Origin of the sequence: Nocardiopsis sp. NPDC007018 (assembly GCF_040635075.1) — a bacterium.
Lineage (GTDB): Bacteria > Actinomycetota > Actinomycetes > Streptosporangiales > Streptosporangiaceae > Nocardiopsis.
In genome coordinates this window covers 1-57,671 of record NZ_JBEYHA010000029.1, presented here as the reverse complement: position 1 = coordinate 57,671, position 57,671 = coordinate 1, and the positions used below count along the sequence as shown (strand labels likewise).

42 protein-coding genes, 2 tRNA genes and 2 pseudogenes (1 of these 46 running past the window's edge) are annotated in these 57,671 nt (G+C 71.7%); 33 read left to right on the top strand and 13 right to left on the bottom strand.

From position 1 onward, the window contains the following. On the bottom strand, nucleotides 1-1,214 hold the 5' portion of the coding sequence (locus tag ABZ635_RS17260; protein WP_357765755.1) for a protein kinase. The gene continues 1,126 nt to the left of window position 1, outside the view; 1,214 of the gene's 2,340 nt are visible here — the first part of the coding sequence; the start codon lies at nucleotides 1,212-1,214; its stop codon lies off the left edge, out of view. A gap of 320 nt (nucleotides 1,215-1,534) precedes the next feature. Here ABZ635_RS17260 and ABZ635_RS17255 point away from each other — a divergent pair, with 320 nt between their 5' ends. Then, nucleotides 1,535-1,822, top strand: a complete 288-nt coding sequence (locus ABZ635_RS17255; protein ID WP_357765753.1) for a DUF6504 family protein — start codon at nucleotides 1,535-1,537, stop codon at nucleotides 1,820-1,822. 61 nt (nucleotides 1,823-1,883) lie between these two features. On the opposite strand, the gene ABZ635_RS17250 is transcribed toward ABZ635_RS17255, so the two are convergent. After that, the gene (locus tag ABZ635_RS17250; protein ID WP_357765750.1) at nucleotides 1,884-2,459 is read right to left on the bottom strand and encodes a GNAT family N-acetyltransferase; all 576 of its coding nucleotides are present in this window, start codon (nucleotides 2,457-2,459) and stop codon (nucleotides 1,884-1,886) included. A 153-nt stretch (nucleotides 2,460-2,612) separates the two neighbouring features. Then, nucleotides 2,613-3,742, bottom strand: a pseudogene (locus ABZ635_RS17245) (peptidoglycan recognition family protein). 615 nt (nucleotides 3,743-4,357) lie between these two features. On the opposite strand from ABZ635_RS17245, the gene cobT reads away from it, so the two are divergent. The 8 genes and pseudogenes from cobT to ABZ635_RS17205 all read left to right on the top strand — a co-directional run bounded on the left by cobT (nucleotide 4,358) and on the right by ABZ635_RS17205 (nucleotide 18,996). Continuing rightward, a complete protein-coding gene (gene cobT / locus ABZ635_RS17240) occupies nucleotides 4,358-6,946 on the top strand; it encodes a nicotinate-nucleotide--dimethylbenzimidazole phosphoribosyltransferase (RefSeq protein ID WP_357765747.1) in 2,589 nt (862 codons plus the stop codon). Between the two features lie 283 nt (nucleotides 6,947-7,229). Further along, nucleotides 7,230-8,510, top strand: a complete 1,281-nt coding sequence (cobA, locus tag ABZ635_RS17235; RefSeq protein ID WP_357765744.1) for a uroporphyrinogen-III C-methyltransferase — start codon at nucleotides 7,230-7,232, stop codon at nucleotides 8,508-8,510. 75 nt (nucleotides 8,511-8,585) lie between these two features. Beyond that, entirely contained in the window at nucleotides 8,586-10,478 is a 1,893-nt protein-coding gene (locus ABZ635_RS17230) for a dynamin family protein (RefSeq protein ID WP_357765741.1), read from the top strand. After that, nucleotides 10,475-13,354, top strand: a complete 2,880-nt coding sequence (locus tag ABZ635_RS17225) for a GTPase (protein WP_357765739.1) — start codon at nucleotides 10,475-10,477, stop codon at nucleotides 13,352-13,354. Before ABZ635_RS17230 ends, ABZ635_RS17225 begins: the two co-directional genes overlap by 4 nt. 585 nt (nucleotides 13,355-13,939) lie before the next feature. Beyond that, a complete protein-coding gene (locus ABZ635_RS17220) occupies nucleotides 13,940-15,295 on the top strand; it encodes a diguanylate cyclase (RefSeq protein WP_357765736.1) in 1,356 nt (451 codons plus the stop codon). A gap of 108 nt (nucleotides 15,296-15,403) precedes the next feature. Continuing rightward, nucleotides 15,404-16,324: pseudogene (locus ABZ635_RS17215) on the top strand (DUF4192 domain-containing protein); the annotation flags it as partial. A gap of 264 nt (nucleotides 16,325-16,588) precedes the next feature. Continuing rightward, nucleotides 16,589-18,253 carry an energy-dependent translational throttle protein EttA gene (gene ettA / locus ABZ635_RS17210; protein WP_357765773.1) on the top strand — a complete coding sequence of 555 codons (1,665 nt, stop codon included), beginning with the start codon at nucleotides 16,589-16,591 and terminating at the stop codon, nucleotides 18,251-18,253. Nucleotides 18,254-18,447: 194 nt separating this feature from the next. After that, nucleotides 18,448-18,996 (top strand): globin, encoded by a 549-nt coding sequence (locus ABZ635_RS17205; protein WP_357765732.1) that lies wholly within the window; start codon nucleotides 18,448-18,450, stop codon nucleotides 18,994-18,996. 9 nt (nucleotides 18,997-19,005) lie between these two features. Here the strand turns inward: ABZ635_RS17205 and ABZ635_RS17200 are convergent, their stop codons facing one another. Together ABZ635_RS17200 and ABZ635_RS17195 are read right to left on the bottom strand one after the other, a co-directional pair. Beyond that, nucleotides 19,006-19,443: a thioesterase family protein gene (locus ABZ635_RS17200; protein ID WP_357765729.1), complete on the bottom strand. Its 438-nt coding sequence runs from the start codon at nucleotides 19,441-19,443 to the stop codon at nucleotides 19,006-19,008. 148 nt (nucleotides 19,444-19,591) lie between these two features. Further along, nucleotides 19,592-21,685, bottom strand: a complete 2,094-nt coding sequence (locus ABZ635_RS17195; protein WP_357765727.1) for a prolyl oligopeptidase family serine peptidase — start codon at nucleotides 21,683-21,685, stop codon at nucleotides 19,592-19,594. 378 nt (nucleotides 21,686-22,063) lie between these two features. On the opposite strand from ABZ635_RS17195, the gene ABZ635_RS17190 reads away from it, so the two are divergent. Beyond that, entirely contained in the window at nucleotides 22,064-22,564 is a 501-nt protein-coding gene (locus tag ABZ635_RS17190; RefSeq protein ID WP_017545170.1) for an HNH endonuclease, read from the top strand. A 151-nt stretch (nucleotides 22,565-22,715) separates the two neighbouring features. Then, a complete protein-coding gene (locus ABZ635_RS17185; RefSeq protein WP_357765724.1) occupies nucleotides 22,716-22,922 on the top strand; it encodes a zinc ribbon domain-containing protein in 207 nt (68 codons plus the stop codon). Between the two features lie 10 nt (nucleotides 22,923-22,932). Here ABZ635_RS17185 and ilvD read toward each other — a convergent pair whose 3' ends face one another. Both ilvD and ABZ635_RS17175 read right to left on the bottom strand, forming a co-directional pair. After that, nucleotides 22,933-24,795, bottom strand: coding sequence for a dihydroxy-acid dehydratase (ilvD, locus tag ABZ635_RS17180; RefSeq protein ID WP_357765721.1), 1,863 nt, complete (start codon nucleotides 24,793-24,795; stop codon nucleotides 22,933-22,935). A 232-nt stretch (nucleotides 24,796-25,027) separates the two neighbouring features. Further along, the gene (locus ABZ635_RS17175; protein WP_357765769.1) at nucleotides 25,028-25,813 is read right to left on the bottom strand and encodes a nuclease-related domain-containing protein; all 786 of its coding nucleotides are present in this window, start codon (nucleotides 25,811-25,813) and stop codon (nucleotides 25,028-25,030) included. 209 nt (nucleotides 25,814-26,022) lie between these two features. Here ABZ635_RS17175 and ABZ635_RS17170 point away from each other — a divergent pair, with 209 nt between their 5' ends. Then, nucleotides 26,023-27,462, top strand: a complete 1,440-nt coding sequence (locus ABZ635_RS17170; RefSeq protein WP_357765719.1) for an amidase — start codon at nucleotides 26,023-26,025, stop codon at nucleotides 27,460-27,462. On the opposite strand, the gene ABZ635_RS17165 is transcribed toward ABZ635_RS17170, so the two are convergent. Beyond that, the gene (locus tag ABZ635_RS17165) at nucleotides 27,359-28,729 is read right to left on the bottom strand and encodes an MFS transporter (RefSeq protein WP_357765716.1); all 1,371 of its coding nucleotides are present in this window, start codon (nucleotides 28,727-28,729) and stop codon (nucleotides 27,359-27,361) included. The genes ABZ635_RS17170 and ABZ635_RS17165 overlap by 104 nt on opposite strands. Before the next feature lie 195 nt (nucleotides 28,730-28,924). On the opposite strand from ABZ635_RS17165, the gene malQ reads away from it, so the two are divergent. Beyond that, a complete protein-coding gene (gene malQ, locus ABZ635_RS17160; RefSeq protein ID WP_357765713.1) occupies nucleotides 28,925-30,958 on the top strand; it encodes a 4-alpha-glucanotransferase in 2,034 nt (677 codons plus the stop codon). Nucleotides 30,959-31,043: 85 nt separating this feature from the next. On the opposite strand, the gene pepN is transcribed toward malQ, so the two are convergent. After that, a complete protein-coding gene (pepN, locus tag ABZ635_RS17155; RefSeq protein ID WP_357765711.1) occupies nucleotides 31,044-33,587 on the bottom strand; it encodes an aminopeptidase N in 2,544 nt (847 codons plus the stop codon). A 257-nt stretch (nucleotides 33,588-33,844) separates the two neighbouring features. Between pepN and ABZ635_RS17150 the strand changes: the two genes are divergently transcribed. The 10 genes from ABZ635_RS17150 to ABZ635_RS17105 all read left to right on the top strand — a co-directional run bounded on the left by ABZ635_RS17150 (nucleotide 33,845) and on the right by ABZ635_RS17105 (nucleotide 42,142). Further along, complete coding sequence (locus tag ABZ635_RS17150) at nucleotides 33,845-34,480, top strand: DsbA family protein (protein ID WP_357765708.1); 636 nt, start codon at nucleotides 33,845-33,847, stop codon at nucleotides 34,478-34,480. Between the two features lie 15 nt (nucleotides 34,481-34,495). Next, nucleotides 34,496-34,651: a hypothetical protein gene (locus tag ABZ635_RS17145; protein WP_357765705.1), complete on the top strand. Its 156-nt coding sequence runs from the start codon at nucleotides 34,496-34,498 to the stop codon at nucleotides 34,649-34,651. Between the two features lie 139 nt (nucleotides 34,652-34,790). Then, nucleotides 34,791-36,212 carry an aldehyde dehydrogenase family protein gene (locus tag ABZ635_RS17140; protein WP_357765702.1) on the top strand — a complete coding sequence of 474 codons (1,422 nt, stop codon included), beginning with the start codon at nucleotides 34,791-34,793 and terminating at the stop codon, nucleotides 36,210-36,212. Nucleotides 36,213-36,337: 125 nt separating this feature from the next. Then, nucleotides 36,338-36,484 carry a hypothetical protein gene (locus tag ABZ635_RS17135; protein WP_357765699.1) on the top strand — a complete coding sequence of 49 codons (147 nt, stop codon included), beginning with the start codon at nucleotides 36,338-36,340 and terminating at the stop codon, nucleotides 36,482-36,484. 98 nt (nucleotides 36,485-36,582) lie between these two features. Next, nucleotides 36,583-37,050: a ribose-5-phosphate isomerase gene (locus ABZ635_RS17130; protein ID WP_357765696.1), complete on the top strand. Its 468-nt coding sequence runs from the start codon at nucleotides 36,583-36,585 to the stop codon at nucleotides 37,048-37,050. A gap of 503 nt (nucleotides 37,051-37,553) precedes the next feature. Next, complete coding sequence (locus ABZ635_RS17125) at nucleotides 37,554-38,657, top strand: PP2C family protein-serine/threonine phosphatase (RefSeq protein ID WP_357765693.1); 1,104 nt, start codon at nucleotides 37,554-37,556, stop codon at nucleotides 38,655-38,657. 268 nt (nucleotides 38,658-38,925) lie between these two features. Then, the gene (gene mgtE, locus ABZ635_RS17120; RefSeq protein WP_357765690.1) at nucleotides 38,926-40,266 is read left to right on the top strand and encodes a magnesium transporter; all 1,341 of its coding nucleotides are present in this window, start codon (nucleotides 38,926-38,928) and stop codon (nucleotides 40,264-40,266) included. A 77-nt stretch (nucleotides 40,267-40,343) separates the two neighbouring features. Beyond that, nucleotides 40,344-40,550 carry an antitoxin gene (locus ABZ635_RS17115; RefSeq protein ID WP_357765687.1) on the top strand — a complete coding sequence of 69 codons (207 nt, stop codon included), beginning with the start codon at nucleotides 40,344-40,346 and terminating at the stop codon, nucleotides 40,548-40,550. A 59-nt stretch (nucleotides 40,551-40,609) separates the two neighbouring features. Continuing rightward, complete coding sequence (locus ABZ635_RS17110) at nucleotides 40,610-41,479, top strand: M23 family metallopeptidase (protein ID WP_357765684.1); 870 nt, start codon at nucleotides 40,610-40,612, stop codon at nucleotides 41,477-41,479. A 36-nt stretch (nucleotides 41,480-41,515) separates the two neighbouring features. After that, the gene (locus tag ABZ635_RS17105) at nucleotides 41,516-42,142 is read left to right on the top strand and encodes a (2Fe-2S) ferredoxin domain-containing protein (protein WP_357765682.1); all 627 of its coding nucleotides are present in this window, start codon (nucleotides 41,516-41,518) and stop codon (nucleotides 42,140-42,142) included. 37 nt (nucleotides 42,143-42,179) lie between these two features. Here ABZ635_RS17105 and ABZ635_RS17100 read toward each other — a convergent pair whose 3' ends face one another. Beyond that, nucleotides 42,180-44,042, bottom strand: a complete 1,863-nt coding sequence (locus ABZ635_RS17100) for an ABC transporter ATP-binding protein (protein WP_357765680.1) — start codon at nucleotides 44,040-44,042, stop codon at nucleotides 42,180-42,182. 108 nt (nucleotides 44,043-44,150) lie between these two features. Continuing rightward, on the bottom strand, nucleotides 44,151-44,654 hold the full coding sequence (locus ABZ635_RS17095) for an adenylyltransferase/cytidyltransferase family protein (protein ID WP_357765678.1): 504 nt from the start codon (nucleotides 44,652-44,654) through the stop codon (nucleotides 44,151-44,153). Nucleotides 44,655-44,869: 215 nt separating this feature from the next. Here ABZ635_RS17095 and ABZ635_RS17090 point away from each other — a divergent pair, with 215 nt between their 5' ends. Next, nucleotides 44,870-45,226: a hypothetical protein gene (locus ABZ635_RS17090; protein ID WP_357765675.1), complete on the top strand. Its 357-nt coding sequence runs from the start codon at nucleotides 44,870-44,872 to the stop codon at nucleotides 45,224-45,226. 229 nt (nucleotides 45,227-45,455) lie between these two features. Here ABZ635_RS17090 and ABZ635_RS17085 read toward each other — a convergent pair. Further along, nucleotides 45,456-45,529: transfer RNA gene (locus ABZ635_RS17085), tRNA-Gly, on the bottom strand. 118 nt (nucleotides 45,530-45,647) lie between these two features. On the opposite strand from ABZ635_RS17085, the gene ABZ635_RS17080 reads away from it, so the two are divergent. From ABZ635_RS17080 to clpX, 5 genes are all read left to right on the top strand, one after another. Continuing rightward, a tRNA-Pro gene (locus ABZ635_RS17080) sits at nucleotides 45,648-45,722 on the top strand. Between the two features lie 228 nt (nucleotides 45,723-45,950). After that, on the top strand, nucleotides 45,951-47,402 hold the full coding sequence (gene tig / locus ABZ635_RS17075; RefSeq protein ID WP_357765672.1) for a trigger factor: 1,452 nt from the start codon (nucleotides 45,951-45,953) through the stop codon (nucleotides 47,400-47,402). A 247-nt stretch (nucleotides 47,403-47,649) separates the two neighbouring features. Beyond that, a complete protein-coding gene (locus ABZ635_RS17070; protein WP_357765670.1) occupies nucleotides 47,650-48,267 on the top strand; it encodes an ATP-dependent Clp protease proteolytic subunit in 618 nt (205 codons plus the stop codon). 56 nt (nucleotides 48,268-48,323) lie between these two features. Next, nucleotides 48,324-48,980, top strand: a complete 657-nt coding sequence (locus tag ABZ635_RS17065) for an ATP-dependent Clp protease proteolytic subunit (protein WP_017545193.1) — start codon at nucleotides 48,324-48,326, stop codon at nucleotides 48,978-48,980. A 288-nt stretch (nucleotides 48,981-49,268) separates the two neighbouring features. Then, the gene (clpX, locus tag ABZ635_RS17060; protein ID WP_357765665.1) at nucleotides 49,269-50,549 is read left to right on the top strand and encodes an ATP-dependent Clp protease ATP-binding subunit ClpX; all 1,281 of its coding nucleotides are present in this window, start codon (nucleotides 49,269-49,271) and stop codon (nucleotides 50,547-50,549) included. A gap of 126 nt (nucleotides 50,550-50,675) precedes the next feature. Here the strand turns inward: clpX and ABZ635_RS17055 are convergent, their stop codons facing one another. Further along, nucleotides 50,676-51,386: a DUF305 domain-containing protein gene (locus tag ABZ635_RS17055; protein WP_357765662.1), complete on the bottom strand. Its 711-nt coding sequence runs from the start codon at nucleotides 51,384-51,386 to the stop codon at nucleotides 50,676-50,678. Nucleotides 51,387-51,641: 255 nt separating this feature from the next. Between ABZ635_RS17055 and ABZ635_RS17050 the strand changes: the two genes are divergently transcribed. The 4 genes from ABZ635_RS17050 (at nucleotide 51,642) to ABZ635_RS17035 (ending at nucleotide 57,607) form a co-directional block, all read left to right on the top strand. After that, nucleotides 51,642-52,997, top strand: a complete 1,356-nt coding sequence (locus tag ABZ635_RS17050; RefSeq protein WP_357765659.1) for a hypothetical protein — start codon at nucleotides 51,642-51,644, stop codon at nucleotides 52,995-52,997. 187 nt (nucleotides 52,998-53,184) lie between these two features. Further along, entirely contained in the window at nucleotides 53,185-54,594 is a 1,410-nt protein-coding gene (locus ABZ635_RS17045; protein WP_357765656.1) for a hypothetical protein, read from the top strand. 139 nt (nucleotides 54,595-54,733) lie between these two features. Continuing rightward, the gene (locus ABZ635_RS17040; protein WP_357765653.1) at nucleotides 54,734-56,152 is read left to right on the top strand and encodes a hypothetical protein; all 1,419 of its coding nucleotides are present in this window, start codon (nucleotides 54,734-54,736) and stop codon (nucleotides 56,150-56,152) included. A 90-nt stretch (nucleotides 56,153-56,242) separates the two neighbouring features. Continuing rightward, the gene (locus ABZ635_RS17035) at nucleotides 56,243-57,607 is read left to right on the top strand and encodes a hypothetical protein (RefSeq protein WP_357765650.1); all 1,365 of its coding nucleotides are present in this window, start codon (nucleotides 56,243-56,245) and stop codon (nucleotides 57,605-57,607) included. Nucleotides 57,608-57,671: the final 64 nt, after the last annotated feature.

The following is a 57,671-nucleotide window of genomic DNA, read 5'->3' as shown; positions in this document are numbered from 1 at the left end:
CCGGACTGCTGCTGAAGGGGGCGCGGGTGGTGGGCGGTGTGCTCTCCCGGGACGGCCGCCTGCTGGAACGGCGTCTGCTGGGGGTGCGCTCGCAGGGTCGGCGGGACCTGCTGGGTCGGCGCCGCCGGTTCCCGGTCGACCGGCCCCGGCGAGACCGGCGAGACCGGCGCGGACGGGTCGGCCTGCGGGGGAGGGGAGTCCGGTGAGGCGTCCGTCGAGGAGGGCGGAGCCTGACCGTCCGGCGGGGCGGCGGCGCCCGCGTCCGGGACGGCGTCCCGGACGTCGGGCGCCGTGGGCTCGGGGGGCAGGCCCGGTACGGGGGTGCTGCTCGGCGGCGCCCACGAGGTGGTGATCGTGCGCCGCACCTCGGCCTCCTCCGGGTCCTCCTGGCCGGTCAGCCTGGCCAGGAGCTGCTGCGAGGTGGGGCGGTTCTCGGGTTGTTTGTCCAACGCGGCCGTGACCAGGTCGAGCAGGCTCGGATCGAGGCCGTCGAGCCGGGGCGGCGCCGTGGAGATGTTGTGCAGGACCGCCGGGACCGTACCCGCGTCGAAGGGGGCGCGGCCGATGCCCGCGAAGGCCACCAGGCAGCCCCAGGCGAACACGTCGGCGGCGGCCGTGGCCTGCTCGCCCAGGATCAGCTCCGGGGCCATGTAGGAGGGTGTGCCCATCAGCTGGCTGGAGCGGGTGACCGCGCCGCTGGCGTCGTCCAGGGCGCGGGCGATCCCGAAGTCGATGACCTTCGGTCCGACCGGGGAGAGCAGCACGTTGGCGGGCTTGAGGTCGCGGTGCACGATCCCCGAACCGTGGATCGCGGTGAGCGCCGCCGCCACGCCCATCGCGAGCCCGTCTAGGGTCCCGCCGCGCATCGGGGCGCCGTGGCGGACCGCCTCGTCCAGGTTGGGGCCGGGTACGTACTCCGAGACGATGAAGAGCGGCTCGCCCTCCAGACGGGCGTCGATGACCCCCGCGGTGGAGAAGCGGGCGACCCGGCGGGCCGAGGCGACCTCGCGGGCGAAACGCAGCCGGAAGGACTCGTCGTCGGCGAGGTCGGGGTGGATCAGTTTGACGGCCACGGTGCGGTCGGCGGCGTCCCTGGCGAGGTACACGGTGCCCATGCCGCCGCGCCCCAGACGCCCGATGATGCGGTATCCGTCGAGCTCGCGCGGGTCACCGACGCGCAGGGGTCTGCCGCTCTCGTGTCCGTTGGACGTCACAGTTGGGGGTCCCTTGTATGGATCGTGTGATTCGCGCCTAACAGCGTACCGACACCGACACGCTGGCGCCTTCCGGTTCCTCCGGTCGTTCCGGTCGCGGAACCCCGTCGCCGGTCACGGAACGGAGCCGGGTCTGGCGGGCGGGTCGCGCGTCCGGGGGCGCTACGGGAAGTGACGCCCGGAACGCGGAAACAGTTCCAAGGAACCCCCGATTTCGCTAGTATTCGAATGCTTGTTCGAAAGCCTGGCCGTACTTCCCCGCGGGCGGGCTCTGCCGGCGGCGTGCCCGCGCGCGGTCGGAGGAGAGGCAGGGTCGGTCGATGCTGGGGAGGACGGTCGTGGGGCGGTACTTCGGGGCGAGGGTCACGGTGGTCGAGGACGGGGACCGGCCCACCCGGTTCACCTGGGACGGCCGCGTGTACGGGATACGCAGGATCATCGACCACTGGGTGACCCTGCGACGGGACTGGACCCCCGGCGCCGGTTCGCAGGTGCCCGAACGCCGACACTGGCGGGTCGAGGCGGGGTCGGCCTACGCGCAGGGCGTGTACGAACTCCGGCACGACTCCGCCACCGGCGAGTGGACGCTGAGCCGGGTCTGGGGGTGAGCCCGGCGGCCGGGCCAGTCGCTCCGGCGCGGACCCGGGCGGACCCAGACGGCCCGTGAGGTCAGCGCAGGTCGTCGGGGACCAGTCCGAACGACGCGAGGTCGGTCCGCCCCTCGTGCAGCGGCATCGCGTTGCGGTCGGTGCCCTCGCGGACGAACCCGGCCGCCTCGGCCACCCGGCACGAGCCGGTGTTGTCGACGGCGGCCTTGAGCTCCACCCGCTGGAACCCCTGGCCCAGCGCCCAGCGGGAGACGGCCACGACCGCCTCCGTCGCCAGTCCGCGCCCCCGCCCCCAGGGGGAGATCCAGTAGCCGATCTCGGTCACCCCGGACGTCCACTGCGTGCGCAGCAGCGCCACCGACCCGCTGAACCGGCCGCTCGCCCGGTCCACCACGGCCCAGTGCTGGCCGTCGCCGCCGGTACGGATGGCCGGGGCCTCGCGCAGGCAGAAGTGCTCGGCCGTCGCGCGGGTGTAGGGGAGCCCGGGCCCGGGCTGCGGAATCCACCGCTGGAGCTCGGGGTCCACGCACGAGGCGTACAGGTCGTCGACGTCCCGTTCGAGCAGGGCCCGCAGGCGCAGGCGCTTGGTCTCCAGGATGACGGCGGGCATCATCGGAGCGCTCCGGAGCGTGGTCATGCGCGGGTGTCCCCTCGTCTTTGCGCAAACGCCCGGCGGCCCCGGGCTCCGCTCAAGATACGCGTCTCCACGGGCGTGCGGGACGGGGTTCCGCCGGTCCGCCGCACCCGGGGGCGCCGTGGCGGGGGCCGCGACCCCCGCCACCGCGGGGGTTCACCGCAGGCCGTCGACGACCCGCTGACGGATCACCGTGTCGAACGCCTCGGAGAAGGCGTTGCCGGGGCACCCGGTCTGGAGCCAGTCCCGGTGTCGCGCCAGGGCCTCCTGCCCGGTCTCGGCGCCGGTGTCCGGGTGGACGTAGACGATGCGCTCGGCCGGGTCGACGCCGGTCACCGCCGCCAGGACGCGCAGAACGTCCACGAGCGCGTCCTGGGCGGCCCGGGTCGGCAGCTCATCGGTGAAGTCACCGAGCAGGCACACGCCGATGTTGCCGTGGTTGAACCCGAAGGCGTGCCCGGCGGTCACCGACTCCGCCTCGCCCGGGACGGGTTCGGCGCGGAAGACGGGAACGCCGCCGCCGGAGTGGCGCCCCTCGTAGACCACGCCCTCGGGGTCGATCAGCAGGTGGTAGCCGACGTCGCCCCACGCCTGCTGGGCTGCGTGCAGGTGGTAGACGGCGCGCATGTCCGCCGCGTGGTCGTCGGTGGTCGCCATGGCGGTGTGGTGCACGGTCAGCGCCTGCACCGGGTGGAACTGGGCGGGCCAGAGGTCGTTGCCGTCCTCGTCGAAGCGCAACGACTCGTCGGCGCCCCACCCGGCGCGGGTGAGGAGCCGTACCTCGGAGGTGCCGCTGAGGGTGGTGACCCCCTCCTCTGTGGCGGAGAGGGCCACCCGCTCCCGGCCGCCGAGCCTCAGCTCCTCGCCGTCGTGGAGGTTCAGCGCGGTCAGGTCGGCGCCGTCGGCACCGCGCACCTCGTACCCGGTGGCGCCCTGCGGGGCCCGGGCCATGGCGGACGCCGAGGGTTCCAGGTGCTCGGGGCCGGCGGTGTGGAAGTGCAGGTCCTGCCAGTCGCCCAGGGCTCCGTCGGCGGTCTCGAAGCGTAGGGCGGCGCCCTCGGCGGAGGACCCGGGGTCGAGGGAGACGGAGACGACGTCGAAGCGGCGCTCGGGGCGGACGAGGACTCCCGCGGCGGTGGCGCGTTCGCTGAGGACGCGGGGCGCGGTCAGGGCGGCGGGCTCCGCCGTGGTCCGGGCGGTGGCCGTGGCGGAGGCCAGGAGCGCGGGGGTGAACGCGGCCAGGCCGTCACGGTGGTGGCTCCGGTGAGGAAGGTACGCCGTCGCATGGAAGGTCCGTTCCGTTCGGGTGGGACACCGGGGGCAGGGGTGCGCGAGTACCGGGAAAGCCTGCCACAGGCGGTGGGGGCGCGGCCCGTGTCCGTCCGGTGGGGGCTCGGCAGGGAGGGCCGGGCGGTGCCGGAGTCCCGTCCTGGCCGCAACGGAGGTGTGGTGGGGGCCGAAAGCCCGTCGTCGGTCCGATACCTGGGTCGGAGAACCAGAAATTTCACGGAGGGTGTTCGCTTGGCTGCCCGTTGCTCTGGCGCTGGGGAGGGTATGGGTCTGCGAAGGCCATTCGCGCTGGTCAGTACCGATGCGCTGGGGCGGCTCCGATGATCGCTGGCCGACCGTTCGCGGCGCCCGGAAGGCCGTGAACCGGCGGGGGCCGGGTGCCCGGAGCCCCCGTCCTACCCAGCCGTCACTCCCGTACACAGCCCGCGCCGACGCGGACTCTGGCACAGTTGATGGTGACTTGAGGCCCCCGGCGGACGGCCGGGGACACGCCGCGCCGGGTCGGGGGGACCCGTGCGAGCGGCTTGACCGCCGCGGACTACGCTGGTCCGAATCCATGACGGACCAGGTGGAACCGGGCAGCTCACTGACCTCTTCTACGGGGAGCGACCATGACCAACGACGACCGCGAGGACTCCCGTCGCGGTGACCAGGAGGGTGCGTGGCAGCGGGGTACCGGGCCGGTCGCCGGCCTGGGCGGCCTCCTGGACGGACTGCCCGAGAGCGGCCGCGGCGCCCAGGTGCGTGACCCCGGGCCCGCGGCGCCGTACAACCCCTTCCGGAGCACCCTCCCGGGCCCGGACGCGCCGCGGACCCCGACCGGTGCCCGCCCCGCCACAGAGCCCGCGCCCCCGGCTCCGGCCCCCACGGCCTTCACCACGCGCCCCCAGCAGTCCTGGAGACCCGCTCCCCCGGAGCCCCGGACCCGACATGAGGCGCGAAGCGAACCCTCGCCGCCCCGGCCCTCGGGGCCCGCGGAGACGCGGGAACCGGCGGCCGACGCCGATCGGGACCCCCGGTTCAACGTCATCCCCTTCCGGTCGGGCAGTCGCCACTCGGGCCCCGCCCACCAGGGCCCGGTCACCCCGGCCGCATCCGCGCGCACCGCAGGCGGGTCCGCCGCACCGGCCCCGCCCGACCCCGAGGCGCCCGCGACGCCGGAGCCCGCTCCCGGCGAGACCGAACCCACCACGAACCCCGGCCGCGCGGACGAGAACCACGCGGCCACCGAACCGAAGCAGAGCGACACCGTGCACGCACACGAAGCAGCGGCGCCCCTGGAGGTACCGCCGCACACGGGTCCGCACCAGCGGACCGAACCGGAGGAACCCCGAGGGATGTCGGCCCCGGCCCTGGTCCCCGCCATCCAGGCCGCCCGAGCGGCCCTGGACGCCCAGGCCCAGGGCGCATCCCTCCTGGACCCCGCCTCCGGGGACACGGCGTCCCCGGTGCCCCCGGGCGACGACGCCCGTGACGACGCACGCCACGCCTTCGACGACGGCGAACGCGACGCCGTCTACCGCGCCATCCGCGAACGCAGGGACGTTGGTGCGGGCTTCCTCTCCGCACCGGTCCCCGCCGACGTCCTCACCCGCGTCCTGGAGGCGGCCCACCAGGCGCCGAGCGTGGGGCACACGCAGCCCTGGGACTTCCTGGTCATCGACGACCCGGACATCCGCGCGCGGGTGCGCGACCTGGCACTGGCCCAGCGCGACGCCCAGGGCGTCACCCGCCCCGGGACCCGCGACCGGGCCTTCTCCGGGCTCAAGGTCGAGGCGGTGCTGGAGAGCCCGATCAACGTCGCGGTCACCGTCGACCCCAGCCGCGGCCCGCACAGCCCCGGCCGGCACTCCAAGCCCGCCTCCTACTCGGCGGCGCTCGCGGTGGAGAACCTGTGGCTGGCCGCCGGCGCGGAGGGGCTCGGCGTCGGCTGGGTCGCCTTCACCGACGAGCGCGACGTGGCCCGCGTCCTCGAACTCCCCTCCCATCTCGAACTCGTCGCCTACCTCTGCGTCGGCTACGTCGAGGACCACCCCGGCGAGCCCGAGCCCGCTCCCGTGGGCTGGGCCGGCGGGCGCCCCCTGACCTGGGCCGTGCACCGCGACCGCTACGGCCGCCGGGGCCTGCCCGGCCAGGAGCCGACCACTCTGCTGGAGGAGACCATCACCGCCGTCGGAGCGCTCAACGCCCGTGCCGTGGAGGAGGCCCGGGACCGGCAGGACCGGATGACCAAGCCGAGGGGTTCCCTCGGCATCCTGGAGGACGTGTCGGTCCAGCTCGCCGGTCTGGCGGGGGAGTGCCCCCCACCGGTGCCCGAACCCGCCGCCGTGGCGGTGTTCGCCGGAGACCACGGCGTCTACGCGCAGGGGGTGACCTCCTGGCCGCAGGAGGTCACGGCGCAGATGGTGCGCAACTTCCTCGACGGCGGGGCCGTGGTCAACGCCTTCGCCCAGCAGGTGGGCGCTGAGGTGACCGTGGTCGACGTGGGAGTGGCCGGAGACCTCCCGAGCGGGACCGGCGTGCTGCCGCGCAAGGTGGCGCGCGGGACCGCTGACTTCACCCGGGGGCCGGCGATGACCCGCGACCAGGCGCTCCAGGCCCTGGAGGGCGGGATCGAGATCGCCCGGGACCTCGTGTCCGCGGGCAACCGCTGCCTGGTCACCGGGGACATGGGGATCGGGAACACGACCCCGGCCGCCGCCCTGGTCTGCGCCTACACCGGAGCCGACCCGGCCGCCGCGACCGGTCGGGGCACCGGTGTGGACGACGCCACCTACGAACGCAAGGTGGAGGCGGTCCGCCGGGCCCTCAAGGCCAACCCGGTGGACGAGAACGACCCGATCGGGACCCTGGCCGCCCTCGGCGGCCTGGAGCACGCCGCGCTCGCCGGGTTCGTCCTCGGCGGCGCGGCGCTGCGGGTGCCGGTGCTGTTGGACGGAGTGATCGCGGGTTCGGCCGCGCTCGCCGCCGCCGCCATCTCCCCCGACTCCCTGAGCGCCTGCTTCGCCGGGCACCGGTCCGCCGAGCCGGGGCACACCATCGCACTGGAGCACCTGGGCCTGACCCCGCTGGTCGACCTGGACATGCGCCTGGGTGAGGGCTCCGGCGCCCTTTTGGCGCTGCCGTTGCTCCAGGGCGCGGTACGGGCTCTGCGCGACGTCGCCACCTTCGACAGCGCGGGGGTCACCGCCGACCGGTGAACCGCCGACCGGGGGAGGGCCTCCGGTCGACCCGCGGACGGAAGAGGTCCCGCCCCCGGTCCGGGTGGCGGGGCCCTCCCGTGTCGGGGCCGTCCCTCCGCGAGGGCGATGCGGCACGCGTCACCCCGAGCGGAACCCACCCCTTTACCTCCGTGTGATGCGGCGTTGACAAGCTACGACGAAGCCAACACCGAACATCGCTGGCGGCGCGCCGGGCCCGCCCGCGCGCGCACCCCGCCGAGGGAGTCGGGGGCCGGTGCGGACGACCGAAGGGGTGCGATCCGTGACCTATCTCCTGGGCCTGCGCATGAGGGGCCGCGACGTCCTCGTCGTCGGGGGCGGGAGGGTGGCCCAGCGACGGGTGCCCGTCCTGCTGGAAGCGGGGGCCCGCGTCACCCTCGTCTCGCCCGAGGCGTCCGCCGCGCTGGAGGACCTCGCCGACGCGGGGCGCCTCACCTGGCTCCGACGCCCGTGGGAGCCGGGCGACGTCACCGGACCGGACGCCCCCGCCTACTGGCTGGTGCACGCCGCCACCAACGCACCGCGGACCAACGCGGCGGTCGCCGAGGAGGCCGAGGCGGCTCGAATCTGGTGCGTGCGCGCCGACGACCGCCACACGTCCTCGGCCTGGACCCCGGCCAGCGGCTCCGCGAACGGCGTCACCGTGGGCGTCGTCGCCTCGGGGGACCCCCGTCGCTCCGCCGGGCTGCGCGACGCCGTCGTCGACGGGCTCGCGGACGGCACCCTGGACGCCCGGCGCGGACGCGAACGCCTGCGCGGCGTCGCCCTCGTCGGTGGTGGCCCCGGCGACCCCGGCCTCATCACGGTGCGCGGACAGCAGCTCCTCTCCCAGGCCGACGTCGTGGTGGTGGACCGGCTGGCTCCCACCCCGCTGCTGGACCGCCTCCCCGCCGACGTCGAGATCGTGGACGCGTCGAAGATCCCCTACGGCCGCTCCATGACACAGGACGACATCAATTCCGTCCTCGTCGAGCGCGCCCGGGCGGGCAGGTTCGTGGTCCGGCTCAAGGGCGGCGACCCCTTCCTCTTCGGGCGGGGCGGCGAGGAGGCCGCGGCCTGCGCCGCCGCCGGGGTTCCCGTGATCGCCGTCCCCGGGGTGACCAGCGCCCTGGCCGCTCCCGCCAGCGCCGGCATCCCCGCCACCCACCGGGGGGTGGCACAGGACGTGCACGTGGTGTCGGCGCACGTGGCACCGGACGACGAACGCTCCACGGTGGACTGGGCCGGGCTGGCCCGGGCGGGCGGGACCGTGGTCGTCCTCATGGGCGTCCAGCGCATCGAGGCCGTCGCCGCCGCGCTCGTCGGGCACGGGCGCTCGCCGGACACGCCGGTGGCGGTGGTCCAGGAGGCCACTCTGCCGGGTCAGCGAACGGTGACGGGTACGCTGGCGGACATCGCCGCCTCGGTCCGATCGGCTCAAGTGCGGCCCCCCGCCGTGGTGATCATCGGAGAAGTGGTCAAAACTGCGCGGGATCTTGACATACTGCACACCGGTGCCCAGTTCGAGACCGATCGACTGGCAACCGGGCGCGATCTCCAGTGAGACCCCCGGTGGCGACGCGCGAGAGCCGCGCCGACGGGGAGAATCCCAGCTACCGATGAGGAGGGCATACCGATCATGACCCGGCCGTCGGCCGCACCGAACGCCCCGGGCGACGGTGCCTCGGACCGGTTCGGAACCGGACCGGACCCAACCTCCGCCCCGCCCGCCGCACCGGGCCCCGCCTCCGTGCCGCGAGCGGAGGGCCCCGACGGCGAACGCCGGGGACCGACCGTGCCCGTGCCCGTGCGGCCCGCCAAGCACCGCGCCCCCACCCACGAGGACGACCGCTTCGAACAGGTCCTGGAGACCCTGCGCACGCAGATCCGTGACCTGGAGTTCGCCGACGGCCTCGCCGGAGCCGAGGAGGGGCGCGTGCTCCAGGCCGACGTCCTGGCCCAGCTCTCCGACTACGTCCTGCCCCGAGTGCGCCGCCCCGACATCCCCCTGCTCATCGCCGTCGCCGGTTCGACCGGTGCGGGCAAGTCGACCCTGGTCAACAGTCTCGTCGGCGAGCAGGTCACCACCACCGGAGTGCGCAGGCCCACCACCAACAGCCCGGTGCTGGCCTGCAACCCCGCCGACGTGGACTGGTTCAGCGAGGCGTCGTTCATCCCGACCCTGCCCCGGGTGCGCCAGCAGGGCCTGGCCATGCCCGGCAAGGACGGCATGCTGGTGCTCGCCGCCACCGAGGCCATGCCCCCGGGCGTGGCCCTGCTCGACACCCCCGACGTCGACTCCGCCGTCGCCGCCCACCACGAGTTCGCCGCCAAGTTCCTGGACGCCGCCGACCTGTGGGTGTTCGTCACCACGTCCGGCCGGTACGCGGACGCGCGCGTGTGGGAGTTCCTCCAGGTGGCCCGGGACCGCGACACCTCGCTGGCGGTCGTGCTCTCCCGTGTGCCCCGCAAGGGGCGCCGCCAGCTCCTGGACCACTTCGGCGCGATGCTGGAGGCCAACGGACTGGGCGCCGCCGCGCGCTTCGCGATCCCCGAGACCGACCAGATCGAGGGGGAGCGCTTCACCTCCAACGTCGCCGACCACATCCGTGAGTACCTGGCGGACGTGGCCGGTGAGGCCGAGCAGCGCGACCGGGTGTCGCGGCGCACCTTCATCGGGGTCATCGACAGCTTCCGTACCCGCGTGCCCGAACTGGCCCGCCAGGTGGAGGCGCAGATCGAGACCGGCCGGTCGTTGGGCTCCGCCGTCGACGACGCCTACGCGGGCGCGGCCGACCGGATCGACACGGCTCTGGGCGACGGGTCCCTGCTGCGCGGTTCGCTCCTGGCCCGGTGGCAGGAGGTCGCGGCCAGCGGAGAGCTCGCCAAGAGCCTGCGCCTGCGCGGAAAGAAGGCGCGCAAGGGCCGACTCGAGCAGTCCGAGCGCGGTCAGCGGGTCGGCGCCCTGGAACGTGCCGTCCGCGACTCCCTGGAAGCCCTCGTGGTCTCCGTCAACGACCGGGCCTGGGAGCGCATCGAGGAGCAGTGGCGCGAGGTCCCCGGCGGCGGAGCCCTGGCGGACCGCGCCCTGGACCAGCCGGGTCGGGGCCTGCTCGCCAAGCAGGTCCGACACGAGATCACGGAGTGGCAGCGCGGTATCGCGGAGATGACCGCCGCCAACGGCGCCACCAAGCGGTCGGTGGCCCGTTTCGTCACCTTCGACCACGACATCGTCGCCCTGGTCCTGATCGTCGACCTGCTCGGCTACGAACGATCCCACTCCGGCGGCGGCGCCCACGTGGCCGACGCCTCCGGGCCGTCCCCGCAGCGCCTGCTCAAGGGGCTGTTCGGCGCCCAGTCGTTGCGCAGCATCGGCGGGTCGGCCCGGGAGGACCTGCGCCAGCGGGTCCTCGGGCTGCTCTCCCACGAGCGCGCGCCCTTCGACCACGCCCTGTCCAAGGCGGGCGTTCCGTCCGAGGACAGCGCCGTCCAGCTCTATCAGGCCACGTACAACCTTGAGATCGCACGATGACAACTCAGTGGGACCCCGCACACTCGGGGGACACCGGCACGGACCAGAACCGAGCCGAGGGTGAGGAGCGTGTGAGCGCGCCCGCCACACAGGGCACGGACGAGCACGGGTCCGCACCCCGGGGTTCCGCCGTCGGCGGGCCCTGGAACGACGGCTCCGCTCCGGCGCGAGAGCGGTCGGCGCGCGACGAGGAGCCCGCCCGCCAGCAGGGCGGACCCTGGCGCGGATACACGATGCCGGTACCCGAGCACCCCGAGCACGCGCAGGAGCGCGCGCGGGCGGCCGAGGAGACTTCCGCCTACGACCCGCCCGCCTACGACGGAATCACCGGATACCCGGACCCGTCCGGAGCGGGCGCGGCGCCCGGTGCCGCCCAGACGGCGGCCCCGGGCGGGTCGTCCGGCGGCGGGGAGGAGTCCACGGCGACCCGCCAGCGCAGGTTCGGCCGCCATTCGCGCACGGGCGCCCCGGCGGCCCCGGCCGAGGGGGAGGCGGGGACGGAGGTCTCCGAGCCCCGACGCCGCCAGGACGGTGCCGACCACGACGACCCCGACGGCCTGGCCGGCTGGGTGGGGAGCCTGACCGAGGCCGCGGACGACACCCGTATCGCCGGACGGCACACCGGTGCCTTCCCGGTGGTCACCGCGGAGACCGAGCGCTCCGAGGACCGGGGTGCGCGCACCCGTGGCGGTCGCGGGCGTGCGCGCGGTGACCGTGAGCACGGCGCGCACGGACGCGACGACGCCCGGTCGGACGACGTGCCCGAACGTGAGGACTCCGCGCCGCCCGGTGAGGACGAGACGGCGTCACGCCGCACGTCGCTCCCGGTTCCGGGCGCGGCGGGAACCGCGACCGCCACATGGGTCCCCGGACCGCAGGACGCGGAACCGGGCGAGGACGCCGAATGGTCCGCGTCGGAGAGCGGGCCCCGGACCGTGCCCGCCGATGACGTGGACCCCGGGTTCGACCTGCTCGGTGACGAGGGCGCCGCCCGCGCCGCCGGTGCCGTCGTCGGTTCGGAGGCGGCCCCGGAGCCCCTCGCGGAGGTCTCCACGGACCCGGACGAGCAGGAGGGGACGGGCGGGCAGGCGGTGGCCGACGACGACCCCGAGCCCCTGCCGCGCCGGGTTCCCGGCCCCTCGGCGGTCTCGGGCGCCTTCCGGGCGATCGGCGCCGACACCCTCGCGCCCGCGACGTCGGGCGCCTCCCCCGAGGAGGACGAGGAGTACCGGCCGACCAGCAGCGACCACTGGCAGCCCGCCAGTACCACCAGCCGCGCCGAACTCATCGAACGGCTGGACGCCCTGAGCACCCTCACCGAGCTCGGCCGGGACGACCTTCCCGAGACGGTTCTCGGCCAGGCCGGGCAGCTGCTCGACCACGCCGGGGCGCGCCTGCGCCTGTCCGGTGAACACACCGTCGTGGCGCTGGCCGGAGGCACCGGAAGCGGCAAGTCCTCGCTGTTCAACGCCCTGTGCGGGCTCGAACTCTCCCAGACCGGCGTCACCCGCCCCACCACCTCCAAGGCACACGCCTGTGTGTGGGGCCACGAGGGGGCCGACGCGCTCCTGAGCTGGCTGGGCGTGCCCACCCGCTACCGCCACTCGCGGACCGGGGTCCTGGACACCAGCAACTCCGAACTCACCGGGCTGGTCCTGCTCGACCTGCCCGACCACGACTCGGTCCGCAGCATGCACACGGCCGAGGCCGACCGCCTCATCGGCTCGGTCGATCTGCTGGTGTGGGTGCTCGACCCGCAGAAGTACGCGGACGCGGCCGTCCACCACCGCTACCTCGCCAAGATGGCCGGGCACGGCGCGGTCACCGTCGCGGTCCTCAACCAGGTCGACCGGGTCGCCCCGGACGAGCTGGAGGAGCTGCTCACCGACCTGCGCAACCTCCTGGAGACGGAGTCCGGGGTCCACCCGAGGGTGATCACGACCTCCACCGTCACCGGGCAGGGCATCCGCGACGTGCGCGAGTACCTGGGCGAGGCGGTCGCCGAGCGCCGGGCACTGGTCGACCGTCTGGTCGCGGACCTGGACCAGGTCATCGTGCCCTTCGAGGAGTTCTACGGTGAGGGCGAGGTGTCCGCGACGGTCTCCGCCGAGGTGCGGGCCCAGGTCCAGGAGGGCCTGAGCGGGGCCGCGGGGGTCGCGGCTGTCGCCGACGTCGTGGAGACCAACGACGTCCGGCGCGGCAAGCGCCGGGTCGGCTGGCCGGTGGCCCGGCGCGCGGCCCGGCTGCGCAAGGACCCGCTCGCCGTGGTGCAGCTGGACTTCCTGCGCCGGGACGAACCGGGTGTGGGCGGCCCGGTCGACGCGCAGGAGGCCGAACTGGAGACCGCCCTGGGCGAGGCGGCCGACCGGGTGTCCGAGGGGATGCCCGGCCCGTGGCGGCGCCGAATGCGCGCCGCGGCCCGGAGCGGTGTGTCCGAACTGCCCGCCGAGCTCGGTGAGGCGGTCGCCGGGGCCGTGGGCGACCCCGACCGCAGTCCGTCGTGGTGGCGCATGGCCAGGGCGGCGCAGTACGCGCTGCTCGCGCTGTCCGGAGCGGGAGCCGCCTGGGCGGTGGTGGCCCTGTCGAGCTGGCTCGGTGGTGGGATCACGGGGTTGCGGGTGTTCGACGACCCCGTCTTCATCCTCTACGCGGGCAGTGTGGTGGTCGCGGGGCTCCTGGTGGGTTGGCTCACCGGTGTGGGCTGCGGCAACCTCGTGGAGGTCGCAGCCGTCCAACGCCGCGAGGAGGTGGAGCGCGCGGCCCAGACACGGGTGCGGGAGATCGCCGGGACGCGGGTCGTGGCCCCGATGGAGGAGGAGCTGGCCCGCTACCGGGCCTTCCGGGCCGCCTACGAGGTGGCGCGGGTACAGGAGTGAGTTCGGCCCGCCCGGGTGGCCGGGCGGACGACGTGTGCGGGATCAGGGGCTGAGGCCCGGCACCCGCGCGTAACGGGGGCGGACGGTATGGACCGGCCGCCCCCTTCGTGTGTCCCGGAGGGACCTAGATCCAGTGAACGACCTTCTTGGACATGCGGTGCTCCTTCGGTTGGTATCGGGTGCCGGGTGCGGCCGAATCCTCGGGCGGCCGGCGTGGCGGGCGGCGACAGACGGGCCGATCGGCTTCTGGTCGCAACCGGAGGCCTCCGCTGGCGGCACGCCCCAGGTGGTGACGCTAGCCAACCACCCGAGAACGCAGCGTGACAACTAAGGTAGCCTCACTCTGCGAGTCGCATACAATCGGCGATTAAGTTATTACCCAAAGTAATGTAAAGTGAGGGAGGCGCATCTTCTCGTCGTCGACCAGGGAGAACGTGTGGCTTTCCCGGTGACCGAGTGGCATCGTCAGGGAACTCGGGGCGAGTCCGGTTCGTCGAAGGGAGAACCGTGAGGGGCGGTGAGCGCATCAGAGCCGGGTGTCGGGGTCCGGAGGGCGAAGGTGGCACAGGGAGGGAGGAGGGAGCGGTGAGCATCTCGGAGAAACCGGCGGCGACCGGGGGCACCCCCCTCGGGGAGCGTCGGACCTGGCCGGTCTTCCAACAGCCCCTGGGGCTGGTCGTGTACCTGTTCTTCCTGGTCTTCCTCGCGTTGTTCCTGTTCGGGGTGGCCGCCGCGCAGACGGTCCCCACCGTCGCCGACCTCTCGCTCCTGCTCGCCCTGGTGGTCTCCGCGGTGGTGTGCGTCGAGGCGATCCGCCGTATCGACCTTCCCGCCGGGATCACCCGCGACCTCCTGGGGGCCTGGTGGTTCCCCGCGATGCTCCTCCTGCCCCCGGTGTACTCGCTCCTCGTCCCCGTCCCCGTCTACCTCCTGCTCCAGCGCCGGATCAGACGCTCCCTGCCGCACCGGCGCGTGTTCAACGCCGCCGCCATCGGCGTGTCCGGCTTCCTCGCCTCGGTGGCCTGGCACGGGGCCCAGGAGGGTCTGGTCGCGGGGATCAGTGGGTCCCCCGACGCGCACAAGGCGCTGCTCTCCCTCGGCGGCGTGATGCTGGCGCTGGCCTGCTGCGCCGGGTTCACCGTCATGAACACGGTCCTGGTGTTCCTGGGAACCAGGCTCAGCGGCGGCTCGGACCACGTGCGCGGCATGTGGGACCGGGAGGCCTTCCTGGTGGACTCCGCCGAATTATGTGTCGGCGTCACGGTCGCCATCCTCGCCCAGTTGTCGATGTTCCTCCTGGTCATAGCGGTGCCGCCGGTCCTGCTGCTGCAACGGAGCCTGGTCTACCAGCAGTTGCAGACCGCCGCGCGGACCGACCCCAAGACCGGTTTGCTCAACGCGCCCACCTGGGAGCAGGAGGCCGCAGCCGAGATCAACCGGGCCCGTGCCACACGCGGACGGGCCGCGGTCCTCATCGTGGACATCGACCACTTCAAGCGGGTGAACGACAGCCACGGGCACCTCTTCGGCGACCAGGTCCTGCTCGGCGTCGCGACCACCATCGCCCAGCAGCTGCGCCAGTCCGACCTGCTCGGGCGCTTCGGCGGCGAGGAGTTCGTGGTCCTGCTCCCCGGCGCCGACACGGCCGAGGCCTGGCAGGCGGCGGAGCGGCTGCGCTCCCAGGTGGGGCGGATGGAGATCGCCGTGGACGACGTCCAGGTCTCCATCACCATCTCCATCGGGGTGGCCGTCGCCGGGGACCACGGCAACGACCTCGTCGAACTGCTGACAGCGGCCGACCTCGCGCTCTACCGGGCCAAGGAGACCGGCCGCGACCGCGTGTGCCTGCCCGCCGGACGAGCCGAGGTGAGCGGCCAGATCCCCGGCCCCCGGGAGGGGCAGGTCACCGACCCGGCCACCAGCCCGGGCGACCCGTCCTGACCCGCCGACACGGGGAGGGCCGCGAGGCCGGACCACGGCGCGGCGCGGTTGTCCACAGGCGCCGCCGGGCCGGTTGCGTCCGGGCCCGCGGTGACCGAACGTGGAAGCATGCCCGGTGAACAGCACACCCCCTCCCCAGGCCCCGACGACGACCCCGCCCGAGCCCCCCTGAGCCTGCGTACCCCCACCGACCTGCTCGCGGCCCTGCCCTACCTGGTGAACCAGCCACTGGACGACGCGGTGGTGGCACTGGTGCTGCGACAGGGGCGCGTCCGCGGGGTCCTGTACGGCGGGATCGACCACCTGGACCGCGTCCTGTCCCCCGAGCGCGGCGGCCGTGCGGCGGTGGACGCCGCGCTCGCCGAGGACGGCGGGGCGCTCCTGGTCGCGGCCTTCGGCCACTCGGCGCGGGTCACCCCGCACGTGCGCGCGCTCCTGCGGGAGTCCCGTGCCCGGGGTCTGCCCGTCCTGGAGGCGCTCCGTGCGTCCGGCGACCGCTACTGGTCCTACCTGTGTCGCGACACCGACTGCTGCCCCGCCGAGGGAACACGCTTCGACCCGCACACGTCCCCCGTTCCGGCCGAGGCGGTGGTGCGCGGACTGGTACCCGCCCGATCGGGGCCCTCCGAACGGGTGCGGTTCCTGGTGGGGCGCGCGGGGGAGGCCGCTCGGGCCGAGGTCGAACGGGAGGCGGCGGCCGAGGAGGGGGCTTCGCGCTCCCGCTCCCTGACGGACGACGGGCGCCGAGCCGAGGTGCTGGAGTACCTGGCGCGAGAGGTGCGGCGACGGGTCACCGACCCGGCGGCGCTCGCCCGGTTGGGCGTCCACCTCAGCCGGGTCCGGGTACGGGACGCGGTGTGGACCCGCATCACACCGGAGACCGCCCGGCACCACGTCCGGCTGTGGTCCCGCGTGGTCCGCCACGTTCCCGGGCGCCACCTCCCCGCGCCGGCCTCTCTGCTGGCCGTGGCCGCCTGGCAGCACGACGACCTCGGCCTGGCCCGGGCGGCCCTGGACGTGGCCCTGGCGGCCGATCCCGGTTACGTCATGGCGGTGCTCATGGACCGCGCCCTGCGCGCGGGCCTGCCCGCCGACCGCTGGCGGGGGTTCCTCGCCTCCCGGACGGAGGGGGAGGAACCGGCCGACCCCGACAGAACCGCCCCGGCCCGTGCCGGGGCCGCCTCGCGCGGGCCGCCGCCGTCCCGCGGACAGGCCCCTCCCGTGCGGGACGCCCCCGGCCCCGAACGCCCGCGATGGCGGGGGCACCGGCCGGGACGCCCTAGGCTTGGAGGCATGGCGGAGCACATCTACACCATGCAAAACGTGCGCAAGGCGCACGGCGACAAGGTCGTCCTTGACAACGTTTCGGGGTCGTTCCTGCCCGGAGCCAAGATCGGTGTCGTTGGCCCGAACGGTGCCGGTAAGTCGACGCTGCTGAAGATCATGGCCGGCATCGAGCAGCCGTCCAACGGTGAGGCGCGGCTCATGCCCGGGTTCACCGTGGGTCTGCTCGCCCAGGAACCGAAGCTCGACGAGAGCAAGACGGTCCTGGAGAACGTCGAGGACGGCGTCGCCGAGACCAAGTCGATGCTCAACCGCTTCAACGAGATCGCCGAGAAGATGGCGACGGACTACTCCGACGACCTTCTCGAAGAGATGGGCAAGCTCCAGGAACAGCTCGACCACCGCAACGCCTGGGACCTGGACAGCCAGTTGGCCCAGGCCATGGACGCCCTGCGCTGCCCGCCCGGTGACGCCTCCGTCACCCAGCTGTCCGGTGGCGAGAAGCGCCGTGTCGCGCTCTGCAAGCTCCTGCTGGAGGCCCCCGACCTCCTGCTGTTGGACGAGCCCACCAACCACCTGGACGCCGAGAGCGTGAACTGGTTGGAGCAGCACCTGTCGAAGTACGCGGGCACCATCATCGCGATCACTCACGACAGGTACTTCCTCGACCACGTGGCCACGTGGATTCTGGAGCTGGACCGCGGCCAGTTCTACCCCTACGAGGGCAACTACAGCACCTACCTGGAGACCAAGCAGACCCGTCTCAAGGTCGAGGGGCAAAAGGACGCCAAGAAGGCCAAGCGCCTCAAGGACGAGTTGGAGTGGGTCCGCTCCAACGCCAAGGCCCGCCAGACCAAGAGCAAGTCGCGCCTGGCCCGCTACGAGGAGATGGCGGCCGAGGCGGACAAGACCCGCAAGCTGGACTTCGAGGAGATCCAGATCCCGCCGGGTCCGCGTCTGGGTAACACGGTGGTCGAGGTCAAGAACCTCACCAAGGGCTTCGACGACCGGGTCCTCATCGAGGACCTCAGCTTCTCGCTGCCGCCCAACGGCATCGTCGGCATCATCGGCCCCAACGGTGTCGGTAAGACGACCCTGTTCAAGATGATCGTCGGCGAGGAGACCCCCGACGAGGGCAAGATCACCGTGGGCGACACGGTCGACATCTCCTACGTCGACCAGTATCGGGGCCGGATCGACGACTCCAAGAACGTCTGGGAGACCATCTCGGACGGTGAGACCTTCATCGAGGTCGGCAAGGTCGAGATCCCCAGCCGCGCCTACGTCGCCGCCTTCGGTTTCAAGGGCTCCGACCAGCAGAAGTCCGCCGGTGTGCTCTCCGGTGGCGAGCGCAACCGGGTCAACCTGGCGCTCACCCTCAAGCAGGGCGGCAACCTGCTGCTCCTGGACGAGCCCACCAACGACCTGGACGTGGAGACCCTCGGTTCGCTGGAGAACGCCATCCTGGACTTCCCGGGCTGCGCCGTGATCACCTCCCACGACCGCTGGTTCCTGGACCGCGTCGCGACCCACATCCTGGCCTGGGAGGGCGGCTCTTCCTGGTTCTGGTTCGAGGGCAACTTCGAGTCCTACGAGAGGAACAAGATCGAGCGCCTCGGCCCGGAGGCCGCGCGCCCGCACGCGGTCACCCACCGCAAGCTCACCCGCGACTAGTCGCGGGACGAACGTCGGGCCCCGTCGACCGGAGACCTCCGGGCGGCGGGGCCCTCGCGCGTACCGGTGTCCCGGCCCCGGAGGCGCCGACTCCGGTCGTGCGCGAGCCCCTCCGTCCGCCGGTGCGGGGCGCGGACCCTCGCCTCCCGGATCGGCCAGGGGAGGGGGCCCGGGCGTGGCATACCCTGGGGGCGATGACTTCCGCGCGTGATGACCACCAGAGCGCGGGCGAACAGCCCGCCCAAATGACGTTCTACGAGGCCGTGGGCGGTGAGGAGACCTTCACCCGCCTGGTCCGCCGTTTCTACGAGGGCGTCGCCGACGACCCCGTGCTGCGGCCCATGTACCCGGAGGAGGACCTGGGACCCGCCGAGGAGCGGCTGCGCCTGTTCCTCGTCCAGTACTGGGGAGGCCCCCGCACCTACAACGAGCAGCGCGGCCATCCGCGCCTGCGTATGCGCCACGTGCCGTTCCGGATCGGTGCGGCCGAGCGGGACCTGTGGCTCCGGCACATGCGTGACGCCGTGGACTCCCTGGACCTGCCCGAGGTCCTGGAGCGCCAGCTCTGGGAGTACATGGTGATGGCCGCGCACAGCATGGTGAACGTGGCCGAGGAGGCCACGCCTCCGGCGGTGGCCGAGCCGACCTCGCTGCGCGTGGGCGGCGACGGCCGGGTGCGGCGGGACGAGGGGGCGGGCGACGATGACGACGGCGAGGCCGTCACCATCTCCCTGAAGCGGTGACCTCCCCGCTCAGGCGAACCTGTGCAGGAGCGCGCGCTCGGCGTCGTTGAGGCGCCGGGCGCTCTGCGTCGCCACGTCGAAGCCGACCAGGACGGTCTTCGCGCGCAGGTACACGCGGTCGTCGTCGCGGATCTCGTAGTCCATGGTGAAGCTGGCGTTGCGCACCCCGGACACCCACAGCTCCACCCGCACCGGTTCGACCCGGGGCAGCAGGGGAGCGACGTAGTCGGCCTCCTGCCGGGCCACCACCGTGGCGCCGAACGCGTCGGGGTCGTCCCCGCCCGCCCCGAAGTGCAAGAACCCGACCCGGGCGTCTTCCAGGTAGGTCAGCATGCGGACGTTGTTCACGTGCTGCTGCGGGTCGAGGTCGGCGTAGCGCACCTGTGCCAGGTGAACGTACCGCCGGGGCCCGGTGGCCGCCGTGCTCTCGGCCTCGGTCTGTGTCACGTCCTGCGTCCTCTCCGCGGGGTGGGCGCGCCCCGCACCGTGTGGTGCGCGGCACGCCCGGGTTTCGACGATTGTCCCAAACACCACCTGGGAGAACACCGGCGCGGGAGGCCGTCCTCCTGTGTCGTTGATCTCCCCCGGGCGGTGGTCAGGGGGTCGACAGCCCCAGGTGGTGGGCGAGGAAGGCGAGCTGGTCGGCGGTGAGGGCCGCGCTGCGGCTCACCGACCGGGAGCTGTGCCCCACCTCGGCCTCGCGGCGCACCAGGACCGGCTTCTCCCCGATCGGAGCCGAGGTGGCCCACTGCATCTGGGCGCACAGCTTGCGGGCGTGCAGCGGGTCGACCCGGGTGTCGTTGTCGAACACCGTGAACAGGGTGGCCGGGTACCGGGTGCCCTCACGCACGTTGTGGTAGGGCGAGTAGCCCAGCAGCCAGCCCAGCTGTTCGGGGTCCTCGGCGCTGCCGTACTCCACGTTCCACAGCTGACCGAGGCCGAAGCGCTCGTAGCGCACCATGTCGAGGAGCGGGGCCGAACAGACGGCGGCCGAGAACAGGTCCGGGCGCTGGGTGACCATCGTGCCCACCAACAGCCCGCCGTTGCTGCCGCCCATGACGGCGAGCCGCTCCGGAGTGGTGGTCCCGGTGCTGATCAGGTGTTCGGCGGCCGCGGCGCAGTCGTCGAACACGTTCTGCTTGTTGGCGAGCATGCCGCCCCGGTGCCACGCCTCGCCCTCCTCCAGGCCGCCGCGCAGGTTGGCGACGGCGTAGACGCCCCCGGCGCGCACCCACGCCAGGATCGCGGCGGAGTACCCCGGGGTGAGGGAGATCTGGAAGCCGCCGTACCCGTAGAGGATGGTCGGCCTGGGACCGTCGGCGGCCCCGGCGGGGGAGACCACCAGCATGCGGACCGTGGTGCCGTCCTTGGACGTGAAGGCGACCTGCTCGGTGCGGACCTCGGGCAGGTCGATCTCGCCCGGAGGGCTGGCCGCGAGCGTCACCTCCTTGCTGCGGGCGTCGTAGTGGTACACGGACGAGGGACGCGTGTTGTCGGTGTAGCCGAACCACGCCTCGTGCCCGCCCTCGGGGCGGGTGCTCAGCCCGGCGAGGCTGCCCAGTCCCGGCATGGGCAGGGCGCCGAGCCGCTCCCCGGTGGCGGGGTCGTGCCGGGTGACCTCGCTGACGGCGTGGCGGCTCCACACGGCCAGGAGCTCGGGGGTCCCGTGCCCGTCCCAGCCCACCAGGGAGTGGCCCTCCAGGACGGCCTCGGGGTCCTCGGGGATCAGCGTGGTCCAGTTCTCGTACCCGGGCGCCGCCGGGTCGGCGACGCACAGGCGCCCGCGCGGGGCCTCGCGGTCGGTGAACAGGTACAGGCGGCCGTCCCGGCCCACCTGCGGGTGCAGGTCGGAGTCCACGCCCTCCTGGACGGTGACCAGGCGGGGGCTCTCCAGCGGTCCCTCCGTCAGGTCGGCCACCCAGGCGTTGGTGGCCGACGAGGTGCCCCTGACGGAGGTCAGTACGAGCCAGCGACCGTCCCGGCTGACGTCGACCCCGAAGTACTCGGTCTTGTCCCGGTCCTCGCCGAAGACGAGCGCGTCCCGCTCCTCGGAGGTGCCCAGCCGGTGCAGGTAGACGCGACGGTGGTAGGAGGTCTCGTCCTCGGGTACCTCTTCGGGGGGCAGACGCCGCACGTAGTAGAAGGCGGAGGCGTCCGGGAGCCAGGCGACCGGACTGTACCGGGTGCGGTCGATGGGGCCGTCGACGAGCGCGCCGGAGTCGATGTCGATCACGCGCAGCGACGACTCCTCCTTGCCGCCCTCGGAGAGCTGGTAGGCGAGGAGGCGGCCGTCGGGGGAGGGGCGCCAGGCGTCGAGCGTCGTCAGCCCCGAGGGGTCGAGGGCGCCGGGGTCGATCAGGGCGCGTTCGGGGCCGTCACCGTCCCTGACGTGCAGAACGGCGTGTTCCTGGCCGGGCTCGCGCCGGGTGACGAAGCGCCGGTCGCCGCGCCATACCGGGGTTCCGACGTGGCCGGCCCCCATGAGGGAGCGCACCTGGTCGGCGAACCAGTCGTGGGTCACGTAGTCGGCCGACAGCTTCTCGTACAGCTCGTCCTGGGCGTCGGACCACGCCTTGGTGTCCGTGGAGTCGGCGTCCTCCAGCCAGCGGTAGGGGTCGCGGACGGAGTGTCCGTGGAGGGTCTCGTTGATGTCCAGCCGTGTGGCCGGGGGATAGCGGAGTTCGCGCATACTTCGCACCCTATCCACCGGTATCTCACTGTGTGTGTTCGGCGCGGCGGGGGGATCGAACGGGGGCGACCGGACGCACAATGGGTTCCGGAAAGCGACAACGCGCGTTTTCTGGGCGGGCCGCCGTAAATTGGGGTGGCGCCGGAGCGGTCCGAACCAGCAAACTGAATGCGGGACGCAACTCGGCGGGAACCACCGGGAGGTCCGTGTGGCAAGGCGTACGGAGACACCGATCCTCGGGTCGGTGCACAGGGAGGTCACCTGGCTGGCTGATCGGCTGGCCGGGGAAGAGACACGGCGGTCGCTCGCGGCCGTCGGGGTGACGCGATGAGCGCCCGACGCAGCCGGGAGGGTGGTCCAGGCGCCGCCCGCCGCCACGTGCTGCTACTCAACGCCAGCTTCGAACCACTGACGACACTGCCCCTGCGCAGAGCGATACTGCTCGTTCTGCGGGAGAAGGCGGAGGTCGTGCACGACGACGGGGCGGGGGCGGTGCTGCACTCCGCGACGCGCTCCTACGACGTGCCGTCGGTGATCAGGCTTCGGCGCTACATCAGCGTCCCCTACAGCCGCAGGGTGCCCCTCACCCGGGTCGCGTTGATGCGGCGGGACCGGCACATCTGCGGCTACTGCGGGAAGAAGGCGGAGACGATCGACCACGTCATCCCCCGAAGCCGTGGCGGCGCGCACGTGTGGGAGAACGTGGTGGCGGCCTGCAAGCCGTGCAACCACCGGAAGGCGGACAAGTTCCTGGACGAGATCGGCTGGGAGCTGCACATCACCCCGAAGGTGCCGAAGGGCCCCCACTGGCGGTTGATCAACGGTGACCTGCACGGTGATCCCCAGTGGGAACCGTACATGGCACACCTGGCCGCCTAGGAGGCAGCAGGGTCGGAAGTTCCGGGCGTCCCACCCGGCCCAGACAGCGCCCCCGGACGGAGCCGTGACCCGCGGCCCGCCCGGGGGCGTCCCCGCGCGCGGGCCCGCCCGGGGCTGGAGCCGGAGCCCCGTCGCGGCCTATCCTGGACCCATGCCCCGATACGACTTCCGCTGCCGCGAGTGCGGCGACACCTTCGAACTCTCCCGTCCCATGGCGGAGTCCGACACCCCCGCCGACTGCCCCGAGGGGCACGGCGACACCGTGCGCCTGCTGTCCACCGTGGCCGTGGGCGGACGCGCCGCCGCCCCCGCCTCCTCCGGTGGCGGAGGCTGTTGCGGGGGCGGCTGCTGCGGCTGAGTTGCCGGTCTTACCCCTCGATCTGGCTGACGTCGCGCGCGGCGCCCGTGGAGGCCGAGGTGGCCATCGCGGCGTAGGCGCGCAGCGCGGCGGTCACGGGGCGTTCGCGGTCGCGCGGCCGGAACCGCCCCAGCTCCTTGAGCAGGCGTTCCCGGCGGGCGTTCAGCTCCTCTTCGGCGACCTCCAGCACCAGGCCCCGGTGGGGGATGTCGATGCTGATGGTGTCGCCGTCCTCGACCAGGGCGATGTCGCCGCCTGCCGCGGCCTCGGGCGAGGCGTGGCCGATGGACAGCCCCGAGGTGCCGCCGGAGAAGCGGCCGTCGGTGATGAGCGCGCAGGCCTTGCCCAGGCCCCGGCCCTTGAGGAAGCTGGTCGGGTAGAGCATCTCCTGCATCCCGGGACCGCCCCGGGGGCCCTCGTAGCGGATGACGACCACGTCACCGGGTTCGACCCGCTTGTTGAGGATGCCGTCCACGGCGTCGTCCTGCGACTCGAAGACCCGGGCGGGCCCGGAGAAGGTCCACAGCTCCTCCTCCACACCGGCGGTCTTGACGATCGCGCCGTCGGGGGCGAGGTTGCCGAACAGCACGGCCAGGCCGCCGTCCTTGGTGTAGGCGTGCTCGACGGAGCGGACACAGCCGTTCTCGCGGTCGGTGTCCAGGGTGTCCCAGCGGACGCTCTGCGAGTAGGCCTTCGTCGTGCGCACGCCTCCCGGGGCCGCGTGGAAGAGCTCGACGGCCTCGGGCAGCGCCGTGCCGGAGGCGATGTCCCAGTCGGCGAGCAGCTCGCCCACGGTCCTGCCGTGCACGGTGGGCAGCGAGGTGTCGAGCAGGCCGCCCCGGGCCAGTTCGCCCAGGATGGCGGGGATGCCGCCCGCCCGGTGGACGTCCTCGATGTGGTACTTCTCCGTGTTCGGAGCCACCTTGCACAGGCACGGGACGCGGCGGGAGACGGCGTCGATCTCGGGCAGCCCGAAGTCGACGCCCGCCTCGGTGGCGGTGGCGAGCAGGTGCAGGATCGTGTTGGTCGACCCGCCCATGGCCACGTCCAGGGCCATGGCGTTGCCGAAGGCGGCGGGGGTGGCGATGGACAGCGGCAGCACCGAGGCGTCGTCGTCGCGGTAGTAGCGCTGTGCGGCCTCCACGACCAGGCGCCCGGCGTCCTCGTAGAGGGCCTTGCGGGCGGTGTGGGTGGCCAGGACGGTGCCGTTGCCGGGCAGGGCCAGCCCCAGGGCCTCGGTGAGGCAGTTCATGGAGTTGGCGGTGAACATGCCGGAGCAGGAGCCGCAGGTGGGGCAGGCGTTCTCCTCCATCTCGTCCAGCTCGGCCTGCGAGACGCTCTCGTCCGCCGCCGCGATCATGGGGTTGATCAGGTCGAGCTTGCGGACGGTGGTGGCGGTGCCGTCGACCACCGTGACCTTCCCGGCCTCCATGGGGCCGCCGGAGACGAACACGGTGGGGATGTTCAGGCGCATCGCCGCGAGCAGCATGCCCGGGGTGATCTTGTCGCAGTTGGACACGCACACCAGGGCGTCGGCGCAGTGGGCGTTGACCATGTACTCGACGGAGTCGGCGATCAGTTCGCGGCTGGGCAGCGAGTAGAGCATGCCGCCGTGTCCCATCGCGATGCCGTCGTCGACGGCGATGGAGTTGAACTCGCGCGGCACGCCGCCCGCCTGGCGGATGGCGTTCGCGACGACCTCGGCGACCTCGCGCAGGTGCACGTGTCCGGGCACGAACTCCGTGAAACTGTTGGCCACGGCCACGATGGGCTTGCCGAAGTCCTCGCGCTCCACGCCGGTGGCGCGCATGAGGGCGCGGGCACCTGCCATGTTCCTGCCGTGGGTGACCGTGCGTGAGCGTAGGGCTGGCATGGGGTGGACTCCCATCGTCGCGGGTGTTTCCCCACGATGGTAGTCCCCTCCGGGGGTAGCTTCGGTCTCGCCGGGGGAGACGAGCGTTCCGAATGGTGAGATGAGCCGAGGTGGGCGGCGGGGCGCCGGGCGTGCGCGCGGTGCGTCGGAGTCCCGGCCGGACGTGCGAGAGGCCCGGAGGGCGCGGCGGAGCGGCCGGTTCCGGGCCTCGGAGCGGGCGAGGGGGAGGAGGTCAGTAACGTGGCGGCAGGGCCTTCTTCGCGGCCTGGTAGATCTCCTCGATCTCGGTCTCGCTCAGGCGGTCCCGGCCACTGCGCAGCCACTTGCGGACCTTGGTGCCGGTGATGATGTCCACGCCCCGCAGCCGGTGGCTGTCCCAGGGCATGCCCGGACCGTAGATGGCCAGGGAGGCGCGCACCGAGATGTCGCGGCCGAGCTCCTTGCTGATCAGCTCCTCCGCGCGCTTGGCCTCCTCCAGGGCCTCGTCGATGCGTTCGTTCTTGCTGAACCGTCCGTGGTAGAGCTTCTCCAGCTTGTTGCGCAGCGGGAGGCGCTTGTCCCAGGACTCCGAGTCGATGGCGAAGGCTCCGCGCCGACCCACGATGAAGTGGTCGATCTGACCGTTGCCGCCGGGTACGGCGCGTGCGTGGAGGACGCGGTAGCCGAGCTGCTTCATGAGTTTGAGCTGGACCTCCGTGCGGCGCTGGGCGGCGGAGGGCTTGCGCCACCGGGGGATCTCCGACTCACGGCGTGCGCTCCACACCATGACGGAGACCAGGACGCCGAGGCCGATGGTGACGCCGACCCTCCAGTCCCCGGTGAGCATGCCGAAGCCGCCCGCGACCGCTCCGGCCGGGACGCTCCGTATGATCCAGCGACGGACGGCGTCGTTCGACTTCAGGGCCCCGTAGAGGGCCTTGGTGCTGGCCGCGCCGCCTTCCTTGCGCTGGTTGGGGAAGAAGAGGGTTTCGGGCCGTTCGGGCTCCGACCCGCCGGAGGTTGAGCTACGACCGTTCACTCTGGTTGCCGATTCCACGACGGACAGGTTAGTTCCATCCATATCCGAGTCCTAGTGCATGACTTCTCACAGTTTTCTTCCCTGGTGTTCGGGTGCCCAAGCGTGTCCGGGGCGGCTGAACGGGGAAGGATTGCCCTTTCGCCATCTCTCTAGAGAAGTGCCGTCCCCGGCGTGGTGCCCGTTGCCCTACCCGGTTAACCTCGGGTGGCATGACCAGAATCCATGAACTTCCCGCGTACCGGATCGCGGCGTTGGTCCGCAGTCGTGAACTGTCACCTGTTGAGATCGCTGAGCACTTTCTGGATCGTATTCGGAGGTTGGACGACCGATACGGTGCCTACGTTACGGTTACCGAAGAATTGGCTTTGGATCAGGCCCGAAACGCGGAGAAACGGGTCGTGAACGACACGCCGGACGACCTTCCACCGCTCCTCGGGGTCCCCGTGCCGATCAAGGACCTCGACACCGTCGCCGGGGTACGTGTCACGTTCGGCTCACGCGTGTACTCCGACCACGTGGCCCCCCGGGACTCGGCGATGGTCTCCCGGCTGCGCGACGCCGGCGCCGTGTTCCTCGGGAAGACCAACACTCCTGAGTTCGGGTCCACCTGCCACACCGAGAACGGCGTCGCCCCGCCCAGCCGCAACCCCTGGGACACTGATCTCTCCCCGGGCGGTTCCAGCGGGGGCGCGGCCGCCGCCGTGGCCGCAGGGCTCGCGCCGGTCGCCCAGGCCAGCGACGGCGGCGGCTCCGTCCGCATCCCCGCCAGCGTCTGCGGCCTGTTCGGGCTCAAGCCCACCCGGGGCCGGATCTCCCTCGGCCCGGACCGGGCCGACTTCCACGGGCTGTCGACGGCGGGGCCGATCACCCGTTCCGTCCTGGACGCCGCGCTGATGCTGGACGCCATGGAGTGCCACCTGCCCGGGGACCTCCACACCGCCCCTCCGCCCCCCGGCGGCGGGACCTTCGTGGACCACGCCCGGCGCGAACCGGGCAGGTTGCGCGTCGCCCGTTACCGCGACACCGGGGCCACCGGTATCGGAGTCCACCCCGACGTGGTCGCCGCGCACGAGGACACCACCCGGCTGCTCCTGGAACTCGGGCACGAGGTCGAGGAGATCGACAACCCCGGTGAGACCGTCTTCGGGGGCTCCTACTTGGAGGACTTCCAGTACCTGTGGGCCGCGATCGCCTCGGCCTCGCCCGTCGACCCGGCACGCGAGAACGAGCTCACTCCGATCAACCGCTGGCTGCGCGAACGTGCCCGCCGGACCACCGTGCCCGAGCTGATGGCGGCCACCGCCCGCCTCCAGCACGGCACACGGGCCCTGCTCGCGGCCACGTCCGGCTTCGACGCCGTCCTGAGCCCCACGCTGGCCCGGCCGGCGGTGCCGATCGGGCACTTCACCTCGGGCGGGCCCGAGGAGGAGTTCCGGCTCATGACCGAGTTCACGCCGTTCACGTCGCTCTACAACGTGACCGGTCAGCCCTCGGTGAGCGTCCCGCTGCACTGGTCGTCGGAGGGACTGCCGATCGGTTCCATGCTCACGGGGCGGATGGGGGGAGAGGGGACCCTGCTGTCCCTGTCGGCCCAGCTGGAGCGGGCACGCCCGTGGGCGCACCGGGTCCCCCCGGGATGGACGGACTGACCTGCTCCCGGGCGGCGCTGCCCGGGGCCGGGGCCGAGGCTCCCGCGGCCCCGGAGAACCGTCCCAGGAAGAGGCTCAGCACGGCGGACAGCAGGACCATGACGGTGGCGCCCAGCGCCCCGCCCGCGATGCCGACGGAGTCCACCAGCGCACCGGTCAGCGGTCCCGCCAACGCGGCGCCGACGCTCATGGCGGTGGCCATCCAGCCGAAGGCCTCCGCTCTGCGGTGGGCGGGGGCGGTGTCGCCCAGGCGGCCCATCACGGCGGCCAGGGTGGGGGCCAGCGCCAGTCCCGACACGAAGAGCAGCGGGGTGAGCAGCAGAGGGGTCGGAAGGTGGCTGACCGGGGGCATGAAGGGGATCAGCACCGCGATGCCCAGGGCGGCGGCGAAGGCGCGCAGTGACAGCCGCGGCCTGCCCCGCAGCGACCCGGCCACCGCGCCGCCCACCAGGGAGCCCAGCGCCCACACCGAGGCCAGCACCATGACGTAGTGGGGAGCGCCCAGCTCGTTGGCCCAGGCCACGATCACCAGGTCCATGCCGACCACGCCGGAGACGATCATCCCGCACATGGCGAACAGCAGGAAGAGGGCCGGGAGCAGGAGCAGGCTGCGGTCGGCCCGGCCGGAGCGGCGGCCGCCCGTACCGTCCCCGTCGGCCTCCGCCGGGCGCTCGGCCGGTCCGGTGACCCCCGCGCGGCGCAGTGAGAGTGCGAACCCCACCGCTCCAAGCAACCCCAGAACCCCCAGGAGCAGCAGGGCCCAGCGGGGGCCGGCCATCGCCACGACACCGGCGGTGAGGATGGGCGAGAAGACGAACACCAACTCCTGGGTGGTGGCCTCGGCCGCGTAGATCGCCTGCCGTTCGGGACCCGTCGTCAGGCGCGGCCACAGGGCGCGCACGATCTGGTTGGCCGGGGTACCGAACAACCCGGTGCCCAGGGCCAGCGGCAGGGAGACCCACCACAGCGAGGCGGGCAGCAGCGCCAGGGTCGTCAATCCGACCGTGAACACCACCCCGCACACGAGCACCAGACGGTCGCTGTGGCCGCGGTCGGCCATGCGCCCGCGCAACGGTCCCACCAGTGCCATGCCCAGGGTGAACGCGCCCGCCACCAGCCCCGCCAGGGTGTACGAGCCCGTCCATCCCTGAACCAGGAACGTCACCCCGATCATCAGCCCCGGCGTGTAGAACCTGGCCGCGAGGGACCAGGACAGCAGGGACAGGACGTGGGGCACGGCGAACAGCCGTCGGTAGTTGGCGAGCACGTGTTCGATTATGCAGCTCCCACCGGGTCTTCCGCCACGGGATTGCGGCCCGGTCCACGCACGCGCGGGGGCGGCTGAGAGGGGCGCCGCGCGGACCCGGAAGGGCGCCGCGCGGGCGACCCGCGTACGCGTTCTGACCCCACACCGTGGCGTCCTCCCGTGTACGCGCGCTCCCGTGGGGCATGATCGGTGTCTGTGAGGGACGTTGAGCTGACCCGGCTGGCCGGGCGCCACGGGATCGCGACCGCGTACGAGGACTGGCGGGGCCGACGGGTGTCCGTCGGTCCGGACACGATCCGCCATGTCCTGACGGCCCTGGGGGTGGACCCGGCCGACCCCGGCCCGGACCCCGGGCGCGGTCTCCTGCCGCCCGCCGTGGTGGTGCGCGAGGGCAAGGCACCCGACCTGGCGCTGCCCGAGGGCGCACGCTGTTCGGTGGAGACGGCGGACGGCGCACTGCTGCCGTTCGATCCCGGGCTGCCCCTGGGCGCGCACACCCTGAGGGTGACCGACCAGGGGGTCGAGCACGACTCCCCGATCCTGGTCGTCCCCGACCGGATCGACCCCACCGCCCTGCGTGAGCACCGCCGCCTGTGGGGGCTCATGGCCCAGGTCTACAGCGTGCGCTCGCGAGCCTCCTGGGGAACCGGCGACCTGCGCGACCTCTCCGAGCTCGCCGAGTGGAGCGCCCGGGACCTGGGCGCCGACTTCACCCTGATCAACCCGGTGCACGCGAGCGGGCCCGCGACACCGCTCGAACCCTCCCCGTACCTGCCGGTCAGCCGCCGCTACTCCAGCCCCCTGTACATCCGGGTGGAGGACGTCCCCGAGTACGCGCGGCTCGACCCCTCCCAGCGTGAGGGCATCCAGCGCCTGGCCCGGCCGTTGCGCGAGCGCGGCCGCACCGCCGACCTCCTGGACCGCGACGCCGTCTGGGAGGCCAAGCGCGCCGCCCTGGAGATCCTCTTCCAGGTGTCGCGCGCACCGGGCCGGGAGGAGGCCCTGCGCCACTACCTCGAACGCGAGGGCCAGCCCCTGGTGGAGTTCGCGACGTGGTCGGCCCTGGCGGAGGAGCACGGCCCCGACCACCGTGCCTGGCCCCCGGAACTGCGCGACGTGGGCTCGCTCGCGGTCGGACGGCGCGCCCTGGACCTGTGGCCGCGCGTGGAGTTCCACCGCTGGCTCCAGTGGGTCCTGGACGAACAGCTCGCCCGTGCCCAGGACGGCGCCCTCGACAGCGGCATGGCCCTGGGGATCGTGCACGACCTCGCCATCGGCGTGCGCGCGGGCGGCGCCGACGCCTGGATGTACGGCGACGCCCTCGTGCCCGGGCTGCACGCGGGTGCCCCGCCGGACGAGTTCAACCGGCGGGGCCAGGACTGGGGACAGCCGCCCTGGAACCCGAACCGCCTGGCCGAACTGGGCTACGGGCCGTTCCGGCAGATCGTCTCGCAGGCGCTGCGGCACGCGGGCGGCCTGCGGATGGATCACGTCATGGGCCTGTTCCGCCTCTGGTGCGTGCCCGAGGGGGCCTCTCCCGACCAGGGCACCTACCTGCGCTACGACCACGAGGGCATGGTCGGTGCGCTGCTCCTGGAGGCGCGCCGCGCCGACGCGGTGGTCGTCGGCGAGGATCTGGGCACCGTCGAACCGTGGGTGCGCGACCACCTCGCCGACCGCGGTGTGCTCGGCACCTCCGTCCTGTGGTTCGAGAACGACGGGGACGGGGAGCCGCTCACCCCCGACGGGTGGCGGCGGGACTGCCTGGCCACCGTGGCCACGCACGACCTGCCGCCGGTCTCCTCCTACCTGTCCGCCGAGCACGTGGAGCTGCGCGCCCGCCTCGGACTGCTGGACCGGCCGGTGGCCGAGGAGCGGGCGGCCTCCGAGGCGCGGGTGGCCCAGTGGTGCGCGCTCCTGGTGTACCTGGGGTTGTTGGAGGAGGACGCCGACCCGGTCGGCGACCCCGCGTCCGTGGTCGCGGCGATGCACGCCTACCTGGCGGCCACCCCGTCGCGGATGCTGGGCGTCGCGCTCACCGACCTGGTGGGGGAGCGCCGCATGCAGAACCAGCCGGGCACCAGCACCGAGTACCCGAACTGGCGGATACCGCTCACCAGCGGCGAGGGCGAACCGGTCCTGGTGGACGAACTGCTCGCCGACCCCCGGATGGTCGCCCGCGTACGCAGGGCGCTGGGGCCCCTGGGCCACCGGGGACACGGTCTGTAGCCGCAGACGGACCGGGTCCGCACACGGGACGGCCCCCGGGCGCACACGCGCACGGGGGCCGTCCCGCTCGTCACGGTGGTGCCGGTCAGCCTTCCTCACCGGCGGCGGCGTCCCTGGCGCGGGCGCGCAGGGCGCGCTCCACACCGGCCCGCCCCTCGATCAGCAGGCGGTACAGCGCCGGAGCGGGGGAGTGCTCCGCGATGTAGGCGTCGGTGCGCTCCAGGGTCGCCTCCTCCACGAGCTGGCTCGGGTAGACCACCTCGGCGAAGGTCTGCGCGAACTCACCCGTCCACTTCTCCCAGGCCGGGGCCAGCTGGGCGAAGTACCGCTCCAGGTAGGGGCGGTACAGCTCCGCCTGACGCGGCTCAGTGAAGCCCAGAAGGGTGGCGCGGAACTCGGCGTTGGCCAGCTCCCCGCCGACGATCCGCTCCCACGCGGTCTCCTTGGCCTCGGCCGTGGGGATCGCCGCCCGGGCGCCCGCGGCGTTGCGCTGCCCGGCGGCCGTCGGGTCGGCCTCCAGCTCGGCGGCGATCTCGGCCTCTCCCGCCTCACCGGCGGCGACCAGGCGGCGCAGCAGGGTCCAGCGCAGGTCCGTGTCGACCTCCAGGCCCTCCACGGTGATCGCGCCGTCCAGCAACCCGCGCAGCAGGGACAGGTGGGCGTCGGTCACGGCGGCGTCGGCCAGGGCGTTGACGTAGGCCAGCTGGAGGTCGCCGCCGGGCTCGGCGGACGACAGAAGCTCGCTCAGCCGGTCGGCCAGCCGGGCGAAACCGGTCGGGCGCCACTCCGGGTCGGCGTAGTTGAACAGCGCCCCCGACGCCTGGCGGAGCAGGGTCTGGGCCACGGTGACGTCGTCGACGCCGCTGATCCCGGAGATCACCAGGTCGACGTAGTCCCGGGCCGCCATCTCGCCGTCGCGGGTCATGTCCCAGGCGGCGCCGAAGGCGAGCGCGCGCGGCAGCGACTCGCGAATGCGGCCCGCGCCCTCCACCACCGTGCGCAGGGAGCGCTCGTCCAGACGGATCTTGGTGAAGGTCAGGTCGTCGTCGTTGATGAGCACCAGGTCCGGCCGCGCCCTGCCCACCAGCTCGGCGACCTCGGTACGCGCGCCGCTGACGTCCAGCTCCACGCGCTCGCGTCGCACGACGCCGTCGGCGGTGCGGTCGTACAGGCCCACGGCCAGCCGGTGCGAGCGCAGCGTGGGGTGCTCGGGGTCGGCCTCCTGGAGGACCGCGAACGACGTGAAGTTCCCGTCCGCGTCCACCTCGAACTCCGGGCGCATGGTGTTGACGCCCGTGGTCTCCAACCATTCCTTCGACCAGCCGGACAGGTCGCGGCCGGAGGCGGCCTCCAGGTGCTTGAGGAGGTCGCGCAGCTCGGTGTTGCCGAACGCGTTCTCCTTGAAGTAGGCGCGCACGCCCGCGAAGAACGCGTCCACGCCCACGTACGCGGCCAGCTGCTTGAGGACCGAGGCGCCCTTGGCGTAGGTGATGCCGTCGAAGTTGACCTCCACCGCCTGGATGTCGACCATGTCGGCGGCGATGGGGTGGGTCGAGGGCAGCTGGTCCTGGCGCAGCGCCCACGCCTTCTCCACGTTGGCGAAGGTCGTCCAGGCGTCTGACCACTGGGTGGCGTTGACCTGGCAGTACACGCTCGCGTAGGTCGCGAACGACTCGTTCAGCCACAGGTCGTCCCACCAGCGCATGGTGACGAGGTCGCCGAACCACATGTGCGCCATCTCGTGCAGGATCGTCTCGGCGCGCCGCTCGTAGCGGGCGTCGGTGACCCGCGAGCGGAAGACGTAGTCCTCCAGGAAGGTGACAGCGCCCGCGTTCTCCATGGCGCCCGCGTTGAACTCGGGCACGAACAGCTGGTCGTACTTGCCGAACGGGTAGCGCAGGTCGAACAGGCCGTGGAAGAAGTCGAAGCCCTGCTTGGTGACCTCGAACAGCGCCTCGGAGTCCAGGTGTTCGGCGAGCGAGGCGCGGCAGTACAGGCCCAGCGGGATGCCGTCGTGCTCGTCGCGGACCACGTGGTAGGGGCCGGCGATCAGCGCGGTGATGTAGGTGGACATGACCTGGGTCGCGGGGAAGTGCCAGCGCACGCGCTCCTCGCCCGCCGCCTCGCGCTCCACGTCCGGGGCGCTGTTGGAGACGACCTCCCACGACGGCGGGGCGAACACGGTCAGCTCGAACGTGGCCTTGAGGTCGGGCTGGTCGAAGCACGTGAACATGCGGTGCGCGTCGGCCGTCTCGAACTGGCTGTACAGGTACACCGAGTCGTCGACCGGATCGACGAAGCGGTGCAGGCCCTCGCCCGTGCGCATGTAGGCGGCGTCGGCCACCACCGTCAGCTCGTTCTCCGCGGCCAGGTCCGGCAGGGTGAGCCGCTCGCCGTCGAACAGCTGGTCCGCGTCCAGCTCGCGCCCGTTCAGGACGGCGCTGCGCACACTCGGCGCCGCCAGGTCGACGAAGGTCCGCGCACCCGGTTCCGAACTGGAGAAGCGCACCGCGGTGGTGGACCGGAAGGTCTCGTCACCGGTGGTGAGGTCCAGCTCCACGGCGTAGGAGTCCACGCTGAGAATGCGGGCCCGCTCCTTGGCCTCGTCCCGTGTCAGGTTCCCTGCCACGCCACGCTCCCTTCACGGCCGTCTTCGTCGTCGGCCGGAATCGGTTGTCGACCGGGTCGAGCCCGCCGACCGGGGGTGGGCCGTCGGGGTCGGAGGTCGTTGTCGTCGGATCGATCCTGCCACGCACCGGACTGGAATGCGCAACCGATCACCGTGGTTGACGATCGGTGGTGGGGGTGCGTCCGGGCTCGGTCGCGCGGCCACCGGAACCGACCTTCCCCCGGGGCCGTCACCTCGGCCCCAGACGAGGAGCAGTGATGAACGAGACCCCCGCGCGGTCCGGTGAGCGGGAGACCGTGTACGCGGACATGTGGTTCGACCCGGCCTGCCCCTGGGCGTGGATCACCTCCCGCTGGCTGCTGGAGGTCGAGACGGTCCGCCCCGTGACCGTGCGCTGGCACGTGATGAGCCTGAGCGTGCTCAACGAGGGACGTGACCTGCCCGAGGACTACCGGCGTTTCAACGACCAGGCGTGGGGGGCCGTGCGCGTGTGCGTGGCGGCCGAACAGCGCTTCGGCCCCGAGGTGCTGGGCGCCCTCTACACGGCCCTGGGCACCCGCTACCACCACGAGGGCGAGCCGCGGACCACCGACACCCTGCGGGCCGCGCTGGCCGACGCCGGGCTGCCGGAGGACCTGGCCGAGGCCGCCGACTCCACCGCGTACGATGAGGCCCTGCGCGCCTCGCACGCCGAGGCGATGAAGCTGGTGGGGGAGGACGTCGGCACGCCCGTCGTCCAGGTGGAGGACGTGGCCTTCTTCGGCCCGGTCGTCTCCCCGGTCCCGCGCGGCGAGGCCGCCGGGAAGCTGTGGGACGGCGTGCGCCTGGTCGCCGGCACCGACGGGTTCTTCGAGCTCAAGCGCACCCGCACGCGCTCACCCATCTTCGACTGACCACCGGGAGTACCGATGCCAGGGCCTGACGGCGACCGCCGCGCCACCTTCCTCGACGACCTCGACCTCCTGCCCGACACCACGAGCGACGAACGTTCCGAGGGGTGGGGCGACAGCGACGAGGACTCCACCGCGCGGCTGATCGCCGACCGGCCCCCGCACTGGGGCTGACCCGCGAGCGGCGCACGGCGCGGCTCCGACACACGCCTTCGGGGCGGGTGACCGTGGTTCCCGCGGCCACTCGCCCCGAACCCGTTCCGGACCCGGGCCGCCCTGGCCAACCCGAACCGCGTTCTGCGACAGTGGGGCCATGCGATCCCTCTACATCGACGGCGCCTGGCGCGACTCCGCCTCCACCGAGGCCATCGACGTGGTCAACCCGGCGACCGAACAGGTCATCGACACCGTCCCGGCGGGGGCCGCCGCCGACGTCGACGCCGCGGTCGCCGCGGCCGGAGCGGCCCTCCCCGCGTGGTCCGCGCTCTCCCCGGGCCAGCGCGTCACCCACCTGTCCCGCGCGCTGGAACTGTTCGAGGCGGGGCTCGACGAGGTCGCCCGCGTGCTCACCGCCGACGTGGGCGCCCCCGCCACCTTCGCGACCAAGGTGCAGGCCGGGCTGCCCGCGCGCGTGTTCCGCACCTACATCGATCTCGTCGAGGAGCACGGGGAGCGCTACTTCGGCGGCGAGGAGGTCGGCAACAGCCTGGTCGTGCACGAGCCGGTCGGCGTGGTCGGCGCCATCACCCCGTGGAACTACCCGTTGCACCAGGTCGTCCTGAAGGTCGTCCCCGCCCTCCTCGCGGGCAACACCGTGGTGCTCAAGCCGAGCGAGGTCGCACCGCTCAGCGCCTACTGGCTCGCGGGGGTCCTGCACGAGGCCGGTCTGCCCGCGGGCGTGTTCAACCTGGTCTCCGGCACCGGGGCCGTGGTGGGCGAGGCGATCGCCGCCCACCCCGGAGTGGACATGGTCTCCTTCACCGGTTCCACCCGCGCCGGAGTCCGGGTGTCGCGGGTGGCGGCCGAGACGGTCAAGCGGGTCTCCCTGGAACTGGGCGGGAAGTCGCCCAACGTGATCCTGCCCGGTGCCGACCTCGCCAAGGCGGTCAGGCGCGGTGTCGCCGACGTCATGCGCAACACCGGCCAGAGCTGCAACGCCCTCACCCGTATGCTCGTGCACCGCGACTCCTACGAGGAGGCGGTGGAACTGGCCGCCGCCTCCGCCGCCAAGTACGTCCCGGGCGACCCCGAGGACGACTCCACCCGTCTGGGACCGCTGGTCTCCGCCGCGCAGCGGGACCGGGTCCGCTCCTACGTCGACCTCGGCATGGAGGAGGGCGCCCGGGTGGTCACCGGCGGACCCGGGCCGGTCGAGGAGCGGCCCGTGGGCTACTACGTCCGCCCGACCGTCCTCGCCGACGTGCGCAACGACATGCGTGTCGCCCAGGAGGAGATCTTCGGCCCGGTCCTGGCCCTCATCCCCTACGACACCGTCGAGGAGGCGGTGCGGATCGCCAACGACACCGTGTACGGGCTCAGCGCCGCCGTGTGGTCGGCCGACCCCGACGAGGGGATGGCGGTGGCCCGGCGCCTGCGCGCGGGACAGGTCGAACTGAACGGCGGCGCGCTCAACCCCCGCGCCCCCTTCGGCGGGTACAAGCGCTCCGGCAACGGTCGCGAGTGGGGACTGCCGGGCCTGGTGGAGTTCTGCGAGGTCAAGTCCGTGCAACGGTGAACCCTGTGGCCGTTCTCACCGCCCTTACCATGGTCCGACGGAATCGGACCCGGTGACGCGCGCGTTGTGCCGTGTGGAAAGATTCCGACTGGTCATCCCCTGGTCGAAACCAATCGAGGTGTGAGTTGAGCAACAAGCCCGCGGTCTCCAAGGCAGGTCCCCTCAGTAAGGACCTCAAGTCGATCCTCGTGTACAACCTGATCGCGATCCTGTCGATGGCGGGCTTCGCCGCCCTCGGTCTGAGCGTCGCGGCGGCCGCCGCCGGGGCCTGAACCCGCGACCGGCACGACGCGCGCCGCGCCCAGCACCGGCCCCACGGTCGGCGAGGGGCGCGGCTTCTTCTGTTCCCGGGAGCTGTCACACTGGTGACGTGCGTGTTTACCTTGGATCAGATCATGCGGGCTTCGAGCTCAAAGAACACCTCGTCTCCTGGTTGAAGGAGAACGGCCACGAGGTCGTGGACGCCGGACCGGCCGTCTACGACGCGGTCGACGACTATCCTCCCTTCGTCCTGCGCGCCGCCGAGGGCGTCGCCGAGGACCCGGGCTCCCTGGGTGTCGTGATCGGCGGCTCCGGCAACGGTGAGCAGATCGCGGCCAACAAGGTCGCCGGCGTCCGCGCCGCCCTGGCCTGGAGCGAGGACACCGCCAGGCTGGCGCGCGAGCACAACGACGCGAACGTGCTCGGCATCGGCGGTCGGATGCACTCCCTGGAGGAGGCCACCCGGTTCGTGGAGGTCTTCCTGGCCACCCCGTACAGCGACGAGGAGCGGCACACCCGCCGCATCGCCATGCTGAGCGACTACGAGAGCACCGGCGAGCTCCCCCCGCTTCCGTAACCCCGTCCGTGGTCCCGCTCCGGCGCGGGACCGTTGGTCCGCCCCCGCGCGCCCCGCGCCCGGGGGCGGACGCTTGCCCGGGTACGTCCGGGACACACCCGGCCCGGGAGCGGTGTCCGGGAGAGGGGTGAGTTCCGGACATCGCCGGGAAGTTCCCCTACGGGTGCCCGAGTCCGACCCCGCGCGCCCGGGTTTAGGCGGAACCCAAACCCGGGGTTATGGGGCGGATCGCCGCTGGTAGTACGTGCCAGGCCAGCACCCCAAGCGCTACAGTTCGTGCACAGCGGCGGGCCATCGTAGTCCGAGACACCGTGTTGTCCGCGTCCATCGGTGCCCGCCCCTCGGCGGAACCAGCCTCCGCGACCCGGGCCGTGCCCCCACACAGCGCCCCCTCCGCCGACCCCGACCAGGCCCCCGAACGCGACCGAGAGCGCGCCGGTGTGCCCTACCACGACCAGGAGTGAGTCCCGCGGGTGAGCGGGCGTGCCGAGCCTAGAGGATCAATGAACCCCACACCGACCGCCAGGGCCACCCGACTGCTGCGATCCACCGTGCAGCGCGTTGTCGCGGTGCTCCGGCGCAAGGTGCTCTTCCGCTACCGCCTCGTCCTCATCACCCTGGTGGCCATCGCCGTGGGCATCGGCGTGGGCGCCGTGTGGGGTCCCGCCGGCTGGTTCCCGCCCAGCTCCACCATCCTCACCGTCCTGGCGGGCGGGCTGCTGCTCAAACGCAAGAGCCTCGCCTTCCTGCTCGGCGTGGTCGTCGCCGTCCTGCTGTTCGTGGCCTACATGCTCGACTTCGGCCAGGTCGGCCCGGGGCTCGTCGTCACCATCGGCGTCACCGGAGTCCTGTCCTACCTGCTGTCCGGCGTGCGCGAACGCCTCGGCGTGCAGGGCCTGAGCGGCGAGATGATGCTGCTGGACCTGCGCGACCGCCTCCGCGACCAGGGGAGGCTCCCCCCGGTCCCCGACGGCTGGGGGCGCACCGCCGTCCTGCGCCAGGCGGGCGGCTCCTCCTTCGGCGGCGACTTCGTCGTCTCCAACCGCCGCGGCAACCGGCTCGACGTCGCCGTCGTCGACGTCTCGGGCAAGGGGGTGGACGCCGGGACCCGCGCGCTGATGCTCTCGGGCGCCTTCAGCGGGCTCATCGGCGCGGTCCCCGCCGCCGACTTCCTCGCCCACTGCAACGACTACCTCATGCGCAACAGCGGCGGGGAGGGCTTCGTCACCGCGGTCCACCTGAGCGTGGACACCGAGACCGGCGAGTACCAGGTCGCCTCCGCGGGGCACCCGCCCGCCCTGCACTTCGACGGCGGTGGCGGGGTGTGGAGCACCACGGAGGCCAAGGGCGTGGTCCTCGGTGTCATCCCCGAGATGACCTACACCTCAGTCCAGGGCAAGCTCCGGCCCGGCGACGCCATCATGCTGTGCACCGACGGCCTCATCGAGACGCCGGGCGAGGACCTCGACGCGGGTATCGACCGGCTTCTCGGAGCCGCCGACACACTGGTCACACAGGGTTTCGCCACCGGAGCGGGCGAGGTGGTCGACACGCTCAGCAAGGACAAGAACGACGACTGCGCCCTCGTGGTGCTCTGGCGGACCTGACCCCCGACCGCTCGCCCACCGGCCCGGGTGAGCGTCCCCGGCCCCTCCTGGGGGTAGGGTCGACATGTTCCCCGACCCCGGTACGAGGTCTTCGTACCCGTTCACGGACCCCCGTGCTCGCCCTCTCCGCCCCCTGGGCGCCGACGCCCGCACGGACCACCACACCAGTGACGAGGGGCCGGACCGGTCCCCAGGACCCGGACTTCCCAGAATTCGCGGCCCCGCGGGCGTGCCCGCCGGGCGATGGAGACGCAAGGGGGTGCTTCGCATGGACGGCGAGCGCGCTGAAGAACTCACGGACCTGGTCGAGACGAACGACCTGACCGGCATCAGGCTCTGGTTGGCCGAACACAGGCCCCACGAGATCGCGGACGAACTGGCCCGCATGTCCAGCAGCGAGGCGATCATCCCCTTCCGGCTCCTGGACAAGGACCGCGAGCTGGAGGTCTTCGAGGAACTGGACCCCGGGCAGCAGCAGGCCATCCTCCTCGGCCTGCGGGCCCCCGACTTCCACCAGATCCTGGAGGAGATGGACCCGGACGACCGGGCCCGCCTCATCGGAGAGGCCCCGGCCAAGATCGCCACCCGGGCCCTGGCCGGGCTGAGCTCCGCCGAACGCAAGATGACCGCCGCGCTCCTCGGCTACGAGGAGGACTCGGTGGGCCGGCACATGACGCCGGAGACCGTCATCCTGCACCGGGACCTCACCGTGGGCCGCGCCCTGGAGGTGGTGCGCGCCAAGGGAGCCGACGCCGAGACCATCTACACGCTCCCGGTGGTCAGCGACGGGCGCCGACTGGTCGGCACCATCACCCTGAGCGACCTCGTCGTCAGCGACGACGACCGCGTGCTCAAGGACCTGGTCGACGTCCTCGCGCCCCGGGTGAGCGTGAGCGAACCGGTCGAGGACGCCGCCCGGCTCATCCAGGAGGCCAACCTCGTCTCCCTGCCGGTGGTGGACTCGGAGGACCGCTTCGTCGGCCTGTTCACCTTCGACGACGCCCTGGAGGTCATCGAGGCGGCCGACTCCGAGGACATGGCCCGCCAGTCCGGTGCCAGCCCCATCGACGACCACTACGTGTCCGTCGGGGTGCTGCGCCTGGTCGGCGCCCGCTCGGTGTGGCTCATGCTGCTCATCGTCGCCGCGACCCTCACCGTCAACGTCATGCAGGTGTACGAGGCCACCCTGGAGGAGGTCACGGCGCTGGCGATGTTCGTTCCGATGCTCATCGGCACCGGCGGCAACGTGGGAGCCCAGTCGGCGACGGCCATCGTGCGCGCCCTCGCGGTCGGGGAGGTGCGCGTGCGCGACCTGCCGTCGGTGATCTGGAAGGAGAGCCGGGTGGGCCTGCTCCTGGGCGTGATGCTCGCCGGGATCGCGCTCGTCATCGGGTCGGTTCTGGTCGGCGCGGACATCGCCGTGGTGGTCGCCCTGTCGGTGATCGCCATCTGCACCTGGGCGGCGATCATCGGATCGGCGATGCCCCTGCTCGCCCGCAAGGTGGGGGTGGACCCCGCCGTGGTCTCCTCGCCGATGGTCGCGACCCTCGTGGACGCCACCGGTCTGCTCATCTACTTCTCGGTGGCCCGCATGGTGCTGGGGCTGTGAACCGTGACGGACGTTTCGCTTGAAGTCCAGGTGAAACGGGTATCGCATCATCAGACCGGACACGTCTAGGGGGTTCCATGTCCGACAGCGGAAACACGTTCGACCGGCTCAAGAAGGCCGTCAACGACCACGCCGACAAGGCCGAGGGAGTCGTCGGGAAGGTCGCCGACGCCGCCAAGAAGGCGACCGGTGGGGCCCACGACGACAAGATCGACAAGGGCGCCGGGGCCGCCACCGACTACCTGCGCAAACGCGCACAGGAGAACAAGCGGGACCAGGAGTAGGACCCGCTCGGGACCCGGGACCGTGGCGCGGAACGGGGGAGACCGGCCCACAATGGGGCATGGTCTCGCCCGTTCCGCGTCTGCTGCCCCGGCTCCTCGCCCGCCTGCGCATGCCCCTGATGTGGGCGGCCATGGCCGCCCTCCTGGCCGGATACCTCGGCCTGTCCTGGTGGGTGGGCGCGACCCTGCTGGTGGTGGCGCTCGCGGTGCACCTGAGGCTGGGTACCCCCAGATGCGCGCCGAGGGTGCTGGCCCCGCCGGTGCGGGGGCGCTGGATGCCGCTGACCAGCCCCGTCGACCACGTGCCCAGCCAGGGGACCCACGCCTACGGCCAGACCCACGCGCTCGGTCTGGTCGCCGAGGACGGCACCCGGCCGGACATCGGCTGGCGGCCGCTCAGCCGCCCGCCGGAGGACTTCCCAGCGTTCGGCGCCCCCGTGTACGCCCCGGCCGACGGCACCGTGGTCAGGGTGCACGACCGACAGCGCGACCACCGCAGCCGCAACTCCTGGCCGTGGCTGTTCGGGGCCGTCGTGGAGAACACCCTGCGCGAGCTGCGCGGGCCCTCGGGGCTCATGGGCAACCACGTGGTCATCGACGTCGGCGGTGCGTACGTGCTCCTGGGCCACCTGCGCCGGGGCTCGGCCGTGGTGGCCCCGGGCGACGTCGTGGCGGCGGGCCAGCCGGTCGCCGCGTGCGGCAACTCCGGGGCGTGTACCGAACCCCAGGTTCGGGTGCAGCTGATGGACCGGCCCCACCCGCTCTTCGCCGCCGGGCTGCCGATGGTCTGGGGGCCCGGTTGGAAGGCGGCGGACCCGGAGGACGAGGGGCTGCCCGAGACCTGGCGCCCCGTCGAGGTGACCGGACCGGGCACTGTCCTCGCTGGTGAGGAGGTCGTTCCGCGGGAATACCCTGGAACCAGGACATGAGGGGACGACGTCACGCGGTCCGGACGGGGAGGTGCGGTGAGCGCGGTCGAGGGGGCGCCCTGCAAGCTCACGGTCTGCCGGGGCTGCTGCTGCGGCACGCGTAAGAAGGTGCCCGGCGTCGACCACGCGGCGCAGCTCGCCCGCCTCGGAGCCATCGACGACCACGCCGCCCGCCGGGTTCCGGTCCGCACCAGCACGTGCCTGGGCATCTGCTTCCAGGCCAACGTGGTTGTCGTCCAACCCTCCCACGAGGGCCGCGCGGCCGGAGGACGCCCCGTCTGGCTGGGCCGGATGACCGAGGACCGCCTCCTGGAGGCCCTCGACGACTGGATCTTCCAGGGAGGTCCCGGCCTGGCCCCGCTCCCCGCGCTCCTGGAGGACCACGTGACCTCCAAGGACGCCAAGAAGCCGAAGAAGGGGAAGAAGGCCAAGAAGGCCAAGCTGGGGAAGAAGGCCAAGAAGGCCAAGAAGGCCGACAAGGCCGAAAAGGACACGAAGTCACGGAAGGGCACGAAGGCCGGGAAGGGCGGGGGCAAGCGCGGAGGGGACGGGAAGGCCGCCAAGGAAGACCAGGGCGGCAAGCGGTCCGGGAAGTCCGAAAAGAAGAAGAAGCGGAAGGGCCCGAAGAAGGAGAAGGCGGGGAAGCGGCCCGGCCGGGAGTGAGGGGCGGCCCCGCCGATCGACAGAACCGCCCCGCCCCCTAACCCGACTGGGACGCGAACTGCGTGCGGTACAGCGCCGTGTACAGGCCGCCCGCCTCCAGCAGCTCCTCGTGCGTGCCGCGCTCCAGGATGCGGCCGTCCTCCAGCACCAGGATCTGGTCCGCCTCCCGCACCGTGGCCAGCCGGTGCGCGATCACCAGCGAGGTCCGGCCCTCCAACGCCACCGACAGCGCCTCCTGCACCGCGGCCTCGGACTCCGAGTCCAGGTGCGCCGTGGCCTCGTCCAGGACCACCACGGAGGGGGCCTTCAACAGCAGCCGCGCGATCGCCAGGCGCTGCTTCTCGCCGCCCGACAGCCGGTACCCCCGGTCGCCGACCATGGTGTCCAGGCCGTTGGGCAGCTGGTCGAGGAGCCCGCCCAGCCGCGCCATCCGCAGCGCCTCCTCCAGCTCCGCGTCGGTCGCCCCAGGGCGCGCGTAGCGCAGGTTCGCGCCCACCGTGTCGTGGAACAGCTGCGCGTCCTGCGTCACCACCCCGACGGCCTCCCGCAGGGAGTCGGAGGTGGTCTCGCGCAAGTCGAGGCCTCCGATCCGCACCGCGCCCTCCTTCGGGTCGTACAGCCGCGACACCAGGTGCGTGAGGGTCGACTTGCCCGCTCCCGACGGGCCCACCAGCGCCACCATCCGCCCCGGTTCGGCACGGAAGGACACCCCGCTCAGCACCTGGGTGTCGTCGGACGCCTCCGCCTGCGGAGTCAGCTCCAGGGACGCCACCGACGTCTCCGAGGCGCCCGGGTAGCGGAAGGACACCCGGTCGAACTCGACCCCCAGGGGGCCGTCGGGCAGCGGCCTCGCGTCCGGGCTCTCCTTGATCTGCGGCTCCAGGTCCAGCACCTCGAAGACCCGGTCGAAGGAGACCAGCGCCGTCATGATCTCCACGTGCACGTTGGACAGCGTGGTGATCGGCCCGTAGAGCCGGGCCAGCAGGGTGGTGAGCGCCACCAGGGTGCCCACCTCGAACGAACCGTCCACCGCGAGCACACCGCCCACGCCGTAGACCATCGCCATGGCCAGCGCCGTGATCGTGGCCAGCATGGTGAACAGCAGGCCGCCGATCACCGCCTGACGCACCCCGAGGTCGCGCACCCGGGCCGCCTTGTCGGAGAAGGCGCTGGTCTCCTCGTCGGGGCGGCCGTAGAGCTTGACCAGCATGGCCCCGCCCACGTTGAACCGCTCGGTCATGAGCGAGCTCATCGCGGCGTTGTTGTCCATGGCCTCGCGCGAGATGTTCGCGAGCCTGCGGCCCAGCAGCTTCGCCGGGAGGACGAACAGCGGCACCAGGACCAGAGCCAGCAGGGTCACCTGCCAGGACAGCGCCAGCATCGTGATGAGCACCGCCACCACGCTGATCAGGTTCGACACCACCGACTGCAGGACCGAGGTGATGGCCCGCTGGGCGCCGACCACGTCGGTGTTCAGGCGGCTGATCAGCGAACCCGTCTGCGTGCGGGTGAAGAAGGAGATCGGCATCCGCTGCACGTGCGAGAACACCTGGGTGCGCAGCAGGTAGATGACGCCCTCACCGATCCGGGACGACAGCCACCGGCCGGTCAGGGTGATGACGCCCTCCAGCAGGGCCAGCACCGCCGCGGCGACCGCCAGCCAGACCACCACCGAGGTGTTCCCCGGCAGGATGCCCTGGTCGATGATGGCCCGCAGCAGCAGGGGGTTGGCCACCACCACGGCCGCTCCCACCGCGGTGACCGCGAGGAAGAGCAGGATCGGCCGCCAGTGCGGTGTCGCGTAGGACATCACGCGCCTGGTGGTCCCCGGAGGCAGTTCCTGCCCCCGTGCGCTCCCGTCGTTGACCAGTGCCCTGTAGGAGGGCCTCCCTGAAATCATCCACAGCCTCGTTTCCGTTCACCACTCGCCACCCATGCGTCAACACCGGAGCGGGTGAGCTGCTTCCCGGTCGGCTGTGGGAGGAGGAGGGACGTCGGCGCGGGGCGGTCAGAGCGAGGAGGCGAGACGGCCGAGCGCGGCCGTCGTGGAGCGGCCCGGCGTGAAGGGCAGCTCCCAGGCCTGCGCCCCGAGGGCGTCGGCGCCCCGGATCTTGGCCTGCGTGTAGCGGTCCCCGGCGGTGAAGGCCAGGGCCGCGGGGGAGAGCGGGCGGAGCAGGTCCGCGTAGGCGGCCCAGTCGGCGACCGTGGGCGGGCCCTCGATGACGAAGGCACCGGCGACGCAGGCCAGGGCGGCGATGGTCTCGGCGCGCTCCTCGGCGGGGTTGACCGGGCGTCCGGGCCCCTTCCAGGCGCGTACGCGCTCGTCGGACTCGATGCCCACGACGAGGGGGAGCCCCCGGGCGGCGATCGACTGGAGGAAGCGCACGTGTCCGACGTGCAGGACGTCGAAGACGCCGGTCACCACGACCGGCCCCTCCTGCGGTTCCGGTCGTTGGAACCACAGCAGGTCGAGCGGTGTCGCCTGCTCGTCCGTGCCGTCCGCGTCCGTCATCTGGCCCCCGTTTCACCGAACCGCTGGGGCGCCGCACCGGGCCGCGCCGGCGGGTCCGCCCGAAAGGTCAACGTACCCGCTGGAGTCCGGTATTCCGCCTCGTGGCGGGGGCGGAGCCGAATCGTGTTCGGTGGGTGTGGCCCACGTCACCGAAAACTCCGCCCTCGCTGGGTGAGTCCCATCACGGGAAGCGGGTTCGAGAGAAAGGGGTGCCCATGGCGTGGACCGTGTTGATCGAGGAGGTCCGGGGGAGCGGTGACCGTTTGCGCTGGGGTACGGCTCCCTCGGCGGGGGCGCGCAATGCCAGTTTCGACGACCGCGAGCAGGCCCGGGAGGAGGCGCTGAGGCTCACCGCGGCGCACTTTCCCGCCAACCCGTGGTCGGAGCGGGACCGGCAGGTGTACCGGATCTCCCCGGACGAGTACCTGGTGAACGTGGACGGCGCGACCACCGACTTCCACTTCCGCGTCACCGTGGCCGAGCGCGTCGAGCCTGGTCGTGAGGAGCCCCGTCCGGTCGAGGACGCGCAACCCGATCCGCACTTCCTCCAGTCCTTCCGGCCGTTCCTCTGAGGGAGTCGGCGGCGGGCCGGTGCGCATCGAGCGCGTCGGCCCGCTTGGTGTGAGGAGCCCCGTCGGACGGGCGCGGGGGGTGTGGGGGTCGTCCCCCGGGTGGGATGGCGAAACGAGTCGGTGCCGTGAGGCACACGGTTCGCTTCGAGTGGGTCGGGGGTGTGGGGGTCGTCCCCCGGGTGGAACGGCGAAGCGAGCTGGTGCCGTGAGGCACACAGCTCGCTTCGAGTGGAGCGGGCGACGAGAATCGAACTCGCATGACCAGCTTGGAAGGCTGGGGTTCTACCATTGAACTACGCCCGCGTGGCATCGGAGCCCTTGAGTTTCCTCTAGACTCGTGGAGCCGACGGAGACAACAGTACCGTCTCCGGGGCGTTGGTCGCACACCCGATTTTCGGTGAGGTGTGTCCGCGCCGGGTGACGGGGTGTAGCGCAGCTTGGTTAGCGCGCATGCTTTGGGAGCATGAGGCCGCGGGTTCGAATCCCGCCACCCCGACGAAACCGTCCGCGGCGGTTCGGCCACAGGGCCGTGCGCCGTGGCCCCCTGTCTGTCTGCCCTAGACTTGGTGCGATCAGCAGGAAACTGTAAGTCCCAGCCCGTCGCAGGGCACCCCGACGGAACGTGGTCACCACTGACCGGGGGTGCGCGCGTGCATTCGCCGTTCGTGTGGTGCGCCTGCGGGCCGACGCGGACACCAGCCGGCAAACCTAGGAGTACCGCCCCGTGAAGACCGATGTCGAGGAGCTCAGCCCGACCCGGGTCAAGCTGACCATCGAGGTGCCCTTCGAGGAGCTCGAGCACGCTTTCGACGTGACCTACAAGTCGCTCGCGAAGCAGGTTCGGATCAAGGGCTTCCGCCCGGGCAAGGCGCCGGCGCGGCTGATCGACCGCTACGTCGGACGTGGCGCGGTGATCAGCGAAGCGGTCAATCACGCCGTTCCGGAGCTCTACAACGAAGCCATCCAGAAGGAGGAGATCTTCGCGCTCGGCCAGCCCGACGTGGAGGTCACCAAGCTGGAGGACAACGACCAGCTCGCCTTCACCGCCGAGGTCGACATCCGGCCCAAGTTCGAGGTGAAGGACTACAAGGGCATCGAGGTGACCGTCGACAACGCGACCGTCACCGACGAGCAGGTCGACGAGCAGATCGGCACCCTGCGCGAGCGCTTCTCCACCCTGGTCGGCGCCGACCGCCCCGTGGAGGACGGTGACCACCTCTCCATCGACCTGGTCGCCGCCATCGACGGTGAGAAGCTCGAGGACGTCGCCGTCAGCGGCTACTCCTACGAGGTCGGCACCAACACCATGCTGGAGGGCCTCGACGAGACCCTGCGCGGCATGGAGGCCGGTGGCGAGGCCACCTTCAAGACCACCCTCGTCGGTGGCGAGCACGAGGGCAAGGAAGCCGACGTCACCGTCACCGTGCACACGGTCAAGGTGAAGGAGCTGCCCGAGCTGGACGACGAGTTCGCCCAGCTGGCCTCGGAGTTCGACACGATCGACGAGCTGCGCGAGGACGTGCGCAAGCGCATGGCCGACGTGCGTCGCATGCAGCAGCTGTCCGCCGCCCGTGACAAGGCGCTGGAGAAGCTGATCGAGTCCGTCGAGATCCCGCTCCCCGACGCGGTCGTCGACGAGGAGATCAACCGCCGTCGCCAGAGCCTCGAGCAGCAGCTCGCCCAGAGCGGTCTGACCAAGGAGGCCTACCTCGAGTCGCAGGAGAAGACCGAGGAGGAGTTCGAGGAGGAGCTGAAGACCGGCGCCAACTCGGCGGTCAAGGCCGGTTTCATCCTCGACCAGCTGGCCCTCCAGGAGGACCTGAGCGCCGACCAGGGCGAGCTCAGCCAGTACGTGTTCGAGCAGGCCCAGCGCATGGGTGTGAGCCCGGACCAGCTGGCCCAGCACCTGGTCGAGTCGAACCAGATCCGCGTGGCCTTCACCGAGGTCGTCCGCGGCAAGGCCATGGACCTGGTCCTGGCCGGTGCCAAGGTGACCGACGAGGACGGCAACGTCGTCGAGCAGGAGATCGTCGAGGCCACCGACGACCAGGCGCTGGCCGAGGCCGTCAAGGCCGCGGCCGCCGCCTCCGCCGAGGTCGCCGAGGCTGACCAGGCCGAGGAGGCCACCGAGGCCGCCCAGGCCGACGAGGACGCCGACAAGGCCGACTCCAAGTAGTCCGAGGCTTCACGGTGCCGCGAGGCGCCACGGCTCCCAGGGGCCCCGTCCGACCCGCTCAGGGTGGGGCGGGGCCCCTTCCCTTCCACCTGCGGCGGGATGTTCGCTGTCAGGAGAAGGGGTGTGTTCCCGACCGGGCCCACCCTGCGCTCAAAGCGAACAGGGACGGTATCCGGACGAGCCTGGCGTCCGTCGGCGTTAGTGTCGCTGTATCGCAACCGTTTCGATTCCGGAGCAGGTGACGAGAGTGCCGCCGACCTTTGATGAGTCCCAGCGATTCGACGCTCGTACGTCGGATCCGCAGCTTTCCCCTTTTATTGAGCAGACGCCTCAGCGCCTGTTGCGCCAGCGAATCGTGTTCCTCGGCCAGCAGGTCGACGATGACATCGCCAACCGCCTCGTCGGTGAGCTCCTGCTGTTGTCCGCGGAGGACCGCCAGCGGGACATCACGATGTACATCAACTCGCCGGGTGGTTCCGTGACGGCGGGTATGGCGATCTACGACGTCATGCAGTACATCCCGAACGACGTGCGCACCGTGGGTATCGGTATGGCCGCGTCGATGGGCCAGATGCTCCTGTGCGCCGGTGCGCCCGGCAAGCGTTACGCGCTGCCGCACACCCGCGTCATGATGCACCAGCCGTCCGGTGGCATCGGGGGTACCGCCTCCGACATCCGGATTCTGGCTGACCAGCTGCTCTACGTGAAGAAGATGTTCATCCAGAAGATCTCCGAGCACACCGGGCAGACGGTCGAACAGATCGAGAAGGACGCCGACCGGGACCGCTGGTTCACGGCTCAGGAGGCCAAGGAGTACGGCTTCATCGACGAGGTGCTCGAGGGCACCCTCGACGTGACCAGCTGACAGTCCAGAGCACCTGGCCCAGTCCATGAATCGGCGCAGTGCGTGGAAGGCGTGAAATGACCGAGTTCAACCCCAGTCTCATCGGCGGCGCGGCCTCGATGGCTCCCCAGAGCCGCTACGTCCTGCCGTCCTACGTGGAGCGTACGTCGTACGGCGTCAAGGAGATGAATCCGTACAACAAGCTCTTCGAAGAGCGGATCATCTTCGTCGGCGTCCAGATCGACGACACTTCGGCCAACGACCTGATGGCCCAGCTCATCACCCTTGAGCAGCTCGACTCCGAGCGGGACATCCAGATGTACATCAACTCGCCGGGCGGTTCCTTCACCTCCCTCATGGCGATCTACGACACCATGCAGTTCGTGCGCCCCGACATCCAGACGGTGTGCATCGGACAGGCCGCTTCGGCCGCCGCGATCCTGCTGGCGGGCGGCACCAAGGGCAAGCGTGGTGCCCTCCCGAACGCCCGGATGATGATCCACCAGCCCGCGACCGAGGGTATGCACGGTCAGGCCAGCGACATCGAGATCCAGGCGAACGAGATCACCCGTATCCGCACGCAGCTGGAGACCACTCTGGCCAAGCACACGGGGCGCTCCCACGAGCAGGTCTCGAAGGACATCGAGCGGGACAAGATCCTCACCGCCGAGGAGGCCGTGGAGTACGGTCTCATCGACTTCGTCCTGCCCTACCGCAAGGCCTCCCTCAAGTAGGGACACCGGTCGTCGGACCTCCCCGGCCGGGACCGCCTCGCTCACGCGGCGGTCCCGGAGGGGAATCCGGCGCCCCGAAGTACTCACCGGACCGGTTTCTGACCCGCCTGGGACAGCCCGGTGGTGAAGCCGGTCCGGTTTTTCGCTTAGTCTGGCGGAGAGCGACACACAGATCGCCCCGTTCGTGGCTGGCCGGTCGCGAACGATCACACGGGAGTCGAGTCCTTCCGTCCGTTCGGCGCCGCGCACGCCCGTAACGGGGCGGCCTTAGTTTTGAGGAGTGGCTGGGTGGCACGCATCGGCGACGGCGGGGACCTGCTGAAGTGCTCATTCTGCGGTAAGAGCCAGAAGCAGGTGAAGAAGCTCATCGCTGGCCCCGGCGTGTACATCTGCGATGAGTGCATCGATCTGTGCAACGAGATCATCGAAGAGGAACTCGCCGACGCCACTGAGCTCACGTGGGACTCCCTTCCCAAACCCCGGGAGATCTTCGACTTCCTCGACTCGTACGTGATCGGGCAGGAGCAGGCGAAGAAGGCCCTCTCCGTGGCGGTGTACAACCACTACAAGAGAGTGCGTTCGGAGACGGACCGTCCCGGGGACGAGGACGTCGAGATCGCCAAGTCGAACATCCTCCTGCTGGGGCCGACCGGTTCGGGCAAGACCCTGCTGGCGCAGACCCTGGCGAAGATCCTCAACGTCCCCTTTGCCATTGCGGACGCCACCGCCCTCACCGAGGCGGGCTACGTGGGCGAGGACGTCGAGAACATCCTGCTGAAGCTGATCCAGGCCGCTGACTACGACGTCAAGAAGGCCGAGACCGGCATCATCTACATCGACGAGGTCGACAAGGTCGCCCGCAAGAGCGAGAACCCGTCGATCACCCGCGACGTCTCCGGCGAGGGTGTGCAGCAGGCGCTGCTGAAGATCCTCGAGGGGACCACCGCGAGCGTGCCCCCGCAGGGCGGCCGCAAGCACCCGCACCAGGAGTTCATCCAGATCGACACCACCAACGTGTTGTTCATCTGCGGTGGCGCCTTCGCGGGGCTGGAGAAGATCATCGAGTCCCGCACCGGGCAGCAGGGCATGGGCTTCAACGCCGTGCTGCGGCCCAAGAGCGAGATGGCCGGGACCGCCCTGTTCGGCGAGGTCATGCCGGAGGACCTGCTGAAGTTCGGGATGATCCCGGAGTTCATCGGCCGTCTGCCGGTGATCACCAGCGTGCACAACCTGGACAAGGCCGCGCTGATCCAGATCCTCACCGAGCCGCGCAACGCCCTGGTCAAGCAGTACCAGCGGCTGTTCGAACTGGACAACGTCGAGCTGGAGTTCACCCAGGACGCCCTGGAGGCGATCGCCGAGCAGGGCATCATCCGGGGGACCGGCGCCCGGGGCCTGCGCGCGATCATCGAGGAGGTCCTGCTCTCGGTGATGTACGAGGTGCCCAGCCGGGAGGACGTCGGCCAGGTGATCATCACCCGCGAGTCGGTGGAGCAGCACGTGAACCCGACGATCGTGCCGCGCGCCCAGCTGGAGGCGGACGACGACCGCCAGGAGAAGTCGGCCTGAGCCGCACCTCCCGCGTCGGCCCACGGGTCCGTGGGGGAGGTCTGGTGAGGTCTGGGGGCGCTCTTCCCGTGGGGGAGGGCGCCCCCGGTGTGTCGGCCGATCCCCGGGCGGCCCCGGGGCCCGCGGTCACTCCTCGCCCTTGAGGACCTTCTCCATGCGCGCGATCTCCGTGTTCTGCTCGGCGATGAGGTCGTTGGCCATGCGCAGGACCTCCTGGTCCTTCCCCTCGGCCATGGCCTCCTCCGCCATGGTCACCGCGCCCGCGTGGTGGGCGGTCATGAGCTCCACGAAGAGCTGGTCGAAGTCGTCTCCCTCGGCCTCGGCGAGGCGGCCCATGTCCTCGTCGGAGACCATGCCCTCCATGTCGTCGTGGTCGACCTGGAGATCGCAGGCCACGACCTCGTCGTCATCGGCGTGGTGGCTGCCGTCGCCCTCCAGGCCGCAGAAGTTCTGGTGCGCCGGGTTCTCCCTGGCCGGGCCGAAGACGTTGACCTCCAGCCAGCTCTCCATGGCCGAGATCTCGGGCCCCTGGGCCGCGGAGATGCGGTCGGCGATGCGTTCGATGCCGTCCCGTTCGTAGCGGTCCTCGACCAGGTCGGTCATCTCCAGGGCCTGCCTGTGGTGCTCGATCATCTTCACCAGGTAGGTGACGTCGGCCTCGTTGTGGCCCTGTTCCTCGGCGAGCGCGGCGATCTGGTCGGCTGTGGCGGGGGTGGAGGACTCGCCGGGAGCACCGGGCGCGATGACGTTGGCGGACTGTTCACCCTCGTCACCGGTACAGGCCGCGGCTCCGAGCAACACGAGGGCGGTTCCGGCTGCGAGTGCCAGGCGACGCACGAGGTCTCCTCCAGGGGTGGGGGCGGGCGGGCCGGGTGCCCGCCGTTGTCGGCTGACCCGACGTCCTGCGGGTTTTCTACTCACTCGAAGGGTGTTTTGTCCAGTCTCGGGGGTCCGTCGGCGCGGCCGTGTCCGGCCGCGCGCCGCCTCTGAGCTGTCCGTTCTCGGCGTTTCGTCTGGCTTGTGCGTGCTCGTGCAGGTACAACCCAAAGTAGTCAACTGGCGTCTTTGGGTGGTTTTCGGGGGTGGGGGCGTATGGCTTCGGGAACGGGACGCAGACGTGGGGCCGTCGCGGCCGCCTCGGTGGTCGCGCTGGCCGGGCTCGCGGTTCCGAGCGCCGGCGCCGACGACGGGGTGACCACCAGCGGGGGAGTGGTGCACCTGGCGAACGTGCCCAAACCCGAGTCGATGGGGAGGTCGCCCAACTCCGACCTCGCCTTCACGGGCGACTACGCGATCGGGGGCAACTACAGCGGATTCGTCGTCTACGACATCTCCGAGCCCGCCGCCCCGAGGATCGTCGCCGAGGTGGTGTGCCCCGGCGGCCAGGGCGACGTCTCCGTCAGCGGCGACCTGCTGTACTTCTCCGTGGACTACCCCCGGGCCGGCGACGAGTGCGGCGCGCCCTCCGCCCCGGCCACGGACGCCGACGCGTTCGAGGGGCTGCGGATCTTCGACATCTCCGACAAGGCGAACCCCCAGTACGTCGCCGCCGTGCCCACCGACTGCGGTTCGCACACCAACACCCTGGTGCCCGGCGCGGACGGGCGCAGCGACGTGGTGTACGTGTCCTCGTACTCGCCGTCGGAGGCCTTCCCGAACTGCCGACCGCCGCACGACAAGATCACCGTCATCGAGGTGCCGCACGACGCTCCCGAGGACGCGGCCGTGGTCAGCGAGCCGGTGCTCTTCCCGGACGGCGGGCACGAGACCACCACCGGCTGCCACGACATCACCGCCTACCCGGCCCGGGGCCTGGCCGCCGCGGCCTGCCTGGGCGACGGCCTGCTGCTGGACATCACGGACCCGCTCCGGCCGGAGGTGGTGGAGCGCGTCCAGGACGAGAACTTCGCCTTCTGGCACTCGGCGACCTTCACCAACGACGCCCGGAACGTGGTCTTCACCGACGAGCTCGGCTCGGGTTCCTCGGCGACCTGCAACGAGCGGATCGGACCGGAGCGCGGTGCCAACGCCGTCTACGCGCTGGACACGAGCGGGGAAAGCCCTGAACTGGAATTTCGGAGCTACTACAAATTGCCGCGGCACCAGTCCGATACGGAGAACTGTGTGGCGCACAACGGGTCGCTGATCCCCGTTCCCGGCCAGGACTTCTTCGTCCAGGCGTGGTACCAGGGCGGGGTGTCGGTCATCGACCTCAACGACCCGGACCGGCCCGTCGAGGTGGGCCACTTCGACCGGGGGCCGTTCCACCCGACGCAGCTGCGCACGGCCGGATCGTGGTCCGCCTACTACTACAACGGGCATGTCTACTCGTCCGACATGGAACGCGGTTTCGACGTCCTCGCGCTCACCGACCCCCGGTTCGCCGGCGCCGAATCCGTGCGGCAGGACGAGTTCAACCCGCAGTCCCAGCCGGAGCTCCCCGACTGATCCGTCCCGGTGCGGCGGCCGCGCGCCGCCGCACCCGGAACGGGCCGTCCTCGACACGGTGCGTAGCGGGATCGGGTCGACTCGACACCGTGTAAACAACCATGTTTCTTTTGTTTCCCTCTATACATATTGATGTTGAACTGTGTACGTTCTTCCTGTTTCGCTCCATTAGGAACCAGGAGTACGCATGGCGTCGTCCCCCGCCCCCTCCCCGTCAAGACGCCCCCAGTACCGCCGCGGCACCATCGGCCTCGCTCTCGCCGGTGCCGCCGCCCTGACCCTGGGCCTCCTCGGCCCGGCGGCCGCCTCGGCGGACCGGATTCCCTTCGAGAGCGACGCCGAGACCAGCGCGAACGTCACCCATGTGGCCAACGTCCCGAAGTCCGAGGCCATGGGTGACTACAACACCGACCTCGCCTTCACGGGTGACTACGCCATCGGCGGCAACTACAACGGCTTCGTCGTCTACGACATCTCCCGGCCCGAGGAGCCCACGGTCGTCTCCGAGGTGCTCTGCCCCGGCGGCCAGGGCGACGTATCCGTCAGCGGCGACCTCGTCTACTTCTCCGTCGACTACCCCCGGGCCAGCGACGAGTGCGGCGCCCCGGCGGTCCCCACCAGCGACCCGGACGGTTTCGAGGGCATCCGCGTCTTCGACATCTCCGACAAGGCGAACCCCCAGTACGTCGCGGCCGTGCGCACCGACTGCGGTTCGCACACCAACACCCTGGTGCCCGGCAAGGACGGCGAGAGCGACTACGTCTACGTCTCCTCGTACTCGCCCTCCGCCAACTTCCCGAACTGCCAGCCGCCGCACGACAAGATCTCGGTGATCGAGATCCCCCTGGCCGACCCCTCCTCGGCCGCGGTGGTCAACGAGCCCGTGCTCTTCCCCGACGGCGGCAACCGCAACACCACCGGCTGCCACGACATCACCGCCTACCCCGAGCGCGACCTCGCGGCGGGTGCGTGCATGGGCGACGGCATCCTGATGGACATCTCCGACCCCGCCAACCCCGTGGTCACCGACGTCGTCCAGGACACCAACTTCGCCTTCTGGCACTCCGCCACGTTCACCAACGACGCGGGCACCGTGATCTTCACCGACGAGCTCGGCGGCGGTGGCGGCGCCATCTGCACCGAGGACTACGGGGTGGAGCGGGGAGCCAACGCCATCTACACCGTCGGCGGCACCACCGGGGCACCGGCGCTCGACTTCGAGAGCTACTACAAGATCCCGCGCGTGCAGAGCGCCACCGAGAACTGCGTGGCACACAACGGGTCGCTGATCCCCGTTCCCGGCCAGGACTTCTTCGTACAGTCCTGGTACCAGGGCGGCGTGTCGGTCATCGACTTCAACGACCCGGCCGACCCGCGCGAGATCGGGTACTTCGACCGGGCCCCGATCGACGAGGACAACCTGATCCTGGGCGGTTCGTGGTCCGCGTACTACTACAACGGCCACGTCTACTCCTCCGACATCACCCGGGGCCTCGACGTGATCCGGCTCGACGACCCGCGCCTGCGCTCCGCCGCGCGCGTCACCTACGACGAGTTCAACCCCCAGTCACAGCCGAGCTATCGACCCGGCCGCTGACGCGCGCCACGAACCTCTCCCGGTGGCTCCTCCTGGGGAGCCAGGGCAAACGGGAGAGAGAGCGGGGCCGTGGCCCGAAGGTCACGGCCCCGCCGCGTCCCGCCCCCCAGCCCCCGTCCCCCTACGATCTGGAGAAACCATGCCCGCAGCTCCCCCGTCACGGGCCGGTCGCGGCCTGCGCGGCGCGACGACCGTCGCGCTCGCCGCGGCGGCGACCCTGTTCGCCGGGCTCCTCGGCCCGGCGGCGGCATACGCCGACACCCCGCCCTCCGACAGCGTCACCAGCGACAACGTCGAACACCTCGCCAACGTCCCCAAGCCGGCGGCGGTCAGCAACACCAACTCGGACCTGGCGTTCACCGGCGACTACGTCATCGGCGGCAACTACGACGGCTTCGTGATCTACGACGTCTCCGAACCCGCCGACCCCAAGATCGTCTCCGAGGTGCTCTGCCCCGGCGGCCAGGGCGACATCTCCGTCAGCGGCGACCTGCTGTACTTCGCGGTCGACTACCCGCGCGCCAACGACGAGTGCGGCGCCCCCTCCGTCCCGGTCACCGACCCGAACGGCTTCGAGGGCGTCCGCATCTTCGACATCTCCGACAAGACCAACCCGCAGTACGTGTCGGCGGTGCGCACCGACTGCGGATCGCACACCCTCACCCTCGTGCCCAACGCCGACCCCGACACCGAACTGGTCTACGTCTCCTCCTACGCTCCCTCGGCCACCTTCCCGAACTGCCAGCCGCCCCACGACAAGATCGCCATCATCGAGGTCCCCCTGGACGACCCGGGTGCGGCCGCCATCGTCAACGAGCCGGTCCTGTTCCCGGACGGCGGCAACCACGACCAGCCCGGCCTGCTCCGGCCGACCGAGGGCTGCCACGACATCACCGTCTACCCGTCCAAGGACCTGGCCGCCGGGGCCTGCATGGGCGACGGCATCATCATGGACATCTCCGACCCGGTCAACCCGGTCGTGACCGAGGTCGTCCAGGACACCAACTTCGCGTTCTGGCACTCGGCCACCTTCACCAACAACGGTGACGCGGTGCTGTTCACCGACGAACTCGGCGGCGGCGGTGCGGCCACCTGCACCGAGGAGATCGGCCCGGAGCGCGGCGCCAACGCCATCTACGCCCTGGACACGACCCCGGACGGCGGTCACAGCCTGGAGTTCGCGAGCTACTTCAAGATCGACCGCCACCAGGGCGACCAGCAGTCCTGCGTCGCCCACAACGGGTCGCTCATCCCCGTTCCGGGGAAGAACTACTTCGTGCAGTCCTGGTACCAGGGCGGCGTGTCGGTCATCGACTTCAACGACCTCAGCAACCCCCGTGAGATCGGCTACTTCGACCCCGACAACCGGATCGACCCGGACGTCGAGAACGGCAGCACCTGGTCCGCGTACTACTACAACGGCCACGTCTACTCCTCGGACATGCGCCGCGGCCTGGACGTCCTCAAGCTCACCGATCCGCGCCTGCGCGCGGCCGAGCGGGTGAGGTACGAGGAGTTCAACCCGCAGACCCAGCCGGTCTACCGTCCCGGACGGTAGCCGACCATGACGCACCGGGGTGCCGCGCGAGCCACGCGCGGCACCCCGCGCGCTGTTCCCACCCCCGCCCCCACCAGGAAAGGCAGACCCATGCGCACCTCCCCGCGCCGCGTCGCCGCAGTGGCGACGGCGGCCGCCGCCACCCTGTTCGCCGGGCTCCTCGGCCCGGCGGCGGCTTCAGCCGACACCCCGCCCTCCGACGCGATCTCCAGCGACAACGTCCAGCACGTGGCCAACGTCCCCAAGCCGGCGGCGGTCAGCAACACCAACTCGGACCTGGCGTTCACCGGCGACTACGCCATCGGCGGCAACTACGACGGCTTCGTGATCTACGACATCTCCGAACCCGAGGACCCCAGGATCGTCTCCGAGGTGCTCTGCCCGGGCGGTCAGGGCGACGTCGCGGTCAGCGGCGACCTGCTGTACTTCGCGGTCGACTACCCGCGCGCCAACGACGAGTGCGGCGCCCCCGCGGTGCCCGTCACCGACCCGAACGGCTTCGAGGGCGTCCGGATCTTCGACATCTCCGACAAGGCCAACCCGCAGTACGTGTCGGCGGTGCGCACCGACTGCGGATCGCACACCCTGACCCTCGTCCCGGGCGACGCGGAGCGCGAGTACGTGTACGTGTCCTCGTACTCGCCCTCGGCCACCTTCCCGAACTGCCAACCGCCCCACGACAAGATCGGCGTCATCGAGGTGCCGCTCGACGCCCCGGACGAGGCCGCCCTGGTCAACGAGCCGGTCCTGTTCCCCGATGGCGGCCACCGCACCACCTCCGGCTGCCACGACATCACGGTGTTCCCGTCCAAGGACCTGGCGGCGGGCGCCTGCATGGGTGACGGCGTCCTGATGGACATCTCCGACCCCGCCGCCCCCGTCGTCACCGAGGTGGTCCAGGACGAGAACTTCGCGTTCTGGCACTCGGCGACCTTCACCAACGACGCCCGCACGGTGCTGTTCACCGACGAGCTCGGCGGCGGCGGCGCGCCCACGTGCACCGAGGAGATCGGGCCGGAGCGCGGCGCCAACGCCATCTACACTCTCGACGGCGAAGGCGCCGACTCCTCGCTGGAGTTCGCGAGCTACTTCAAGATCGACCGCCACCAGGGCGACCAGGTGTGCGTGGCGCACAACGGTTCGCTGATCCCGGTCCCCGGCCAGGACTACTTCGTGCAGTCCTGGTACCAGGGCGGGATCTCCGTGATCGACTTCAACGACCCGGCCAACCCGCGCGAGATCGGCTACTTCGACGCCGACTCCCGGGTCGAGCCGGGCATCCAGGACAACGACACGTGGTCGACGTACTACTACAACGGCTACGTGTACTCGTCCGACATCGACCGGGGGCTGGACGTCCTCAAGCTCACCGACCCGCGCCTGCGCGCGGCCGAGCGCGTGAGGTACGAGGAGTTCAACCCGCAGACCCAGCCGGTCTACCGTCCCGGACGGTAGACCGGCGGTACGGGGCCGGGGAGGCTCTCCCCGGCCCCCGATCGGAAGAGCGGGGGGTAGGGTA

What these genes read in the sequence shown, in the direction of transcription:
- ABZ635_RS17255 (WP_357765753.1), top strand. Translation starts at nt 1,535, where the DNA reads ATGCTGGGGAGGACGGTCGTGGGGCGGTACTTCGGGGCGAGGGTCACG.
- ABZ635_RS17250 (WP_357765750.1), bottom strand. Translation starts at nt 2,459, where the DNA reads ATGACCACGCTCCGGAGCGCTCCGATGATGCCCGCCGTCATCCTGGAG.
- cobT (WP_357765747.1), top strand. Translation starts at nt 4,358, where the DNA reads ATGACCAACGACGACCGCGAGGACTCCCGTCGCGGTGACCAGGAGGGT.
- ABZ635_RS17230 (WP_357765741.1), top strand. Translation starts at nt 8,586, where the DNA reads ATGACCCGGCCGTCGGCCGCACCGAACGCCCCGGGCGACGGTGCCTCG.
- ABZ635_RS17225 (WP_357765739.1), top strand. Translation starts at nt 10,475, where the DNA reads ATGACAACTCAGTGGGACCCCGCACACTCGGGGGACACCGGCACGGAC.
- ettA (WP_357765773.1), top strand. Translation starts at nt 16,589, where the DNA reads ATGGCGGAGCACATCTACACCATGCAAAACGTGCGCAAGGCGCACGGC.
- ABZ635_RS17205 (WP_357765732.1), top strand. Translation starts at nt 18,448, where the DNA reads ATGACTTCCGCGCGTGATGACCACCAGAGCGCGGGCGAACAGCCCGCC.
- ABZ635_RS17195 (WP_357765727.1), bottom strand. Translation starts at nt 21,685, where the DNA reads ATGCGCGAACTCCGCTATCCCCCGGCCACACGGCTGGACATCAACGAG.
- ABZ635_RS17185 (WP_357765724.1), top strand. Translation starts at nt 22,716, where the DNA reads ATGCCCCGATACGACTTCCGCTGCCGCGAGTGCGGCGACACCTTCGAA.
- ilvD (WP_357765721.1), bottom strand. Translation starts at nt 24,795, where the DNA reads ATGCCAGCCCTACGCTCACGCACGGTCACCCACGGCAGGAACATGGCA.
- ABZ635_RS17170 (WP_357765719.1), top strand. Translation starts at nt 26,023, where the DNA reads ATGACCAGAATCCATGAACTTCCCGCGTACCGGATCGCGGCGTTGGTC.
- ABZ635_RS17150 (WP_357765708.1), top strand. Translation starts at nt 33,845, where the DNA reads ATGAACGAGACCCCCGCGCGGTCCGGTGAGCGGGAGACCGTGTACGCG.
- ABZ635_RS17145 (WP_357765705.1), top strand. Translation starts at nt 34,496, where the DNA reads ATGCCAGGGCCTGACGGCGACCGCCGCGCCACCTTCCTCGACGACCTC.
- ABZ635_RS17140 (WP_357765702.1), top strand. Translation starts at nt 34,791, where the DNA reads ATGCGATCCCTCTACATCGACGGCGCCTGGCGCGACTCCGCCTCCACC.
- ABZ635_RS17125 (WP_357765693.1), top strand. Translation starts at nt 37,554, where the DNA reads ATGAACCCCACACCGACCGCCAGGGCCACCCGACTGCTGCGATCCACC.
- mgtE (WP_357765690.1), top strand. Translation starts at nt 38,926, where the DNA reads ATGGACGGCGAGCGCGCTGAAGAACTCACGGACCTGGTCGAGACGAAC.
- ABZ635_RS17115 (WP_357765687.1), top strand. Translation starts at nt 40,344, where the DNA reads ATGTCCGACAGCGGAAACACGTTCGACCGGCTCAAGAAGGCCGTCAAC.
- ABZ635_RS17110 (WP_357765684.1), top strand. Translation starts at nt 40,610, where the DNA reads ATGGTCTCGCCCGTTCCGCGTCTGCTGCCCCGGCTCCTCGCCCGCCTG.
- ABZ635_RS17100 (WP_357765680.1), bottom strand. Translation starts at nt 44,042, where the DNA reads ATGATTTCAGGGAGGCCCTCCTACAGGGCACTGGTCAACGACGGGAGC.
- ABZ635_RS17095 (WP_357765678.1), bottom strand. Translation starts at nt 44,654, where the DNA reads ATGACGGACGCGGACGGCACGGACGAGCAGGCGACACCGCTCGACCTG.
- ABZ635_RS17090 (WP_357765675.1), top strand. Translation starts at nt 44,870, where the DNA reads ATGGCGTGGACCGTGTTGATCGAGGAGGTCCGGGGGAGCGGTGACCGT.
- ABZ635_RS17065 (WP_017545193.1), top strand. Translation starts at nt 48,324, where the DNA reads ATGACCGAGTTCAACCCCAGTCTCATCGGCGGCGCGGCCTCGATGGCT.
- ABZ635_RS17050 (WP_357765659.1), top strand. Translation starts at nt 51,642, where the DNA reads ATGGCTTCGGGAACGGGACGCAGACGTGGGGCCGTCGCGGCCGCCTCG.
- ABZ635_RS17045 (WP_357765656.1), top strand. Translation starts at nt 53,185, where the DNA reads ATGGCGTCGTCCCCCGCCCCCTCCCCGTCAAGACGCCCCCAGTACCGC.
- ABZ635_RS17040 (WP_357765653.1), top strand. Translation starts at nt 54,734, where the DNA reads ATGCCCGCAGCTCCCCCGTCACGGGCCGGTCGCGGCCTGCGCGGCGCG.
- ABZ635_RS17035 (WP_357765650.1), top strand. Translation starts at nt 56,243, where the DNA reads ATGCGCACCTCCCCGCGCCGCGTCGCCGCAGTGGCGACGGCGGCCGCC.